37 protein-coding genes are annotated in these 55299 nt (G+C 62.5%); 21 read left to right on the forward strand and 16 right to left on the reverse strand.

The window, feature by feature from the left end; translation table 11 throughout:
• Window positions 1–335: 335 nt before the first annotated feature.
• Both RQH62_RS21195 and RQH62_RS21200 read right to left on the reverse strand, forming a co-directional pair.
• On the reverse strand, window positions 336–1469 hold the full coding sequence (locus RQH62_RS21195; protein ID WP_311270636.1) for a CaiB/BaiF CoA-transferase family protein: 1134 nt from the start codon (window positions 1467–1469) through the stop codon (window positions 336–338).
• On the reverse strand, window positions 1469–2635 hold the full coding sequence (locus RQH62_RS21200; RefSeq protein WP_311270637.1) for an extracellular solute-binding protein: 1167 nt from the start codon (window positions 2633–2635) through the stop codon (window positions 1469–1471). Before RQH62_RS21200 ends, RQH62_RS21195 begins: the two co-directional genes overlap by 1 nt.
• Before the next feature lie 62 nt (window positions 2636–2697).
• Here RQH62_RS21200 and RQH62_RS21205 point away from each other — a divergent pair, with 62 nt between their 5' ends.
• From RQH62_RS21205 to RQH62_RS21250, 10 genes are read left to right on the forward strand one after another with little or no spacing between them, the layout of a single operon-like run.
• Entirely contained in the window at window positions 2698–3855 is a 1158-nt protein-coding gene (locus RQH62_RS21205) for a CaiB/BaiF CoA-transferase family protein (RefSeq protein ID WP_311270638.1), read from the forward strand.
• Entirely contained in the window at window positions 3852–4298 is a 447-nt protein-coding gene (locus tag RQH62_RS21210; RefSeq protein WP_311270639.1) for a MaoC/PaaZ C-terminal domain-containing protein, read from the forward strand. Before RQH62_RS21205 ends, RQH62_RS21210 begins: the two co-directional genes overlap by 4 nt.
• Window positions 4298–5314 (forward strand): sugar ABC transporter substrate-binding protein, encoded by a 1017-nt coding sequence (locus RQH62_RS21215; protein ID WP_311270640.1) that lies wholly within the window; start codon window positions 4298–4300, stop codon window positions 5312–5314. Before RQH62_RS21210 ends, RQH62_RS21215 begins: the two co-directional genes overlap by 1 nt.
• Window positions 5314–6801: a sugar ABC transporter ATP-binding protein gene (locus RQH62_RS21220; RefSeq protein WP_311270641.1), complete on the forward strand. Its 1488-nt coding sequence runs from the start codon at window positions 5314–5316 to the stop codon at window positions 6799–6801. Before RQH62_RS21215 ends, RQH62_RS21220 begins: the two co-directional genes overlap by 1 nt.
• Complete coding sequence (locus tag RQH62_RS21225) at window positions 6798–7922, forward strand: ABC transporter permease (RefSeq protein WP_311270642.1); 1125 nt, start codon at window positions 6798–6800, stop codon at window positions 7920–7922. Before RQH62_RS21220 ends, RQH62_RS21225 begins: the two co-directional genes overlap by 4 nt.
• Window positions 7919–9112 (forward strand): extracellular solute-binding protein, encoded by a 1194-nt coding sequence (locus RQH62_RS21230; protein WP_311270643.1) that lies wholly within the window; start codon window positions 7919–7921, stop codon window positions 9110–9112. The genes RQH62_RS21225 and RQH62_RS21230 overlap by 4 nt, the downstream gene beginning before the upstream one ends.
• On the forward strand, window positions 9109–10158 hold the full coding sequence (locus tag RQH62_RS21235) for a Gfo/Idh/MocA family oxidoreductase (protein ID WP_311270644.1): 1050 nt from the start codon (window positions 9109–9111) through the stop codon (window positions 10156–10158). Before RQH62_RS21230 ends, RQH62_RS21235 begins: the two co-directional genes overlap by 4 nt.
• Before the next feature lie 10 nt (window positions 10159–10168).
• Window positions 10169–10897: an SDR family oxidoreductase gene (locus RQH62_RS21240; protein WP_311270671.1), complete on the forward strand. Its 729-nt coding sequence runs from the start codon at window positions 10169–10171 to the stop codon at window positions 10895–10897.
• Window positions 10897–12105 carry an SGNH/GDSL hydrolase family protein gene (locus RQH62_RS21245; protein ID WP_311270645.1) on the forward strand — a complete coding sequence of 403 codons (1209 nt, stop codon included), beginning with the start codon at window positions 10897–10899 and terminating at the stop codon, window positions 12103–12105. The genes RQH62_RS21240 and RQH62_RS21245 overlap by 1 nt, the downstream gene beginning before the upstream one ends.
• Window positions 12102–13169, forward strand: a complete 1068-nt coding sequence (locus RQH62_RS21250) for a hypothetical protein (protein ID WP_311270646.1) — start codon at window positions 12102–12104, stop codon at window positions 13167–13169. The genes RQH62_RS21245 and RQH62_RS21250 overlap by 4 nt, the downstream gene beginning before the upstream one ends.
• A gap of 198 nt (window positions 13170–13367) precedes the next feature.
• Here RQH62_RS21250 and RQH62_RS21255 read toward each other — a convergent pair whose 3' ends face one another.
• Window positions 13368–15437 (reverse strand): beta-galactosidase, encoded by a 2070-nt coding sequence (locus tag RQH62_RS21255; RefSeq protein WP_311270647.1) that lies wholly within the window; start codon window positions 15435–15437, stop codon window positions 13368–13370.
• Between the two features lie 206 nt (window positions 15438–15643).
• Here RQH62_RS21255 and RQH62_RS21260 point away from each other — a divergent pair, with 206 nt between their 5' ends.
• The 3 genes from RQH62_RS21260 to RQH62_RS21270 all read left to right on the forward strand — a co-directional run bounded on the left by RQH62_RS21260 (window position 15644) and on the right by RQH62_RS21270 (window position 20044).
• Window positions 15644–17368 carry a beta-L-arabinofuranosidase domain-containing protein gene (locus RQH62_RS21260; RefSeq protein WP_311270648.1) on the forward strand — a complete coding sequence of 575 codons (1725 nt, stop codon included), beginning with the start codon at window positions 15644–15646 and terminating at the stop codon, window positions 17366–17368.
• Window positions 17369–17370: 2 nt separating this feature from the next.
• The gene (locus RQH62_RS21265; protein ID WP_311270649.1) at window positions 17371–18636 is read left to right on the forward strand and encodes a ribulose-bisphosphate carboxylase large subunit family protein; all 1266 of its coding nucleotides are present in this window, start codon (window positions 17371–17373) and stop codon (window positions 18634–18636) included.
• Between the two features lie 109 nt (window positions 18637–18745).
• Window positions 18746–20044, forward strand: coding sequence for a four-carbon acid sugar kinase family protein (locus tag RQH62_RS21270; protein ID WP_311270650.1), 1299 nt, complete (start codon window positions 18746–18748; stop codon window positions 20042–20044).
• A 74-nt stretch (window positions 20045–20118) separates the two neighbouring features.
• On the opposite strand, the gene RQH62_RS21275 is transcribed toward RQH62_RS21270, so the two are convergent.
• From RQH62_RS21275 to RQH62_RS21295, 5 genes are all read right to left on the reverse strand, one after another.
• On the reverse strand, window positions 20119–21390 hold the full coding sequence (locus tag RQH62_RS21275; RefSeq protein WP_311270651.1) for an MFS transporter: 1272 nt from the start codon (window positions 21388–21390) through the stop codon (window positions 20119–20121).
• 17 nt (window positions 21391–21407) lie between these two features.
• Window positions 21408–22073 carry an aspartate/glutamate racemase family protein gene (locus RQH62_RS21280; RefSeq protein WP_311270652.1) on the reverse strand — a complete coding sequence of 222 codons (666 nt, stop codon included), beginning with the start codon at window positions 22071–22073 and terminating at the stop codon, window positions 21408–21410.
• A gap of 15 nt (window positions 22074–22088) precedes the next feature.
• On the reverse strand, window positions 22089–23711 hold the full coding sequence (locus tag RQH62_RS21285; protein WP_311270653.1) for an alpha-L-fucosidase: 1623 nt from the start codon (window positions 23709–23711) through the stop codon (window positions 22089–22091).
• Complete coding sequence (locus RQH62_RS21290; RefSeq protein ID WP_311270654.1) at window positions 23708–25807, reverse strand: beta-galactosidase; 2100 nt, start codon at window positions 25805–25807, stop codon at window positions 23708–23710. Before RQH62_RS21290 ends, RQH62_RS21285 begins: the two co-directional genes overlap by 4 nt.
• A gap of 83 nt (window positions 25808–25890) precedes the next feature.
• On the reverse strand, window positions 25891–26034 hold the full coding sequence (locus RQH62_RS21295; RefSeq protein WP_311270655.1) for a hypothetical protein: 144 nt from the start codon (window positions 26032–26034) through the stop codon (window positions 25891–25893).
• Between RQH62_RS21295 and RQH62_RS21300 the strand changes: the two genes are divergently transcribed.
• The gene (locus RQH62_RS21300) at window positions 26024–30016 is read left to right on the forward strand and encodes a glycosyl hydrolase (protein WP_311270656.1); all 3993 of its coding nucleotides are present in this window, start codon (window positions 26024–26026) and stop codon (window positions 30014–30016) included. The genes RQH62_RS21295 and RQH62_RS21300 overlap by 11 nt on opposite strands.
• Window positions 30017–30079: 63 nt before the next feature.
• Complete coding sequence (locus RQH62_RS21305) at window positions 30080–31990, forward strand: CocE/NonD family hydrolase (protein ID WP_405053579.1); 1911 nt, start codon at window positions 30080–30082, stop codon at window positions 31988–31990.
• A 68-nt stretch (window positions 31991–32058) separates the two neighbouring features.
• Here the strand turns inward: RQH62_RS21305 and RQH62_RS21310 are convergent, their stop codons facing one another.
• Together RQH62_RS21310 and RQH62_RS21315 are read right to left on the reverse strand one after the other, a co-directional pair.
• Window positions 32059–34647, reverse strand: coding sequence for a TonB-dependent receptor (locus RQH62_RS21310; protein WP_311270657.1), 2589 nt, complete (start codon window positions 34645–34647; stop codon window positions 32059–32061).
• Between the two features lie 107 nt (window positions 34648–34754).
• Entirely contained in the window at window positions 34755–36980 is a 2226-nt protein-coding gene (locus RQH62_RS21315; RefSeq protein ID WP_311270658.1) for a hypothetical protein, read from the reverse strand.
• A 123-nt stretch (window positions 36981–37103) separates the two neighbouring features.
• On the opposite strand from RQH62_RS21315, the gene dld reads away from it, so the two are divergent.
• Window positions 37104–38816 carry a D-lactate dehydrogenase gene (dld, locus tag RQH62_RS21320; protein WP_311270659.1) on the forward strand — a complete coding sequence of 571 codons (1713 nt, stop codon included), beginning with the start codon at window positions 37104–37106 and terminating at the stop codon, window positions 38814–38816.
• Between the two features lie 86 nt (window positions 38817–38902).
• Entirely contained in the window at window positions 38903–39652 is a 750-nt protein-coding gene (locus RQH62_RS21325) for a FadR/GntR family transcriptional regulator (protein WP_311270660.1), read from the forward strand.
• Between the two features lie 41 nt (window positions 39653–39693).
• On the opposite strand, the gene RQH62_RS21330 is transcribed toward RQH62_RS21325, so the two are convergent.
• A complete protein-coding gene (locus tag RQH62_RS21330; RefSeq protein WP_311270661.1) occupies window positions 39694–41226 on the reverse strand; it encodes a DUF5060 domain-containing protein in 1533 nt (510 codons plus the stop codon).
• A 172-nt stretch (window positions 41227–41398) separates the two neighbouring features.
• Between RQH62_RS21330 and RQH62_RS21335 the strand changes: the two genes are divergently transcribed.
• On the forward strand, window positions 41399–42679 hold the full coding sequence (locus RQH62_RS21335; protein ID WP_311270662.1) for an MFS transporter: 1281 nt from the start codon (window positions 41399–41401) through the stop codon (window positions 42677–42679).
• Between the two features lie 257 nt (window positions 42680–42936).
• On the opposite strand, the gene RQH62_RS21340 is transcribed toward RQH62_RS21335, so the two are convergent.
• From RQH62_RS21340 to RQH62_RS21355, 4 genes are all read right to left on the reverse strand, one after another.
• A complete protein-coding gene (locus tag RQH62_RS21340; RefSeq protein ID WP_311270663.1) occupies window positions 42937–45951 on the reverse strand; it encodes a TonB-dependent receptor domain-containing protein in 3015 nt (1004 codons plus the stop codon).
• A 73-nt stretch (window positions 45952–46024) separates the two neighbouring features.
• Window positions 46025–47554: an FGGY family carbohydrate kinase gene (locus RQH62_RS21345; RefSeq protein ID WP_311270664.1), complete on the reverse strand. Its 1530-nt coding sequence runs from the start codon at window positions 47552–47554 to the stop codon at window positions 46025–46027.
• Complete coding sequence (locus tag RQH62_RS21350) at window positions 47554–48510, reverse strand: transketolase C-terminal domain-containing protein (protein WP_311270665.1); 957 nt, start codon at window positions 48508–48510, stop codon at window positions 47554–47556. The genes RQH62_RS21345 and RQH62_RS21350 overlap by 1 nt, the downstream gene beginning before the upstream one ends.
• Window positions 48507–49331: a transketolase gene (locus tag RQH62_RS21355; protein ID WP_311270666.1), complete on the reverse strand. Its 825-nt coding sequence runs from the start codon at window positions 49329–49331 to the stop codon at window positions 48507–48509. The genes RQH62_RS21350 and RQH62_RS21355 overlap by 4 nt, the downstream gene beginning before the upstream one ends.
• Before the next feature lie 268 nt (window positions 49332–49599).
• Here RQH62_RS21355 and RQH62_RS21360 point away from each other — a divergent pair, with 268 nt between their 5' ends.
• The 3 genes from RQH62_RS21360 to RQH62_RS21370 all read left to right on the forward strand — a co-directional run bounded on the left by RQH62_RS21360 (window position 49600) and on the right by RQH62_RS21370 (window position 54551).
• Window positions 49600–50385 carry a DeoR/GlpR family DNA-binding transcription regulator gene (locus tag RQH62_RS21360; RefSeq protein WP_311270667.1) on the forward strand — a complete coding sequence of 262 codons (786 nt, stop codon included), beginning with the start codon at window positions 49600–49602 and terminating at the stop codon, window positions 50383–50385.
• A gap of 70 nt (window positions 50386–50455) precedes the next feature.
• Window positions 50456–51436 carry a TIM barrel protein gene (locus tag RQH62_RS21365; RefSeq protein ID WP_311270668.1) on the forward strand — a complete coding sequence of 327 codons (981 nt, stop codon included), beginning with the start codon at window positions 50456–50458 and terminating at the stop codon, window positions 51434–51436.
• 10 nt (window positions 51437–51446) lie between these two features.
• Window positions 51447–54551, forward strand: coding sequence for a family 78 glycoside hydrolase catalytic domain (locus RQH62_RS21370; RefSeq protein WP_311270669.1), 3105 nt, complete (start codon window positions 51447–51449; stop codon window positions 54549–54551).
• Between the two features lie 5 nt (window positions 54552–54556).
• On the opposite strand, the gene RQH62_RS21375 is transcribed toward RQH62_RS21370, so the two are convergent.
• Window positions 54557–55299 (reverse strand): 4Fe-4S dicluster domain-containing protein (locus RQH62_RS21375; RefSeq protein ID WP_311270670.1); only part of this gene is annotated, 743 nt, incomplete at its 5' end.

Here is a 55299-nt window from a genome sequence, read left to right on the forward strand (position 1 = left end):
ACTGTGGATATGTATTGAGACATATGAACTGGCTAAGCTTTTACGATGTCCGTGATGCCTAGAAGCCACCACAACACCGAGCCGCCGCCCACATGTCCCTTCATCTAACCGACAATGTCAAAGAACCACCAGACAGTTTTGGCCGGACAACCATCCAACCCCTTCCTTGCGTCCGGGGGAACAGTGTCCGTCTATGTTGGCGACCGTTCCAAGCGCTCCCTGATGGCAGCGCCCCGTCCGGTGAAAAGCCCTCTAAATAGCACCCTCGATTCGGTCAACACTCTTTTTCAAAAAAATGTCACTAACTCAAACTAGGCCGATGAGGAGCAGCGGCTTTACGTCGATCCAAATTCCGCGCGGATCGCGCTCCCATGCTGATCCATATGAGGCGCTCCTACAGGGTGGCAGGAACGGTGCCCATCAATGCGCACTGGGCCCTTGATGGTAATCATTCCCCGGTTGCGAGCGGAAATAGGCTGCAACAAGTCCAATCGCCGGAAGGCTTCGGACGCCAGCAGGCCAGGCCAGTCCATGACTTGTGCGCACCAGATATCCTCTGTTCGAAGATGCGCCAGCCAGCTTGCCGTATCCCGCTGCACCATGCGTTCCGCTATCGCGAATTGCAGGCGATCACGATCACGAAATGCGTCGCCCTTCAACTTTACATCCAGCATTTTCTCCAACGTCGCCAGCGGGGTCATCGCCAACGCCAGCCAGCCGTCAGCCGTGCGATAGACCCCATAGGGCGCCGCAAGATACGCATGGGCATTTCGCACCTTGGCCCGGCGCGGAGCGCGGCCACCATCATTGAGGTATGTGGTCAACACCTCGAATTGGAAATCGACCAGTGCTTCGAGCAGACTGGTTTCTACATGCGCGCCCACTCCCTTGATGCCGCGACGAACAAGCGAGGCCAATACCCCCTCCGTGATGACATGGCCGGCAAGCATGTCCGCAATCGAGAGTCCGAAGGGAACTGGTCCATCATCCGCGCTACCATTCAGCCACATGGCCCCCGCCAAAGCCTGGGCCAGCAGATCCTGTCCCGGCAAACCGGCCCATGGGCCATCTGCTCCGTAACCCGATATAGTGCCAATGACGAGGCGCGGGTTACGCGAGCGCAGAAGCTGTGGGCCGACGCCAAGACGGTCGGCTACCCCTGGTCGAAAATTCTGGATTACGACATCCGCCCGATCGGCAAGGCGATAGAGGAAATCGCGGTCAGCCGGCGTCGCATAGTCGAGTGCGATACTCTCCTTGTTCCGGTTGATAGCATGAAACAGGGTTGAATCACCGGCTATGTCGGTGTCTGTCAAATACAGGCTGCGGCAAATATCGCCGATGCCGGGACGCTCTACCTTTATGACTCGTGCGCCAAGGTCGCCGAGCCGCAGCGCAGCAGAGGGCCCTGAAAGAAATTGTGCCATGTCGAGCACCAGCAATCCATCGAGCGGGAGATCTTCACGCATCAGAAGCTCGCGACAAATAGATGGTTGAGGGCAGCAATGGTGGATGCGGCGCCCTCCCTGTTACGCAGGGCTTGATTCAGGCGGTCGGACGCCTGCTGCTGAAAAGCCATATAGCCGCTATGCCGGGGGCGAAGCCAGGCACCGTCGAGTGTCGCACGGGTAGCGCGGTAGAAGTTAGCCGCCTGCTGGTTGATGCTGTCATCTTCCCACGCCGCAGCATGTCCGGGCTGGCCGCCCGAAGACGCATAGAGACTGGCCTGGATGGGACCGCTGGCGACCCACAGAGCAAACGCGGCCGCATCTGCCTGAAACTGGCGATGAGAAGACACGGCCAAGCCAGTGCCGCCCAGCGCCGAGCCTGCTGGTCCAGCATGACCCGTAGCAGCCAGATCCTGGAAAGCGACACGGACCGGACGAAATCCAGCTTGGGCATAGCTGACATAGCCATAGATGAAAGGGGACGTCGCAACGGCAGAATCAGCGCTCCCCATCATGTCCAATACGGCAATGGGATCCTGATCATAAGCAATCGGATCGATCAGGCCTGCCAGTTGCAACAGCCGATCATAGGCTGCGGCCGTGCTGGCCGGAAAGAGCGCCGGGCCATCCACGTCGAGCCCGCATCCTTCCAGCCCGCAAAGGGTAAAGAGCGTCATGAGCGAATGGGGCGGCCTCAGCGGCAGAGCAAGCATTCCGGCCCGCGCCAAGCCAAGGATATCCTCCCAGTTGCGCGGCGGCTGTTGCAGCCGGTCGGGGACCCAAGCCTGCACCTGGGTCGCTGCATCTATCGGTAGCGCCCACTGTTGCCCCTTCCATCGATAGCTGGGATAGGAAAGGCCAATAGAGCCTGCCGCTATATCCGCCAGTTGATCTTCATTCCATAGCGTATCGAGCGGAACGAGGCATCCGGCATCGGCGATTTGTCCGACATGGGGATGGTCGATGACGATCAGATCATATTGGCGCGCCAGTTCTTCTACAGGGAAAGTCTCAAAATCCTGAAGGGAGCGGCGATCCCAGAGAATCACCTGCCCGGTTCGAGCTTCCCATTCGCGTGACGCGGCCAGCAGCGGATCGACACCGCGCGGGTGATCCCATGTCATTCCTCGCATAATGCCCTCTCCGTTACTCAGACAAATATGTTGACTCGTTCTACCGAGCTCCATAGCCTAACAAAATATCATATTAAATGATAATTATGGAGAGTAAGCCATTGTCCGATGGGAGCATGCCAACGGCTGACCTTCCCCTGATAGGTTTGACGGTATTGGATTTCAGCCAGTTCCTGGCCGGCCCCTCCGCCGCGCTTCGGCTCAGTGATCTCGGAGCGCGAGTCATTAAGGTGGAACGGCCAGACGGCGGCGATGCGAGCAGAGAGCTGTATCTGGCCGACCTGCCGTTCGATCAAGACAGCGCGCTGTTCCATGCCATCAATCGGGGCAAGCAGAGCTTGGCCGCGGACCTCAAAAATGCAGACGATCTGGTACTGGTAAAGCAACTGATCGCGACAGCCGATGTGCTGATCCATAATTTCCGGCCGGGGATCATGGACCGGCTCGGACTGGGGTGGGACGATGTGCGAGCGATCAACCCGCGCCTGATCTATGCCGGTGTCAGCGGATATGGCCCAGAGGGGCCGTGGCGCGACCGACCGGGGCAGGATCTGCTGGTGCAGTCCCTGTCAGGCATCGCCTGGCTGTCTGGCGATGGAGACGGGCCGCCAGTGCCCGCCGGACTTTCCATCACCGATATGATGGCGGGCGCACAACTGGTGCAGGGCGTGCTGGCGCTGCTGGTGCGGCGAGGGGTGAGTGGAGCAGGCGGGCGCGTGGACGTCAGCCTGATCGAAACCGCGATCGACCTGCAATTCGAGCATCTGGCGGTCTATCTGAACCGGCGCGGAGATATGCCGGAGCGAAGCGATGTGGCCAATGCCAACCTTTATCTGGCCGCGCCTTATGGCATTTATCGTACGGCGGACGGTTATATGGCGCTGGCGATGACGCCGGTAGACCGGCTGGGTGTGCTGATCGGATGCGACGGGCTGGCGGATTTTCCTGCCAACCGCTGGTTCGCCGAGCGTGATGCGATCAAGGCGATGTTGCGCGGGCATCTGGCTACGCAGACGAACTCGCACTGGCTGGCTATCCTAGAACCGGCGGGAATATGGGCCGCGCCGGTCAAGGACTGGCCCGCGCTGACAGCCGATGCGGGCTTTGCCGCGCTGGATGCGGTGCAGCAGGTGCGATCGCCCGATGGGGAAACGCTGGCGCTAACCCGCTGTCCGATCCGGGTGGACGGGCAGATCATCAAGAACAGCCGGGCTGCACCTCGCCTCGGCGCAGACAGCGCCGCCATCCATTCCGAACTGACAGGTGCCGCATGATCGTCGAGCAATATTTTGAAGACTATGAGATCGGATCGGAACGGCAGAGTTTCGGGCGGACCATCACCGAAACGGACTTTGTGGTGCATGCCGGGCATACGGGCGATTTCTTCCCCCATCATATGGACGCACACTGGTGCGCGACGCAGGATTTCGGGCAGCGGATCGCGCATGGGACGATGGTTTTTTCCATCGGCATCGGCCTGACCGCGACGGTCATCAATCCTCACGCCATGTCCTACGGCTATGACCGGCTGCGTTTCATTCGGCCGGTGCATATCGGCGACACGATCCGCACCATCACCCGCATCGCAGATATACGCGACCATCCCAAGCGGGCCAGCCACGGCATCGTGACCGAGGCGGTCGATATCCGCAACCAGCGCGACGAAACCGTGCTGGCGTGCGAGCATCTGTATCTGGTGACGCGGCGGGACGTGTGATGCCGCTGCGCGCGCGCCATGTTTTGACCGGCCTGTCGGTCGTGACCCTGTTGGTCGCGACCGCTGCCCTGCTGGGCGTGCGGCAGGTGGTGATGGCAGGGCGGGCGAGCGCCCCTGCCCTGCCCGTCAGTGGTGATCGCTACGGGCTGTCGACGGTTGGGCTGAGCTATCCGTTCGCAGCGGCCATCGCCAAGGGGTTCAGCGACGCGGCGGCCAGAGCGGGCGCGACGGCGGTGGTGCTGGACGCCAAAGGCGGCGTGCAGAAGCAGGCGAACGACATCGACGATCTGGTCGCGCAGCAGGCGAAGGGCATAGCGATCATGCCGATCGACAGCATGGTAGCGCAGGGCTGGGTCGAGCGGATCGGACGGCGCGGCATCCCGGTGGCATCGGTCGCGGCGCTGATCGGCGATCCAAGGACGCGGGACGTGCGCGACGTCTATCCGGGGCTGACGGCTTTGGTGTCACAGGACGAGGTGAGCGCGGGCGAAGCCGCCGGGCGGCTGGCGGCGACATTACTGCCCAAGGGGCGCGAGGCGAGGATCGCGGTGATCGAAGGCGCGGCGGGCTACCCCGAAGTGGAGCAGCGGGCGCGCGGCTTTCGGCAGGCATTGGATACGGCAGAGGTGCGCTATCGCATCGTGGCGTCGCAGCCGGGTAACTGGTCGTCCGAGGGTGGCGAGGCGGCGTGCCAAAATATCCTGACGGCACAGCCCGGCGTCGATCTGTTTTTCAGCGAGGCGGACGACATGGTGATCGGCTGCGCACGGGCGGTGCGGGCGGCGGGGTCGCGCGCGCGGCTGGTGGGCATGGGCGGATCGCGGCTGGCCATCGCGTCGATCAAGGCGGGCGCGGTGGACGGCACCGTCTGCTTCAAGCCCGAAGCGCTGGGCGCGCTGGCGTTCGAGGCTTTGCGGCGCGCGGCGCATGGAGAGAAGGCGGACGAGCGGTTCCTGACATACCCCATTCCCGCCGTGACGCGAGCCAATGTCGATGCGTGCGTGGGGCAATGGTGATGCCGATCCTCGAACTTCAGGGGCTGACCAAGATTTTCCCCAATGGCACGGTCGCGCTGAAGGGCGTGGACCTGTCGGTCGAGCCGGGGACGGTGCATGGCCTGCTGGGCGCGAACGGCGCGGGCAAATCGACGCTGATCAAGATATTGGCAGGCGCATTGGAGCCCAGCGACGGGCGGATCGAGTGGCTGGGCGAAGCGCGGAGCTGGAACGGCCCGGCCGCGCCCAGGGCGGCGGGGATCGCGACCATTTACCAGCATGTGCCGCTGGTCCCGACATTGTCGGCGATGGAGAATATCTTGCTGGATCGCGGCGGTATGTGGCGCGCCGATGCGGCCGCGCGGGCAAAGGTGCGTGCGGTGCTGGCCGATATGGGCGAGCCCTTTCCGGCCGATACGCTGGTGCAGGATCTGCCGATCGGCAAGCGGCAGATGATCGCCATCGTCGCAGCCATCGCGGCGGACGCGCAGTTGATCATCATGGACGAGCCGACCGCTTCGCTGGCGGGGTATGAGCGCGACAATGTCTATGCGACGATCCGACGACTGAAGGCGGAAGGGCGCACCGTCCTGTTCATTTCGCATTTCATCGACGAGATCATGGCGCTGACCGATGCCGTGACGGTGTTGCGTGACGGGCGGGCGGTGCTGGATGCGCGGACGGCGGACCTGAAAGAGACGGACATTGCCGACGCGATTGCCGGGCGGTCGGTGGCGGCGCTGCGTCGCGACAGACGGGACCGTAATTTTGGCGACACTGTGCTGGATGTGCGGGGGCTGACCGCCCCTGCCCTTGCGCCGACCGACCTGACGGTGAGGGCGGGCGAGATTGTCGGCATCGCCGGGCTGCTGGGATCGGGGCGCAGCGAATTGCTACACGCGATCTTCGGTTCGGACCGGCAGGCGCGGGGCGCGGTATTGCTGGACGGGCAGTCGGTGCCGCGACGGACCGACGAGGCGGTGATGGCGGGATTGGCGCTGGTGCCGGAGGATCGGGCGAAACAGGGCTATGTGCCGTTGCTGAGCCTAGCGGACAATATCGCGCTGGGCGACGACCTGAGCCTCATGCAGGCGCCGGGGCGCGAGCGGGCGGAGGCGACGGCGGCGATCGAGCGGCTGTCGATCAAAGTGCGCGACGCCGATGCGCTACCCACCGAATTGTCGGGCGGCAATGCGCAGAAAGTGGTGATCGCCAAATGGCTGAAGGGTCGCACCCGGATGCTGATGCTGGACGAGCCGACGGCGGGCATCGACATCGGTGCGCGGACGGACATTTTGCGGCTGGTGCGGACATTGGCCGACGAGGGTCTGCCGGTGTTGCTGGTGTCGTCGGAGTTCGAGGAGCTGATCGCCATTTGCGACCGCATATTGGTGATGCGCGACGGATGCGTGGTGTCGGAGGTCGATCCGGCCACGATCAGCGAAACCGACCTGATATTGGCGGCCGGGGGTAGCCGGGTGGAATTTTCTGAAGGGATGACGGCATGAGCGGGCAGGACTGGCGCCGCATATTCGGCCTGCGCGAGGCGGGCGTCTATTATGCGCTGGCGCTGCTGATCGCAGTGCTCGCGGGGATCGCCGCGAACCGGGGGTTGCCCGCCTATATATCGGGGCAGAATCTGGGCAATATCGCCTATCAGGCGTCGCTGGTCGGCATCATGGGCGTCGCCATGACGGTAATGCTGATTACCGGCGCGTTCGACCTGTCGGTGGCGTCGGTCGCAGCCCTCGCCGCTGCTGTGCTGATCGCGCTGGCGGGGCAGGTCGGCTTTCCGGCAGCGGCGGTTGCGGCGCTCTGTACGGCGGGCGCGATCGGACTGCTGAACGGCGCGATCGTGCAATTTGTGGGCATCAACGCCTTCATCGTGACGCTGGGGACACTGACGGCAGTGCGGGGCCTTGTGCTAATCCTGACAGACGGCCGGTCGCTGATGGTCGAGCGGCCGGAGGTTCTGGCGCAGATGCTGGCATTCGAAAGCGGGCGGGTATCGGCTTTCTGGGTACTGCTGGTGATCGGGGCGGCGGTGCTGGGCTATGCGCTGGCGCGGCGGCGGCGGGTCCCGGCTGGGATTGGCGGCGTGCTGCTGGTCGCCTCCGCGGCGTTTGCCGGGCAGGATTTCACACTCGCCGCGCCGGTCCTCTATCTGGCGCTGTTTACCGCGCTGGTCGGGTTCGTGCTGCGCTTCACCGTGGTCGGGCGGCGGGTCTATGCGGTGGGCGGCAATGCGGAAGCGGCGCGACTGTCGGGGATCAACGTCAACGCCTATCGGATCGGGGCATTCGCGCTGTCGAGCGTGGCGGCGGGGTTTGCAGGCATATTGTTCGCCTGTCGGCTGGGGGCGATCAATCCGACCGCGCTTCAGGGGGCGGAACTGACGGTGATCGCCGCAGCGATCCTTGGGGGCACGTCGCTATTCGGTGGGGCGGGCAGCGTGGTGAAGACGGTGGTCGGCGCATTGTTGCTGTTCACGCTGACCAACGGGTTCAACATCCTCAATCTGGGTGCCAATTATCAGGGGTTGATCGAAGGCGTCGTCGTGGTCGCGGCGGCGGCGATTTACACCGTCGGCGCAGGGCGGGCGCGGCTGCTGAAGGGAGCAGCCGCATGAGCAAGCCGGTTTTGCGTGTTGCGGTGCGGCGGTTCGGGCCGTTCGAGAGCGCGATCGTCAAGCAGTTCGCGGATTTCTGCGCCGTGACCGGTGTGGATGCGGAGATCGATCCGGTGGCGATGGACCTGAACCCGTTGCATGAGGCGATCATCGGGCAACGCGGCCTTGCCAAGGGCGACTGGGACATAGCCTTCATGGCGACGGACTGGCTGGCGGAGGCGCAGGCAGCGGGGCTACTGGAAGACTTGGCGCCGCATATGGCGCGAGCGCCGGTGCCCGATTTTCCCGGAGCCTGGTCGCCTTCGCTGACGAGCATGCAGCGCTTTACCGGGGGCTATTGGGGAATGCCCTATCATGACGGACCGGAATGTCTGGTCTATCGCAACGATCTGCTGGCGGAAGCGGGCATCACAGTGCCGCAGACATGGGACGACTTCCATGCGGCGGCACGGGCGCTGCACCGGCCGGATAAAGAACGATACGGCACGGCACTGGCGCAGTTTCCTGACGGGCATAACGGCTTCTATGATTTCTGCATCCATATCTGGTCGCGGGGTGGCGAGCCGTTCGGGGCGGACGGCCGTCCGGATTTCACATCGCCACAGGCGCATATGGCGCTCGATTATCTGCGGGCGCTGGCGGGTGACGCCGGAGCCGTCGCGCCGGGTGCCCGCGATCTGGACAGCGTGGCGTCGGGCATGCTGTTCGCACAGGGCAAGGTGGCGATGATGGCCAACTGGTTCGGCTTTGCCGCCTATGCCGACACGGCGGAGGACAGCAAGGTGCGGGGGTTGGTGGATGTCGCCCCCCTGCCCGCTGGTCCCGGAGGGCGTAGCGTTTCCCTGAACGTCTTCTGGGTGCTGGGGATCGGTGCAGGTTCGCCGAACAAGGCGCTGGCATGGGATTTCCTGCGCCATCTGGCGAGCGCGCCGATGGACAGGCTGACCACGACCGAAGGGGCCATCGGCGTAAGGCGGTCAAGCTGGAACGACCCGGAGATCAATGCCGCCATCCCCTATTATCATCGGCTCGACTGGTTGCATGAGCATGCGCGCGAAATGCCGCTGACGCCGCATCTGGCCGCCATTTCCCATGTGGTGGACGATATGCTGGGCAAGGCGATGACGAGCGACGCGCCAACAGCAGACCTGCTGGCGGCGGCGCAGGCGGCGGCGGAGAAGATCGCATGAGCGCGCTGCGGCAAAGCTGGGCCATGCCGTCTGCGCCCCGACCCATCGTCATCATCGGCGCGGGCGGGATCGTGAAGGATGCGCATCTGCCCGCTTACGCCAAGGCCGGGTTCGCGGTCGCGGGGCTGTTCGACACCGATGTGGCGCGGGCAACGGCTCTGGCCGAGGCGTGGGATATTCCGACGGTCTTTGGGTCGCTGGAGGAAGCGGCGGCGCAGGATGCGGTGTTCGATGTTGCCGCGCCGCCGGTTGCGCACCGGGCAATCTTGTCCGCCCTTCCCGAAGGGGCCAGCGTGCTGTTGCAAAAGCCCATGGGCCTCAATCTGGAGGAAGCGAGCGCGATCCGGGCGGTGTGCCGGGACTGGAAGCTGAATGCCGCCGTCAATTTCCAGCTGCGCTATTCGCCTATGATGCTGGCGGTGGCCGATGCCATCGATCGCGGCGACCTGGGCGAACTGGTGGAGATCGAGGTGCATCTGAACCTGGTCACGCCATGGCATCTGTTTCCGCACCTGAACGACAATCCACGGGTCGAGATCGTGTCCCATTCGATCCATTATCTCGACACCATCCGGGCGCTGGTGGGCGATCCCATGGGGGTGTTTGCGCGCAGCTATGGCCATCCGTCCAGCCCGTTGAGCGACACGCGGACCAGCGCGATACTGGATTATGGATCGACCCTGCGGGTGACCATGTCGATCAACCATCATCATGATTATGGCCGCCGGTTTCAGGACGCCGCTTTCCGCGTCGAGGGGACGAAGGGCGCGGCGATGGTGAAGCTGGGCCTGTTGCTCGATTATCCGACGGGCGAGCCGGACGAATTGTGGATCGCCACCCATGACGCGCCATGGGCGCAGGTGCCGCTGGAGGGCCGCTGGTTCCCGGACGCCTTTGTGGGGCCGATGGCGAACCTGCAACGCTTCGCCGCCGGGGAAGATGCGCATCTCGCCACCTGTGTCGAGGACGCATGGCGCACGATGGCGCTGGTCGAAGCCTGTTACCAGTCCAACGCGCAGCCCGGCACCCCGCTGCCCGCCTATTGAGGAGACAATGATGATCGATCTTTCGGGCAAGACCGCCCTTGTGACCGCCGCCGCCCATGGGATCGGGCGAGCGTCCGTTCTGGCGCTGGTGGAGGCCGGGGCGCATGTGATCGCGACCGACATCGACGAAGGCGCGCTGGCCGATCTGGCGAGCGAGCGGGTCGAGGTGGCGCGGCTGGACGTGCTGGACAAGGACGGGATTGCGGCCGCCGCTACGCTGACCGGGCGAGCGGACATATTGTTCAACTGCGCGGGCGTGGTGCATGGCGGCACCGTGCTGGAGGCGTCGGACGAGGATCTGGACTTCGCCTATGCGCTGAACGTCAGGGCGATGACGCGGATGGTGCGCGCCGTGCTGCCCGGCATGATCGAGCGGGGCGACGGGGCGATCATCAACATGGCGTCGGTCGCGTCGAGCGTGAAGGGCGTGCCCAACCGCTTCGTCTATGGCGTGACCAAGGCGGCGGTCATCGGCCTGACCAAGGCGGTCGCGGCGGACCATGTGGCGCAGGGCGTGCGGTGCAACGCCATCTGCCCCGGCACGGTGGATACGCCGTCGCTCAATGCCCGACTGGCGGCGCAGGGAGATTATGATGCGACCCGCGCCGCCTTCGTGGCGCGGCAGCCGATCGGGCGGCTGGGCCGGGCGGAGGAGATTGCCGATCTGGTCGTCTATCTGGCCGGGGCGACCTACACCACCGGGCAGATCCACAATATTGACGGCGGCTGGACGATCTAATGCGGCGATTAGCGCTCCTGTTGCTGGCGTCCTGCGCTCTGGTGGGGACGGCACGGGCCGAGAACTGGGTGCCGGGGTGGTTTGCCCCGGCCATCGGTTATGAACCGGCGATCAGGGATGCGCTGGGCCGTCCCTATCAGGATGAGACGGTGCGGCAGGAAGTGCGGGTCGGGACCGCCGGGGCAGTGATCCGGTTGCGGCTGTCCAACGAACTGGGTGACACGCCCTTGACCATCGGGGGCGTATCGGTGGTGCGGATCGACGCTGGCGGGAAGGTCGTTGCGGGGAGTTTGCGCAGGCTGGCCTTCGCGGGGCAGCCGAGCGTCATCGTGCCGGCGCGAGCGCCGATGCTGAGCGATCCCCTGCCCTTTGCCGTGCAGGCGGGCGAGACGCTGGCGTTCAGCGTCCATTACAGCGGCGAGGCAAAGGTGGCCGCCCATGCGCAGATGATCGATGTCGCGGGGCCGGGCGATCTGACCGATCGGGAGCAACTGCCCTCCCCCCGCCGGGCACGGGCGGGCGGTATCGTCAGCGCAGTCGAGGTGGTTGCGGGTGCAAGCGCCGTGCTGGTGGCGTTCGGCGACAGCATTACCGAGGGCGCGGGCGCTTCGCCAGGCAAGGGGATGAGCTGGCCGGACCAGCTGGCGACTTTGCTGGGGCAAGAGAAGGCCGGGCGGTGCTGGGCGGTCGCTAATGCTGGGATCAGCGGCAATCGCCTGCTGCATGACGGGCGCGGGCCCAATGCGCTGGCGCGCTTCGACCGGGATGTGCTGTCGGTGCCGGGGGCGACCCATGTCGTCATCCTGGAAGGCATCAACGATATCGGCAAGGTCAGCCAGCCCGAACGGCAATATCAGCAGGTTTCGGCGGAGCGGATCATAGGCGCCTATGGGCAGTTGCTGGCGCGGGCGAAGGCACGCGGGCTGAAGGTCATCATCGGCACGCTTCTGCCCTATGAAGGGGCGGCCTATGCCGATGCGGCGGGCGAGGAACGACGGCAAACGGTCAATCGCTGGATCAGGGACAATGCGCGATCCTTCGACGCAGTGATCGATTTCGATGTCGCGATGCAGGAGCCGGGGCAACCCAAGGTTATGCGTCTGTCCGACCAGATTGGCGATCATCTGCATCCCAATGATGCGGGTTATGCGCGGATGGCAGCGGCAGCGCTGCCCGTCCTGCTGGGTCAGAAGGGTTGCGGGCAATGAGGGACGATATCGTGGATCGGCGGCAATTTATGAACGCAGCGGCGCTGGGACTTGGCGGGCTGGCAGTGGAAGGCGCAGCGGCGAAGGGCGGGCGCAAAGACCCGGTTGCCCCTTTCAGGACGCCTTACAAATATCCAAAGCTGGTGCTGGCGGGATCGGGCGTCAGAGGATCGTTCGACGAGAAACTGGTCGATTGCCCCTTCGTCTTTACCCATGAGGGGCGGTTCTGCATGACCTATGTCGGGTGGGACGGCACGGGATATCAGACTGGACTGGCGGAGTCCGACGACCTTATCAACTGGCGCCGCAAGGGCATCATTCTGGCCCGCGATCCGAACGATCCGATCACACGGTACAACATCGCCACCGCGTCGATACTGCGCGACAATGATCTGATGTCGCCGGGGCGGCTGATCAAGGTCGATGGGCGCTATGTCTGCGCATGGCATGCCTATCCCGGCACCGGATATGAAGCTGGACCGGCGGTCATTGGCCTAGCCTACAGCAAAGACCTGATCCATTGGGAAAAAACGCCGCCAATCCTCTTTCCCGACGGCGGCGCGCCGTGGGAGGAAGGCGGGCTGTACAAGCCCTATCTGATAAAGGTCGGGCGTACCTATTATCTGTTCTACAATGCCAAGACCAAAGGCGAGCCGTGGCATGAGCAGACCGGGCTGGCGACCTCCACCGACCTTAAGCATTGGGTGCGGCATCCGGCCAGTCCGTTGCTTCGCAATGGAGGGAAAGGCAGTTGGGACGACCGTTTTGCCAGCGATCCGGTGGTATTGCGGCATGGGGGGCAATGGGCGATGTTCTACTTCGGGCTGTCGACCGATGGCTATGCGCGCGATCTGCTGGCGCTGGGGGATAGCCTGACCGCGTTTCGCAAAGTGGACGAGGTACTGGTCGACCATGGTGCGCCGGGTTCGGTGGACGAGAAATATGCGCACAAGCCGTCCATCGTCTACGCCAAAGGCGCGCTCTATCATCATTATTGCGCGGTCAGCGGGAAATGGCCCACTGACGTGCGCGGGATTGCAGTGGCGCGCTCGGTCCCATGGTAGGCTTAACTTCGCACATTTCCCGCTGATTTTGACATTTACTTTCAAGAGTTGGAAATTTTCGGTCAGCGGGATGCCCGATGTTGGAAAGAGCCGGGGCGATCTTAGCGCGTGCGTGACGAATAGGACAGATGGAGGCCGCTGACGCGGCTTACCCACCCCCAGCCCCTCCCTTTCAGGAAGGGGAGCAGCAACTGCCGCCTATTTCAATGCGAATAATGCAATGCCGTGGGGGGCTATCTGGCCGCTCTGCCATTGACCCTGAGCGAGTTTTGCACCAGTGGGTGGCGTGAGGGCGCGCGCTTCACCACCATGGTTGATGACGATCAGGACACGCTTGTCCTTACCTGCGCGCTCGCTGATTTCGAGATCGGGATGGGCGTTCGGAATGATCGGCTGCACCTGTGCTTCTGAGAGCAGGCGGTCGGCCAATTGCTGCATCGGGGCAGGCTCCAGCCATGCGCCAAGATAGGTGATGCGACCCTTTCCAACCTTGCGCGAGATGATGGCGGGCTTGCCGTCGAGCCAGCCACCAGGATTGTCATAGGTCGCAAGTATCTGCGCATCGGAGGCGGTGGGTTTGAGCTGCTCCGCCCACAGGGTCGCGGTGCCGGTGACGGCGCCCTTCACGCTGACATTTTCGTCCAACGCATAATATTGCTCCACCTGCGCGCCGAGAAGATCTGCGAGCGGGCCGGGCTGGCGCTGGGGCCAGAGGGCGTTGGCATCATCCTTCATGCCGGAGCGCGCCCCGAGCAGCAATTGCCCGCCGCCGCGCACATAGGCGGCAAGGCGATCGGCCTGGCTTTGCGTCAGGACATTGAGGTTGGGTGCCACCACCAGCGGATAGGCGGACAGGTCATCGTCCGCCGACAGGATATGGACGCCCTGCGTCTTCGTGCGGAAGGGGCGATAGGTGTCAATGAAGGATTTTATCGGGTCGAACGCCTTGTTATGGCGTTGCAGGTCGATCGCCCAGCGGCTGTCATAGGAAAAGAGGAAACCGACTTTTGCGGCTGGCTGAGTATCGGCCAGTAGCAGGGCGGCGGCGGTCAGTTCCTTTGCCATCTGCGCGATTTCGCCATGGACGGGATTAGGCAGGCCATCCTGCCCCAGCACGGCGCCATGATAGACTTCCTGCCCGTTGGCGGGCGAGCGCCATTGCCAATAGAGGACGGCGTCCGCACCGTGCGACACCGCCTGCCACGCCATTTCGCGGGTCTGGCCCGGATCGAGCGAGCGGTTGACCGGCGCCCAGTCGACGCGGCCCGGCTGGGTTTCCATCAGCCAGAAATTGCGCTGTTTATAACCGCGCACCAGATCGTGGTTCGCGCCGTTGGCGACCCAATCCGGCCGCCCTTCCTGAATATAATTGTCCCATGACGCGATATCGAGATCGCGGTGCATCTGGAAATGATCGAAGCCCGCATTCCAGAACATGGTGTTGGTGGTGATGAAGGCTCGGGGGTCGATCAGCGGACGGATCACCTGCGCCTGATTTTGCACATAGTCGGTCCAGGTGGCGCTGGTGAAATGTTTGAAGTCGAGTAGCAGACCGGGATTTTGCTGACCCGTAGCATGGAGCGGCACCTGATCGAAGTCGTTATAATGCTGGCTCCAATATTGGGTGGTCCAGCGCTGATTGAGCGTGTCGATGGTGCCGTAGCGGGCCTTCAGGAATTTATGCCATGCCACGACGGATTCGGGGTCGAAGCTGGGCGGGCCGACTTCATTGTCGATCTGCCAGCCGACGACGGACGGGTCTTTGCCGTAGCGCTTCGCCATTTCGAGCGCGATCCGGCGGGACAAGTCGCGGTAGCGCGCGCTGGCGAAGGAGAAATGGCGGCGGCCGCCATGGCCCGCGCGCGCGCCATTTTCATCGACGCGAAGCGTGTCTGGATATTTTTGCGTGAGCCATGCTGGCGGGGCGGCGCTGGGCGTGCCGATGACGATCATGAAACCGTAGCGTTTCGCTGCCGCAATCGCACGGTCCATCCATGAAAAGTCGAACTGGCCTTCGGACGGCTCCATGCGGCTCCAGGCAAATTCGCCAATCCGCACGGTGTTGAATCCGGTGTCCTTCATCATCTTCAGGTCGACATCCCAGCGGGATTCGGGCCATTGTTCTGGATACCACGCCACGCCGACCGCGATGGCGGGCTTGTTCGCAAACTGCGTGGCGCGGGATTGATATGTCTGCGTTTTGGCAGGAGAAGGAGAGACGGCAACCGCCAAACCCAACAGCGATGCCGTCCAAAACCCCTTCACCATTCATCCCTCCTCTTGCAATTAGTCATATGATATTGTTAAATCGTGCCATAGCGCAAGCCTGCGCGTGCAATCAAAGAAGAATCGGGGACAGGATGAGCATGGGGCATCATGATGACGATCACGCCAGCGCTGGCATTTCGCGGCGCGGATTCATGCACTGTGCTACCTGTGCGACCACGGCGGTAGGTGCGATCGGCGCGTCATCCATGGCATTCGCCGCAGCGACGGCGGGGCGCGGCAAGGAAGTCTTGCAGGAATTTCCCTATGGCGCGGTCCAACTGACCGGCGGCGTGGTCAAGGACCATTATGACCATATCCACGCCCATTATCTGGCGCTGGACAATGATCGCGCCCTGAAGGTGTTTCGCCAGCAGGCGGGCCTCCCTGCACCTGGCCCGGACATGGGCGGCTGGTATGATCGCGACGGCTTCGTGCCTGGCCTTGCCTTCGGGCAATATGTGTCGGGGCTGGCACGCATTGGGGCTACGACCGGCGACAAGGCCATCCATGCCAAGGTCGCGGCACTGGTGCAGGGGTTCGGCGAATTCATCACCAAGACGAAGAACCCCTATGCCGGTCCCAAGGCGCAGGACCAGTGGGCCGCCTATACGATGGACAAATATGTCGTCGGCCTGATCGACGCATACCGCCTGTCAGGGGTGGAACAGGCCAGGACGCTGCTGCCGATCACGATCGAGAAGTGCCGTCCCTATATTTCGCCCGTGTCGCGGGACCGGATCGGCAAGGTCGATCCGCCCTATGACGAAACCTATATCCTGTCGGAAAATCTGTTCCATGTCGCCGAGATTATGGGGCAGGAAAAATATCGGCAGATGGCGGTCCATTATCTGCTGAACAAGGAATGGTTCGATCCGCTGGCCGCCGGGCAGGATGTGTTGCCGACCAAGCATGCCTATAGCCATACCATCGCGCTGAGTTCGGGCGCGCAGGCCTATCTGCATCTGGGCGACGAAAAATATCGCAAGGCGCTGGTCAACGCATGGACCTATATGGAGCCGCAGCGCTTCGCATCTGGCGGCTGGGGGCCGGAGGAGCAGTTCGTCGAACTGCATCAGGGCAAGCTCGCCGCGAGCCTCAAATCGTCCAAGGCGCATTTCGAAACGCCCTGCGGCAGCTTTGCCGACATGAAGCTGGCCCGTTATCTGGTGCGCTTCACCGGCGAGCCACTCTATGGCGACGGGCTGGAACGGACGCTGTACAACACGATGCTGGCGACCCGCCTGCCCGACAGCGACGGCGGTTATCCCTATTATTCCAACTATGGCGCGGCGGCCGAGAAGCTCTATTATCACCAGAAATGGCCCTGCTGTTCGGGGACTTTGGTGCAGGGCGTCGCCGATTATGTGCTGAACCTCTATTTCCATGACGACAATGCGCTGGTCGTGAACATGTTCGCGCCGTCTACCGTGAAGTGGGACCGCCCCGGCGGCGCGGTGCAGGTGGAGCAGCAGACCAGCTATCCGGCGGAGGACACCACCCGCCTGACCGTTACCGCGCCGGGCAATGGCCGCTTCGCGATGAAGCTGCGCATTCCCGCCTGGGCGAAGGGCGCGCAATTGCGCGTCAACGGCGCGGCGCAGGGCGTGCAGCCGGGGACGTTGGCCGTGGTCGACCGGACGTGGAAGGCGGGCGACACCGTGGAATTGACCCTGCCGCAGGCCCTGCGGACGCTGAGCATCGATGACAAGAACCCGGATATCGCCGCCGTCATGCGCGGGGCGGTGATGTATGTCGGCCTCAACCCCTGGACCGGGGTGGAGGATCAGCCGCTGGCATTGCCTGCGTCGCTGAAACCGGTGCCGGGTTCAGGCCTGAATTACGCCATGGAGACGGGCGGCCGGAACCTTGTCTTCATCCCCTATTTCAATGTGGGGCTTGAACGGTACAACACCTATTTCAAGATTGCGTGACGATGTCTGACAGGGTTTTTGCGACTTACGAGATCGAAACCGCCTTTCCACTGGAACAGGCGGCGGCGACGATGGCGGGCGAGCAGTCGACCGGCACCTTCGTCCGCGTGCCGGGGGAAACCCACGCATTGCGCGAAGCCCATGCCGCGCGGGTCGAGGCGCTGGAGGAACTGGGCAAGGTCGGTGCGCCTTCGCTGCCGGGATCGGGCCTGCCCAAGGGCGGCGGTGACGGCAAGCGGCGGCGGGCGCGGGTGACTTTGTCCTGGCCGACGTCCAATTTCGGGATTTCGCTGCCCAATCTGCTGGCGACGATCAACGGCAATCTGTCGGAGCTGAAGGCTTTTTCCGGGCTGCGGCTGGTCGACGTGACGTTGCCGCCCGCTTTCCTGACCCGCTATCAGGGGCCGCAATTCGGCGTGGAGGGGACACGCAAACTGGCGGGCGTGTATGACCGGCCGATGATCGGGACGATCATCAAGCCGAGCGTCGGCCTGTCGCCGGATGCCACCGCCAATCAGGTGCGGGCGCTGGTGGAAGCGGGCGTCGATTTCATCAAGGATGACGAATTGCAGGCGGACGGGCCGCATTGCCCGTTCGAGGCGCGGGTGAGCGCAGTGATGCGCGTCATCGACGACCATGCCGAACGCACCGGCAAGAAGGTCATGTTCGCCGCCAACCTGACCGGCGACATGGACGAGATGCTGGAACGGCACGACTATCTGCTGCGCGAAGGCGGTACCTGCATCATGGCGAGCATGAACAGCATCGGCTTGCCCGCGATGAAGATGCTGCGCGCCCATTCCCAACTGCCGATCCACGGACATCGCAACGGGTGGGGGATGCTGGGGCGGTCCCCAGCCATCGGCATGAGCTATATCGCGTTCCAGAAATTGTGGAGGCTGGCCGGGATCGACCATACGCACGTCAACGGTATCGACAATAAATTCTGCGAGAGCAATGAGAGTGTGATCGCGTCGGCCCGCGAATGCCTGACGCCGATGTTTCCCGCGCCCCATGCAGGGTGCGAGATCATGCCGGTCTTTTCATCCGGGCAATCGGCGCGGCAGGTGCCTGCGACATTCGCGGCGCTGGGGTCGACGGACCTGATCTTTGCGGCGGGCGGCGGCATCATGGCGCATCCGGGTGGACCGGGCGCTGGCGTGCGGGCGCTGCAACAGGCATGGCAGGCGGCGGTGGCGGGGATCGACCTGAGCGAAGCGGCTTCGCAGGAACCGGAATTGCGCGATGCGCTGGCGGCTTTTGCCTGAGAATGAGGCATGTCATTCCAGTGTGGGAGAGGGTCGTGCGGGGCGAGCTTTGTGCGCCTCCGCCTGAGATCCCAGCTTTCGTTGGGATGACGAAGAATGCGAGACGTCGATGACCGATCTGCTTTACGCCTTTTACGGCGACGATTTCACCGGATCGACCGATGTGCTGGAGCAGCTGGCCGAAGGCGGCGTGCCGGCCATCCTGTTCCTGCGGCAGCCCGATACGGCGATGCTGTCGCGCTTTCCGGATGTGCGGGCGATCGGGCTGGCGGGCGATGCGCGCAGCCGGGCGCCGGACTGGATGGATGTGCATCTGCCGGGCGCTTTCGCTGCATTGGGTCGAAGCGGCGCGCCGGTGGTGCATTACAAGACTTGTTCGACATTCGACAGCAGCCCTGATGTGGGGTCGATCGGGCGGGCGCTGGAAATTGGTAAAGCGGCGCTGGGCGGGATCGTGCCGATAGTGATCGGCGCGCCGCATCTGGGGCGATATCTGATCTTCGGCAATTTGTTCGCGGCGGCGGGCGGCGCGGTGCACCGGATCGACCGGCACCCGACCATGGCGCGCCACCCGGTGACGCCGATGCACGAGGCCGATATGCGACAGCATCTGGCGCGACAGACGGAGGCGAAGATCGGGCTGGCGACCATCGACCGGATACAGGCGGGGGACGCGGAGGCGCTGTTTCTGGACGCCATCGCTGATGACGCGGATGCGATGATGTTCGACGGCATGGACGAAGCGAGTCTGGCCGCCGTGGGGCGCGTGCTGCTGACGCATCAAGGCGCACGGTTCCGCTTTGCCGTGGGGAGTTCGGGCGTTACGCGCGCGATGATCCTTGGCTGGCAGGCGACGGGAATCGTGCCGCCGCCGGACGCCCTGCCCCGCGCTGGTAGTGTGGATCGATTGCTGGTGATGAGTGGCAGTTGTTCGCCGGTGACGGCGACGCAGATCGCAGTCGCGCGGGCCGATGGCTTTGCCACGGTGCAGGCGGATGTCGCCGCGCTGCTGAGCGGAAGCGTGGCTGAGGAAGAGCGGCTGGTCGCGGCGGCTGCGGGATCATTGGGCGACAATGGGCGCGTGGTGGTGCATTCGGCCGAGGGGCCGCTGGCACAGGATGTTCCTGCTGCCGGAGCCGCGATCGGTGCCGCGCTGGGGCGGGTGAGCCGGGATGTGGTGCGGCGGACCGGGATTGCGCGGCTGTTGTTTGCGGGCGGCGATACGTCCAGCCATGGTGTCGCGCAGATGGGGCTGGAGGCGATCGCATGGGCCGCGCCACTGGAGCGGGGTGCGCCGCTGGTGCGGGCCTATGCCACGGATCAGGCGCTCGACGGGCTGGAACTGGTATTGAAGGGCGGGCAGATGGGCGCGCCGGACTTTTTTGAGACGGTGCGGCGCGGAGGATAGTTCCGCTTTACGTTTCTCGACTGCGCTCGAAACAAACGGCAAAGGGAGCTGTCGGTTTTGACAGCCCCCTTTTCTTATATGGTCGGAAGCGCAGCGTCCTCCGCAGGGCCGCTTTTATGGTCGAAGCCTTTGGTGCAGTCGATGCGGGAAAAGAGGATGGCCGCGATCAGGACCATGGCGGCGACACCCTGAACCGGCAAATTATAGTTGCCGGTCGCGCCGATCATGTAGCCGATCACCACGGTGCAGACGAAGCCGCCCAGATTACCCGCCGTGTTCATAACGCCGCTGGCGGTGCCGCCGTAGCGCCCGCCGATCGACATGCACATCGCCCATGCGGATGGCAGCATCAGGTCCATGACGCCGAATGCGGAAGCGGCGAGGATGACGATCAGTATCTTGCTGGTGACGAGACTCATCAGGACGAGCAGCGCCGCCGTGATGGTGAGGCAGGTGCTGGCGATGCGGCTATATGCCTTGCGGATGCCGATGCGGTCGGCCAGCCTGTCGCACAGGACGCCGCCCGCCAGATTGGCGACGATGCCGAGCAGGAAGGGGATGGAGCCGTAAAGGCCCATTTCGGCGATGGTGAACTTGGCGCCGTTGACCATCCATGTCGGGAACCAGTTGAAGAAGAACCAGCTGCCAAAGGCATAGAAGCAATAGGCGAGCGCGATCAGCCAGAGTTGCGGCAGGGACAGGAGTTTGCGCCATGGCGTACCGCTGTGGCCCGCGCTGTCGTCGCTGCCGATTTCGGCGACTTCGGCGGCGGTGATGCCAGGCTGATCGGCGGGGCGATCATGATAGAAAGCGCGCCATGCCAGCGCCCAGCCCAGGCCGATGATGCCGAGCGCGATGAAGACCGCGCGCCAGCCGAATTGGGCCTGTAAGGGAACCAGCAAGAGCGGTGCGAGCGCGCCGCCAAGGCGGCTGGCGGCCCAGATCACCCCCTGCCCCCGCGCCCGTTCGCGCGCCGGGAGCCAGCGGTAGAGGACGCCGGACATGTTCGGGTAGGCGCCCGCCGCGCCAAGGCCGAAGAGGAAACGCGCGCCGGTCAGTTGCCAGAAATTGCGGGCAAAGGCGGTGGCGGCGGTAAAGAAGGACCACCAGAGCGTGATGCGCGTCAATTCCTTGCGATAGCCATGTTTGTCGCCCAGCGCGCCCGAAGGCACTTCGAACACGGCATAGGCGATCACATAGGCGCCCAGCACCCAGCCCCATTGTTCCGGGGTAATCGCCAGTTCCTTTTGTACCGCAGGACCGGTGACCGCGATGGCCATCCGGTCGAGGAAGGTGATGACGGACAGGACGCCCAGAAGCCCGACGACGGCATGACGTTTTTTCATCCCCCCTCTCCCTGATGTCAGACGAGGCTGGCCAGCACGTCGCGGGCGCGCTCCACGCCCAGTTCCGGGCTGGTGAAGACGGGCACGGGGACCGCGCCTTCCGGCAGGGCGGCCAGGGCGCGGGCCATGGAGGCCTGCGCGAAGAGGATCGCGTCCATGCCCGCCATCTTGCCCGTCAGCGCTTCGCCGACGATGCGGTCATGGGTGGCGCCGTCGCCTGCCATGACCGCTTCGAACGCGCCTTCGCAGACATGTTCGACGATCTCGATATCCCTGCCGCTTTCCTCCGCCACGCGGCGGACGAGCGCGGCGGTGGGGGCGAGCGTGGTCGAAAGGGTCGCGAGGACGCCGACCTTGTTGCCTGCCGCGACGGCCTTTTCGGCCATGGGGCGATCGACGCGCAGGACCGGTTTGTCATGCAGCTGCGCGGCGATATCGACCGCCGGGCCGATGGACGAGCAGGTGACGAGCGTGACGTCCGCGCCCGCGTCGAAGGTCGATCCGACGAGGTCGATCAGGCGGCGCATGGTCGGCTTTTCGAGCTTCCCTGCGGCGATCGTGTTCTTGATGAGGCTTTCGTCCACGAAGTGCAGGACGCGCACGCCCGGAATGATGCGCGCCGTCAGTTCGTTGAACAACGGGCTGAGCGTCGGGCTGGTATGGAGAAGGGCCAGCGTTTTCATCTATTCTCTCCGGTCTTATGATTTGAAGCTGATGCGCAGGGCATAGGGCATCGCATCCGCGCCGCTTTGCGGCAAGGTGACGATGAGGCCCTTGTCCGTCTGCTGCCATGTCACCGCGCCGGTGCCGAGCAGTTCGATGCGGTCGATGGGGCGGTCGAGATAGGGCGTCTTCGCAAACAGCGTCTTGATGAGGACCGCGCCGTCGGCCGGACGCTCAAGGCCCAGCGCATAGAGATGGCCGTCTTTCGTCGTGAAGCGAATGTCTTCCTTCGTGAAGCTGCTGACATTCTTTTCCGTAAACTGGCCGACCTGACGGACATGGCCGGATTTGGTCGGGCCTTCGCCGAAATAGAGGAAGGGGCGCGTGCCGTAGATCGCCTCTCCATTCACCTTCAGCCATGCGCCCATGCCGCGCAGGACGGTGGCGATTTCTTCGGGGATGGTGCCGTCCGCCTTTGGACCGACATTGAGCAGCAGGTTGCCGTTCTTCGACACGATGTCGATCATGTCGGCGATCAGCGACTTTGGCGTGCGGTAGCTGTCATTCTGGGCATAGCCCCAGCTTTTGATGCTCACCGATGTGTCCGACTGCCATGGCGTGAGCTTGAGCGCATCGCTCTTGCCCCGTTCCAGGTCGAACATGGCGCTGCCTTCGGCGAATTGCGAACCCTTATAGGCGATGATGCCCGGCGCCTTCCACTCTGACGAGCGGTTGTAATAATAGGCCGCCGTGTCGCGCATCAGCGGCTCGAACAATGGCGAGGATGTCCACCAGTCGAAATAGATGAGTTCGGGCTGATATTTGTCGATCAGTTCCGATGTGCGCGCCATCCAGTCGTTCAGAAATTCTTTGTTCGGCGGGCTCCAGTTGTGGAGCAGGTCACTGTCGGGCCAGTTGTCGGGCTTGTCGGCGGGCAGGCCGGTGGGCGCGGCAGGGCCGTAGAGGCCGGCATATTTGGGATCATTGACGTCGGAATCATAAGTGCGGCCCTTATGATACCACCACCAATGTTCGGCGCGGTGCGACGACAGGCCGAAATGCAGGCCGCTCGCACGGGCAGCCTTGGCGATTTCGCCGGTCACGTCGCGCTTCGGACCCATGTCGGCGGAGTCCCACTTCGTGAAGGCAGACTGATACATGGCGAAGCCGTCGCAATGTTCGGCGACCGGCACGACATAACGCGCGCCCGCTTCCTGAAACAGTGTCATCCACGCGGCGGGATCGAACTTCTCCGCCTTGAACTGCGGAATGAAATCCTTGTAGCCGAACTTGTTCTGCGGGCCGTAGGTTTTCAGGTGATGTTCGTAGGCAGCATTGCCGGGCACATACATGTTCCGGCTGTACCATTCATTGGCATAGGCCGGGACGGAATAGACGCCCCAGTGGATGAAGATGCCGAATTTCGCATCCTGAAACCATTCCGGCGTGCGGAAACCGCGCAGCGAATCCCAGTCGGGGCGGAACGGGCCTTCGTTGACGCCCTGCTTCACCTTGGCCAGCTGGGCCTCGACCGGGGCGGCCTTGTAGTCCATCGGCCATGATGATTTTTGGAGTGATTTCTGAGAGGACTGCTGGGCCAGCGCCGGGGCGGTCATAGCGGTAAGCGCGCAGAGCGCGGCGATCAGAGGCTTTTTCACTTGGATGCTCCCCGTTGCAGGACGGCGACGCCTTCGGCCGCCAGGGTGACGGCCTGTTTGCGGCCGCCCTCCAATATGTCGGTCATGGATTCGGGCAGGGTGACGCTGCGCGTTTCCTTGCCATGGTTGATGAGGATGACGATGGAACGACCGTCGCCTTCGCGCGTCATCAGTTCGACATCGGCGGGGACGGCGAAGTCGCGGGCGACGTTCGCGCCGTTCAGCGCACCGTCGATCAGCGTCTTCATCAGCCCCTTGTCGAGCAGCGCGCCGACATAGGTGATGCGGCCCTTGCCCACTTTGCGCGTCAGGGCAGCGGCATGGCCGTCGAGCCAGCCATTCGCCTTGCCATAACGCAGAAGCACCTGCGTATCGGGCGACTTGGCAGTCAGGTCTTCGGCCCAGATCGTCGCCTTGCCGGTGCCGACTTCGACGCTTTCGTCCAGCGCATAATATTGTTCGACCTGACCGCCCAGAAGGTCCGCGAGCGGGCCGGGCTGGCGGCGGGGCTGGAGACGGTCATAAGCGTCGCGCATCCCCGAACGGGGACCGAGTATGAGGTGGCCGCCACTCTTTACGAAGGTGGTCAGCTTTTCCGTCATTTCGGGCGTCAGGATGGCAAGGTTCGGGGCGACGACCAACTTGTAGGTATCGAGCGGCCCGGCGGCCTCCACGATGTCGACGCTGCCCAGCGCATCCTTCAGCGGCGCGTAATAGTCGAGCAGGACGCCGATCTGGTCATAATCCTTATGGTGCGGCTGGAAATCGATGGTCCAGCGGCTGGGATAATCCTGAAGGATGGCGACGGGGGAGACGGGCGCGGTGCCCGCAATGACCGGCGTGGCCTTGGCCATTTCACGGCCGATCTTCGCGACTTCCTCATAGACCGGGAGCGGCTTGCCATCCGGGCCGAGGATGGAGCCGTGCATCGTTTCCTGACCGTTGAGCGCATTGCGCCATTGCCAGTAGAGGATGCCGTCGGCGCCATGGCCGATCGCCTGCCACGCCATTGCCCGCGTTTCGCCGGGATAGAGCATGTTGCTGACCGGCGCCCAGTTCACATAGCCGGGCTGGATTTCCATCACCCAGAAATTCTTGCGCTTCCAGCCACGCACGAGGTCATGGCTGGCCCCGTTGCGATAGGGCAGCAGGTGACCGGTGCCGACATAATTGTCCCATGACGCGAAATCGAGGTCGCGGTTGATGTCGTAGCGGTCGAATTTATTGGCCCAGCCAAGGCCGCCAAGGTTTGTGGTGATGAACTGCGCAGGCAGCGCATGGGCGCGGATGGCGTCGAGCTGATTCTTCTGGAAGGCGACCCACTGGCTGGTAATGTAGCGTTTCTGCTCCAGCATCAGGCCGGGATTGCCCTTTTCCGTGTTGAACGGCACCTGTCCCCAGTCGCTGTAGGTTTGCGACCAATATTGGGTGGTCCATGCGTCGTTGAGCTTGTCCAGCGTGCCGTAGCGCGTTTTCAGCCAGTCGACCCAACCGGCCTTAGCGGCGGGATCATAGCTTTCGTCGGTATATTCATTGCCGATCTGCCAGCCGATGACATTGGGTTCCTTGCCCAATGCCTGCGCCATGCGGCCGACGATGTCGCGGCTTAGCGCGCGATAATGGGGGTCGGAGATGGAGAATTGGCGGCGACCGCCATGGCCGAGGCGCCTGCCATCGCCGTCGATGCGCAGGACTTGCGGATATTTCTGCGTCATCCAAGCGGGCGGCGTATCGGTGGGCGTGCCGATCACGACCTTTATGTCATATTTCGCGGCGAGACGGACGGCGCGGACCAGCCAGCCCATGTCGTAGGCGCCTTCGGTCGGTTCCATCGCGGCCCAGGCGAATTCGCCGATGCGCACGACATTGGCACCATGAGCCTTCATCAGGCGCAGGTCTTCCGCCCACCGTTCTTCCGGCCACTGTTCGGGATACCAGGCCGAGCCAAGATAGAGCGACTTGAACTGTTCCTGCCCATTCTGCGCGGTGGCGCCCGGCGTGGGCGCAGCGGACAGAGGCGCGGACATAAGAAGCGCGGGAGCGATCAGCAGGGCAGCCTTCCACCAGCCATTTTGCCTGCGATTGCGTGCCTTCATGCCCCACTCCATGCGTCGAAACCTCAATTAGTATTATTTTATGACATTTGCTTGCTCATGGCTATTAGTATGAGTAAACCGAGTCAACCGGTTTCGCCGTGCTTCAAACTGTTAGCCGCTATTTCGGCAGCGCGCGCGATCACGCCATGGAAGAAAATCACGGGGAGAGATGGGATGACGCGCGCATTTCTGGTCAGGATGGCAAGCAGCGTGGCGATGGCCGCCATCGGCGCGGTACCGCTGGCCGCGCAACAGTCCGCAACGGCTCCCGACGCCGAACTTTTTCGTGATCCCCCGTCCGACACCCGGCCCCAGACGCTCTATTTCTGGATGAATGGCAATGTGACGCAGGCAGGGATCGACGCCGATCTGGACGCGATCAAGAAAGCCGGCCTGGGCGGCGTACTGGTGTTCGATGGCAGCGATGATGTACCCAAGGGGCCGGTCGATTATCTGAGCCCGCAATGGCTGGGCCTGATGACGCACATGATGGGCAAGGCGGGCGATCTGGGATTGCAGGTCGGCATGCACAATGCGCCGGGCTGGTCGTCCAGCGGTGGCCCCTGGATTTCACCCGAACAGGCGATGCAGCAGATCGTCTGGACCGAAAGCAGCGTCGATGGCGGCAAGCGGGTGCGCATAACGCTGCCCCAGCCCTATACGAAGCTGGACTCTTACAAGGATGCGGCGGTTATCGCCTTTCCGGCGTCGGACGGGGATGAGGGTCATTATCGCGATGCTGTCGCTGCCATGCGGGCGGGCGAGGCGATCGCCCCCGCCACACTGACGGATCGCGATCTGCACAGCAGTGTCGAGATATCGTCCGATATGCCGCTGGTCGTGGAAATGAAGGCACCCTTCACGGCGCAGGCCGCGACGCTCTATGCCGAGAAGGATGTGCCGGGCTTTTCGGCGATGCTGGAAAAGTCGGATGATGGCCAGAACTGGTTGCCGGTCGGCAAGATCAGCATCGCGGTCGAGCGCGGGATCGAGGCGCCGGGGTCGATCAACTTCCCTGCCGTCACCGCTCGCTATTTCCGGATCAAACCCTCGACGAAGGTGAAGCTGGCCGAGGCTTTGCTCTACGCGACGCCGCGCATCGAGGATTGGGATGTGAAGGGTGAGCATGGTTTCCGCATGGGGGCGGTGACCAGGGGGCCGGGCGATGCGCCCTCCCCCGATGCGATCAATCCGGCAAAGGTGATCGACCTGACCGGGAAGGTGGATGTGAAGGGTCAACTCGACTGGGTAGCCCCCAAGGGTCGCTGGACGATCCTGCGCATGGGGCATACGCCGACGAGCAAGATCAACGTCGCCGCATCCGACACCGGCCGCGGGCTGGAGGTCGACAAGCTGAGCATAAGCGCCGTCGATCATCAGTTCGACAGCAGCGTCGCGCGGGTCGTGAAGGCCGCGGGGCCAATGGCGGGCAAGGCCTTCGCCAATCTGGAAATCGACAGTTATGAGGCGGGCCTCCAGAACTGGACGCCGAGCCTGCTGGCGGATTTCGAGAAGCGCAACGGGTACAGCCTGCTGCCCTATCTGCCGACCCTGACCGGACGGATCGTGGGCGATGCGGTCAGGTCGGACAAGGTGCTGTTCGATTTCCGCCGGACGCTGGCCGACCTGATGGCCGACAATTATTATGGACGGATGCAAGGCCATGCCCATCAGGCGGGCCTCAACTTCTACACCGAAGGCTATGGGCCGGGGCCATTCGATGCCCTTCAGGTGAGCGGTCGGGCGCAGGTGCCCATGACCGAATTCTGGACCCGCACCCCATGGACCGACAATCGCACCGTCAAGATGGTGTCGTCGGCCGCCCATGTATACGGCAAGAGCGTGGTCGCGGCGGAAGCCTTTACCGGCGAATCCCAGACGAGCCGCTGGATGGACTATCCCTATTCGATGAAGGCGCTGGGCGACCAGATGTTCGCGCAGGGATTCAACCAGATATTCTTCCATCGCTACGCCCATCAGCCCAATGTGAAGGCGGAGCCGGGCATGGTGATGGGGCCGTGGGGCATCAATCTGGATCGCACCAACACCTGGTTCGGCCAGGCGAAGCCTTGGATGGATTATCTGGCGCGCAGCCAATATATGCTGCGGCAGGGCCATGGCGTCGCGGACATCCTGTTCTTCGTGGGTGAAGACAGTCCCAACCAGTCGGAAAATGTGCGACCCGATGTGTCGGCCGACGCCAATCCCAAGATCGGCCAATATTTCAATCCGCTGATCCCGGCCGGCCACAGCTATGACCTGGTCAATGCAGAAGTCCTGCTGACCCGTGCCAGCGTGAAGGATGGCAAGGTCGTGCTGCCCGACGGCGCAAGCTATGCCATGCTGGCGCTGCCGGACGGGATGACCGGACTGACGGGCAAGCTGGTCGCGCGGCTGCGGACGATGGTGGAGCAAGGCATGGTGCTGCTGGCGCCCCGCCCCACCCGATCGCTGGCCATGGACGATGCGCAGTTCGACAGGGATGTGGCGGCGCTCTGGGGCAACTCAGCCGGGACCGCCGCACGCACGGTCGGCAAGGGCAAGGTTTTTGCCAGCGGCACCATCGCCGACGTGCTGGCGGCGACAGGAACAGCACCGGACGTCCGTTGCGAGACGGCCAGCCCGGATGGCCAGATCACATGGCTGCACCGCCGGGTCAGCGACGGAGACGTCTATTTCCTCGCCAACCGTCAGCGGCGTGCCGAGCGGGTGACATGCACCTTCCGCGTGTCCGACAAGGCGCCGGCGCTGTGGGACGCGGAAACGGGCGCGATCAGTCGTCCGGCGCTGTTCGCCGCCACGGACGAAGGTACCCGTGTCGCCTTCGACCTGTCGCCCGCCGGATCGACCTTCGTCAGCTTCCGCGAGCCGTTAGACGGTGCGAAACCTGTCACATGGGTCGCGAAGGACGGAAAGCCTTTCGCCGATCTGGGGATGGAAACGCCGGCGATGACCGCGCCTTCGGACAGTTTCACCTTGTCGCTCTGGGCCAAGCCCGACCTCGACCTGCGCCTGATGCCGCAGGAGAGCGTGAAGGGCCGGATCAACGAGACGGGGAAAAATTACCTGATAAACGCCCGGTCGGGGCGCGACATCCATGGCGATGGCACGGCGATTGCGGGGCTGGCGGTCGGGCGCAACGGTGCGTTCGTGATCGAACGAGGATCATCCGACGATGTGCCAGCCGTGCTGGTGTCGCACCAGCCGATCGCGGGATGGAGCCACTTCGCGCTGGTCTATGACAAGGGCGTGCCCAGCCTGTATATCAATGGCAAGCTGGCGCGGACCGGCATGAAGAGCGGGCGCACGGTCTTCGCTGGCGGATCGGACCGGCCCGCGCCCAATGGTGCGACCTACTTCTTTGAGGGCAATTTTACCCCACTGGAGACGTGGGCGCAAGCGTTGACGCCGCAGGAGGTTGCCGCCGAAGCGAAGAAGGGACCGCCCGCCCCCCACACCACCGCCAGCCCGGCAGAGATCGCGCGCGGCGCGGACGGGATGCTAACCCTGCGCGCGTGGGAGAGCGGACGCTATACCACCAGCGATGGCAAGGCCGTGACGGCTCAGGTGCCGGCGCCGCGCACCATAAACGGGGCATGGAAGGTCGCGCTGCAACCGGGCCGCGGCGCGCCGGCTGCCATCACCTTGCCGAAGCTGGAGTCGCTCAGCCATCATGACGATCCGGCCGTGCGGCACTTCTCCGGCACCGCCATCTATGAGCGCAGCATCGATGTGCCGGCCGAGACGCTGAAGCAGGGCCTGCGGATCTGGCTGGATCTGGGCCGGGTCGAGGTTCTGTCGGGCGTCAAGGTCAACGGCAAGGATCTGGGCGTCGTGTGGAAGGAGCCCTATCGAGTCGACATTACCGATGCCGTCCATGCCGGCGCCAACCAACTGTCGCTGTCCGTCACCAACCTGTGGGCCAACCGGATGATCGGTGACGCTGCGCTGCCGGAGGAAGGAAAATATATCGACAATGCCGACTGGATGATCGGGGAAAAACCGGGCCCGGACGGCAAGATGACGCCGGTGATGGCGCGCAAGATCGTGGACCTGCCGGACTGGTACAAAAAGGGTGAGGCCAAGCCGGCGGGGGGCCGCGTGACATTCACGCCATGGACCTTCTATCAGGCGGGCGAGCCGCTGCTCGATTCGGGTCTGCTAGGGCCGGTGCGGCTGATGTTCGCGCGGGATATACCGCTGAAATAGCGGCATACTGCTCGCCTACGGCGCGCCCTTGACGACCGGGGGCGCCGGGCGCACCCATGCGTCATGGGAAAATATCTTTCGACGCTCGCGCACCTCATCCTCTCCGCTTCGGCCACGGCGCTCACCACGCCCGCCCTGCTGGCGCAAGGCAATCCAAGCACCCCGACCGGCACGATGGCGAACGAGCAGGTCAAGGATTATGACTGGGTCCGTCCGCAGGCCGACTATGTGCGGCGGACGGTGATGATCCCGATGCGCGACGGGAAGAAGCTCTTCACCGTCATCGTCTATCGCAAGGGCGTGACCGATGCACCGATCCTGCTGAGCCGCACGCCCTATAATGCGGACAAAGCGACCAGCCGCAACCGCAGCCAGAAGATCGAGGAAATCCTGCCCGTCATGGACGCCCCGTTCGTCAATGACGGCTATATTCGTGTCTATCAGGATGTGCGCGGACTGGACGGATCGGAGGGCGATTATGTCATGAACCGGCCGTTGCGCGGGTCGCTCAACCCGACCAAGGTGGACCATGCCACCGATGCCTATGACACGATCGACTGGCTGGTGAAGAATGTGAAGGAGAGCAACGGGAAGGTCGGCATCACCGGCTCTTCCTATTTGGGCTTCACATCGCTGATGGCGCTGATCGACCCGCACCCGGCATTGAAGGCGGCTGTGCCGCAAAGCCCGATGGTCGATGGCTGGATGGGAGATGACTGGTTCCACAATGGCGCCTTCCGTACCTTTGGTTTCGACTATGATCTGGGCCAGACGGTGAAGAAGGGCGGTGGCGCAGTCCCCAAGGGGACGGGCGACGAATATGAAGCCTATCTGGCCGCAGGATCGGCGGCTGACTATGCGCGGGCCTATGGGCTGATGGACCTGCCGGTGGTGCGCAAGGTGCTGGAGCATCCCAGCTATGACGCATGGTGGCAGGGGCAGGCGGTGGACAAGCTGCTGGAGACGCGCAAGCTGACCGTGCCGACCATGCTGGTCGTCGGGCAATGGGACCAGGAGGACAGCTATGGCGCGCCGGCGGTCTATCAGGCGCTGGAGAAGCAGGATGCGAACAACGATATGGTCAGTCTGGCAATCGGTCCATGGCGGCATAGTCAGGTCAATTATGAGGCGCGTGAACTGGGGCCGCTGAAATGGGAGGGTGACACCGGATTGCAGTTCCGTACCCGCTATATGAAGCCGTTCCTGGATTGCCACCTCAAGACGGCCGCGCCGAAATGCGACACGCCGCCGGTGCTGACCTATGCCACCGGGGATAATCGCTGGGATGTGTCGCAGCAATGGCCGGCTGGCAATTACACACCGCTTTATCTGGGCGCAGGGTTCGGCCTGTCATGGACGAAGCCGCAGCAAGGCAGCGACAGCTATGTCTCCGACCCTGCCAAGCCGGTGCCGATGCTGCCGCGCCCGATCCATATGCAGGGCGAGGAATGGCGCACCTGGCTGGTCCACGACCAGCGTTTCGTCGATGGCCGGCCCGATGTGCTGAGCTATACGACGCCGGTGCTGGACAAGCCCGTGCATATCATGGGCGCGCCCAAGGTGGATCTTCGCGCGGCAACCAGCGGGCAGGACAGCGATTTCGTGGTCAAACTGATCGACGTCTATCCGCAGGAAAATTCGGCCGATCCGTCCATGGCCGGCTATCAGCTGGGCATCGGCATAGAGATTTTCCGGGGACGCTATGTCAACGGTTTCGCCACACCGGCGGCGCTGGAACCGGGCAAGACCTACGCGTTCAAATGGTCGCTGCCCAACGTCAATCATGTTTTCCTGCCGGGGCACAAGATCATGGTGCAGGTCCAGTCGAGCCTCTTCCCCCTCTATGACCGCAATCCGCAAAGCTGGGTGCCGTCGATCATGGAGGCCAAGCCGGCCGATTATGTGAAAGCGACCGAGACGATCCACTGGGGCGGCGATGCGGCGAGCGCCATATGGCTGCCGATCGCGCAATAGCTTCATCCCCATAAAAAAGTCCCCGCGGGTGCAGCCGCGGGGACGAGGGGGAGGAAAATCGGTGGGGATCAGAAGGTGACGCGCACGCCGCCCAACACCTGGATATCATCCTGCTCCAGATTGCCGACCAGCGTTTCCCGCCCATAATAGGTGTGGGTCTTGCTGCGTGTCAGGTTGCTGCCTTCGAGCGACAGGGTGACATTCTTGGTCACGTCGAGGTTGATTGATGCGTCCAGCCAGCCATAGGCCTTGCGATAGACGGGCAGGCCCGTGACGACATTGTTGGTGAACAGGCCAGTCAGGAACTTGTCGCGCCAATTATAGGCGAGGCGGGCGGACAGCGGTCCCTTTTCATAGATGGCGCTGACGTTAAAGCTGTGCTTCGACAGATCGGTCAGCGGCGTACTCAGTCCCGCAATCGAGGTGCCGGTCGAGCTGTCCACGAAGGTGTAGTTGGCCTGAACACCAAAGCCGCTGAGCAGCCCCGGCAGGAAGTCGAAGAAGGTCTGGCCGCCGACTTCGACGCCCTTGATCTTGCCCTGATTGCTGTTGGTCGGCGCAGAAATGCTATATTCGATGCCGTCGATATTGCGCAGAACCGTACCGGTCAGGATGAAATTCTGCACATTGCGATAGAAGCCGGCCAGATAGAGTGAGCCGGTGGGCGAGAAATAATATTCGAGGCTGGCGTCCAACTGGTCGGCCTTGAGCGGGCGCAGGTCGGGATTGCCCGAGGAGCCGGTATTCTGGGCCGGTATCAGCGTCAGGGTCGGCGCCAGCTGGCCAAAGCCCGGCCGCGTCAGCACCTGCGATGCGGACAGGCGCAGTTGCAGTTCGTCGCTCAGCTTGAAGCGGATGTTCGCGCTGGGCAGGACGCTCATATAATTGCTGTCCATGTCGATCGGCGTCGGCACGGTCTGCCCGGCGTCGAGGCGGTTGCCCGTCACATTGAGGCCGGTGCGGATGACGCGGACACCGATATTGCCGTCGACCGGGACGCTGCCGAGATCGAAGCCATATTTGGCCATCGCATAGCCGGCCAGCGTGGTTTCGTTGATGCTGTAGATGCCGGGCTGGCTGACGCCGACCTGCGCCGTGATGCCAAGCTGCTGCCGAATGGCATTGAAGCTGTCGATCGAGCGCAGCGCATCAGGGTCGGCAACCAGAAAGTCCTGATTGATGTTGCCGGAACCGCTGAACATGTTGTTGAGCGGATTGGCCATGAACAGGTCGGCATAGGGTCCAGCGTTGAGACGGGCCGCGGCCGTACCCGGCGTCTGGAAGAAGCGGACCGGGGTGAAGTCCATGCCGCGCTTCGCCCAGCGCAGGCCGAAGTTAAGAGACTTCAGGATCGGGCTTTCGATCTCGAAGGACGCATCGCCCTTGATCGCCCACATGTCGCCCTTGAAGTAATTCTCGTTCCGCGTCATCGCGCCGATGGTGTAGCTGGTGATATTGTTGAGATCGATGCCGCTCAGGATCATCGACGGTACGGAGCCGCTGACATTTTGCTGCGCGAGAGGCGCGACGCCAGCGAGGTCGAGTTCCGAATAATAGAGCGTGTTCTTCGATGTCGAGTAGCTAGCGTCAATATTGAAACGGGCCTTATCCGTTTCATAGGTCACGCCACCGGAATATTGGAAATTCTCGTCATAGGTGTCGCGCGCCACGCCGAAGGTGCTGAAGGCGACATTGTTGTAGGAGATGGACTGGATGTCATTGGTGCCGTCGAACAGCGTTGCGCTGCCGGGCACGGCGGTCCGGCCATTGGTCGGAATGTTGAGGCCAAACTGGGTTTGGATCGACCGGAAGTCCTGATAGCTGACCTGACCATAGATTTCGAGTTCCGGCGTCGGCTTCCACTGGACGATGCCGTCGACGCCGATGCGGCGGCGATTACCCTTGATCGCGGGCTGGTAGGAGCCGTTGGGCGCGTTCACCGTCTGGCCGGCAATGATGTCGCTGCGACCATTGGGCGCGCCGACATTGATGATGTCGGTGGCGAAAGCACGTTCCTGATAGGCGGCGCTGACGAGGATACCGAATTCACCGGCGTTCGTGTCCCAGCTGTTGCTGACAAGAACGGAGGCCATCGGCTTTACCTCATCGGCAAGATCCGAATAGCGGCCCCGCGCACTGGCGCTGAAGACGAAGCCTTTCTTGTCGAGCGGCTTGCGGGTCCGCAGGTCGATAACACCGCCGATACCGCCTTCGATCAGGTCGGCCGAGGGGGTCTTGTAGACGTCGATGCCCGACAGAAGTTCGGACGGGACATCCTGAAGGTTGAAGGAGCGACCGCCGCCAGCGGTGAAGACTTCACGGCCGTTCATGGTGGTCAGCACCTGCGACAGGCCGCGAATGGCGACGCCGCCGCCCTCACCGCGATCACGGCTGACCTGAATGCCGGACACCCGCTGCAACGCTTCGGCGACGTTGATGTCGGGCAGCTTGCCGATATCCTCAGCGACGATAGAGTCGACGATCTTGTCGGAGTTACGCTTGATGTTCTGGGCCGACTGAAGGCTGGCGCGGATACCGGTAACGACGATGTCCGCCGTGTCGGCATTCGCCGCATTCTGGGCATAGGCCATGGACGGCACGAAGCCGACGACGGCACAGACGGCTGCCCCTGCCAGCATGTGGTGAACGAAACGCATAACCCCTCTCCTGATATGGATACTTATATGGCTATCGTTATATAATACTATTATATGAGTTCAAGTCATTTGTTGGAGTAATGCGAAAAGGGCGAATTCGCACGATTTCAACGGGCAATTCTGACCAGATAAGAAGTCGCAGCAGGCGTTCCGACAGGAATCTCCCAGCCGTTTTCCAACATCCGCGCCCTGATATCCGGCCCGTTGGGCTTGCCTGCGCCATCCAGCGGAGTCGCCGTCACGGCCAGCGCGCCATCCAGATCCCTGAGCGTCAGCCAACCCCTGACCGGTTCGATCCATGTCGGCGCGGTTCCCCAGATGTCGAGCATGGCATGCCGATCATTCCAAGCCTGCCCGCTGTTACCAGCCTTGGCCGTCGCCGTAAGGAGCATCCTGTCCGCCGTCCGCAAGGGCTTTCCGTCGAGCGCCGACAGCGTGATAGCGGCAAAGTCATTGCCGATATCAGCGGACAAATGGGTGGTTGCGGTCCCGGCCGCACGGGCGAAACCGACCAGCGCCTGGCTGCACGGCGTATCAACGCTGATTACCCCGCCTTGTGGTTCAACGCGCCAACTGAGCTCCCCCGTGTCCGACAGGATCGGATTGGCGAGCGGCATGGAAGGTGCAGGCACTGACGCACAATCGAGGCAGCCGGCACGTGAGCCATGGACCAAGGGCAGCGTCATGGGGAAACCCGGCGTGAAATAGGGCTGTAGCGCACGCGGCATGCGCGCAGCTTCATCTATCTGATCGGTCGAGTAGTTGCGCTGTACCACGGTCCGCGCCGGCGCCACATCGCCCCGCAGGAACAGCATGGCACCGACCGGCAATTGCGCGATCTTCACCGGATCCTGCGTGATATCGAAATGATCGCCGATCACCGGCGTCGCCTTGTCCAGCAGTTTCGCTTCAAATGTGTAGAAGAAGATGCCATCCCAATCCTGCAAGGCCGCGTAGGCGGCGAGGGTCGGAATCATTTCCGCACCATAGTCCGATGGATAGGGATGGTTGACCTCGCTGACAGTAAAGGCCCTGCCGGTCATGGCGGTTCGGGCGAGCTTGACCGGGATCGACAGATCCGGCCGGTTGACCATTGGATCGCTGCGATGGCCGTAAATGGCGGGATGTTGCCAATAGACATGACTGTCCATGACATCGAATTTGGCCGATGAGCGCATCATCGGCTGACCGGCGATGAAATAGGTATGATCGGCGGTCGGCATGATGATCGACTTGACGCCGACCTCCTCGCGCAGGAAGCGCGCCATATCCTGCTGAAAGTCGATTTCGACGCTGGTCAGAAATTCTATTTCGGCGCGGAACCGCTCCTTGGGCGCATCGCGGAAATCGCCGCGCCGCAGGAAGGGGATGGCCGGCCCCGGCCCTATCCCTGCCAGCGTCCGCAGATGCACGAGTTCGGCCGGTTTGCGATTCTGCGCGAGCCAGTCATTATAGCGGTCCGTCAGAATGCGGGCATAATGGGGCGTCAGATCGAGTTGCAGATTGGCGCCGCCTGGCGCCCGTTCTCCGCGCAACCAGCCCCGCTGCCAAAATTCCAGCAACGAGTTTTCATTGACGATTTCCACGATCGCCACCGCCGGATCGTCGGCATAGCGCATTCCTGTATAAGGATTACGCAGGCCGAGCAGCCTGCGCGCATATTCCTTTTGTAGAGCGACAAGTTCTGGCCCGAAATAGGTTACGCCCTTGGCAACGCCAATCAGGTCATGGTCCGGCACACCGTCGCCTGCTTTCCAGGTGCGGCCGACATTGAGGTTGAAATCGACATAAATGCCGCGCTGCTTGAACTGGGCGAAGAGATAATGGAGTCGGTCGACCTGATCGGGATCGAAATGCCGGCTATCGTCATAGCGGCTGTCGATCAGGCCCGATGGCGTGTGGGTGATGGGTGGCACCGTGCCCTTGCCGCCATCGCCGTCGATCACGCGTTGGTCCTTGCGCATATCGAGGAAATGCAGGCGGACGCAATTTACACCGAGCCGAGCCAGGGATTCGGCATAGATTTCTGCTTCCCGGTGCGGCGGCAACAAGGCCGACCCCAGTTCCCAGCCAGTGATGTTGACACCCCAGCATTTGAAGCGCTGACCGTTGGGGAAGCGAAAATGACCGTCCTTGACTGAGAGGAAGCCATATTTTCCTGCCGGCCCGTCCAGCAGGAAACGCATGTCGATCAACGAATTGGTGCGTCCGGGATGGTCGACAACATAGGGCACCGCATCTGAAGGAAGGGCTGGCCGATCGGGCGGTGCGGCGAGGGCACTGCCGGCCATCAACGAAGCGATCATAACGGCAGCAAAATAATTGCTTTTCATGGCCCCTCTTTCCTTTTCGATAATTAGTAATATGATATTATATAGATGAAACAGGTCAAGATACGCATCGAACAATCGGACGGCCAAACGGGGCCAGGCGGCGGGAGCCGGCAGGGGGAGTGGATGACGGGAAATCCGGCGGCATTGCTGGCCAGCCTGCGCAGGATCGTCGGCACCCGCCATGTCCTGACTCACGAACGGCAGACCCGCCGGTTCCGTTTCGGCTATCGGTTCGGATCTGGGCAGGTCGCCGCCGTCGTGCGGCCGGGGACGCTGGTCGAACAATGGCACGTGCTGAATGCCTGCGTCGATGCCGGCACCGCCATCATCATGCAGGCGGCCAATACCGGGCTGACCGGCGGATCGACCCCCCATGGCGACGCCTATGACCGGCCTGTCGTGATCATCAGCACGACACGGATAAAGACCATCCACCTGATCGACGGCGGGCGGCAGGTCATCTGCCTGCCCGGCGCAACCCTGCATGCGCTGGAGCGGCGACTGCGGCCTCTGGGCCGCGAGCCGCACAGCGTGATCGGATCATCCTGCCTGGGCGCCAGCGTCATGGGTGGTGTTTGCAACAATAGCGGCGGATCACTGGTGCGGCGCGGCCCGGCCTATACCGAATTGGCGCTCTATGCCCGGCTGGACGATTATGGGCGCCTGTCCCTCGTCAACCATCTGGGCGTGGCGCTGGGTGATGATCCCGAAACTCTGCTGGATCGACTGGATCGCGGTGCCTTCACCGATGCAGATGTACGGCATGAAGCCGGGCGTCACGCATCCGACCAGGATTATGCCGCACATGTGCGCGACATCGACGCCGTTACGCCCGCCCGCTTCAATGCCGATCCGCGCAAGCTGCATGAGGCGTCAGGCAGTGCCGGGAAGCTCGCGCTGTTCGCCGTCAGGCTCGACAGTTTCGCGAAAGAGGAAGGCAGCGGCGTCTTCTATATCGGTACCAACGATGCCGATCTGCTGGCAACGCTGCGCCGCGACATGCTGCGCGACTTTGGCGGCCTGCCGATCGCGGCAGAATATGTGCATCGCACGGCATTCGACATCGCGGCGCGCTACGGCAAGGATTTGTTTCTGGCAGTGCGCTTGCTGGGGACGGACCGGCTGCCCGCCCTGTTCGCGTTCAAGGCGCGGGTAGACGGCTGGCTGGAAGCGCTAGGCATAGGACGTAAGGGGCTGACCGATCGCTGGCTCAACCGCCTCGCCCAATTCTTTCCGCAGCACTTGCCCGCGCGGATGCGGGCTTGGCGCGACCAGTACGAACATCATCTGATGCTGCGCATGGCAGCGGAGGACATGCCGGCGATGCGGGCTTACCTGCGACGCAGCTTCGGCGACCGGGATGGTGATTATTTCGAATGTTCGGCGGAAGAAGCGGACAAGGCCTTCTTGCACCGCTTTGCCGTGGCTGGCGCCGCCGTGCGCTATCGTGAAGTGCATCGCGACAGGGTGGAGGATATCATCGCGCTGGACATCGCTCTGCCCCGCAACGCACGCGCCTGGACCGAGACACTACCCCCCGCGATCGAGGCGGCGACCATTGCCAAACTCTATTATGGCCATTTCTTCTGCCACGTCTTTCACCAGGATTATATCGTGTGGAAGGGTACTGACATTCATAGCTTTGAAACAGAATTGCTCCGCCTGCTGGACGGACGGGGTGCGGAATATCCGGCCGAGCATAATGTCGGCCATCTCTATCCCGCCAAACCCGCTCTGGCCGCTTTCTATCGCACGCTCGACCCATCCAACCGGATGAACCCCGGTATCGGACAGATGTCGATGCGGTCGGATTATGAGAACGGACCCAAAGTTTGATCTGTACGATCTGGTTTATGCTGCCGGATTAGCCTAACAGCGGAATGACCGTATTGGGGTGCTACGGTCAGGGTGAAGGACATCTTTTGGCAAAACAGCAGACATCCGGCTTCGAAGCCTATCTGAAACCGACTTCGTCCACCCATGACCAGGTCGCCAAGACATTGGGTGCCGAAATCTTGGCGGGCACCTATCCGCCGGGCACAAAATTGCCATCGGAACAGGAGATTATCGACCGGTTCGGCATTTCCCGCACGGTGCTCCGTGAGGTGTTCAAGACGTTGACCGCCAAGGGGATGATCGTGTCCAAGACACGGGTCGGCACCAGCGTACGCGACCAGCACTATTGGAATTTTTTCGACGCCGAAGTGCTGGCCTGGCGGGTCAGTCTGGGCATGGACAGCGATTTCCGGCGCGGGATTGCGGAAGCCCGCGTCGCAGTGGAATCGCGCGCGGCCGAACTGGCTGCACATCGCGCGACAGCCGAGGATATTGCGCTGCTGCGCGCGGCGGTGGCGGGGATGCGCGATGCCGTCGGATCACGCCAGAAATTCGCAGAGGCGGACCTGGCCTTTCATCAGGCGATCGGGGCGGCGTCGGGCAATTTCCTGCTCAACGCCTTTTCCACGGTGACCCAGGTGGCGCTGGTCGCCTCTTTCCTGATGCTGCCACTGGAGGAGGACGACATGCACGAGGAAACCGTGCTGCGGCATGAGCGTGTGGTCGACGCGATCGAGGCCGGCGCCGCCGACGAAGCAGGCCGGTTGATGGGCGAGATCATCGATTTCGGCGCGATCAAGGTATCGCGGAGCCTGTCGCGTACCCAGCAGGGGTAAGAGATACGCAGCCCGTTGCACAATATCGGGCTGCGATCATTTCACACCTTGACCAGGCGCACGGCCAGCCATGGCTTACCCGGCAGTTTCACCGTCGGCCGGGCGGGATCGTGAAAATCATAGTCGCTATGGCGCTGCATTTGGAAGACACCATCCACCGGCGTGACGGTCATGTTCCATGTGTCGATGATGTCCAGCCGATAAGCATTCATCGGCTGATCCTTCTTGCCCGGCAGTACCACCGGCCACTCCATCGGCTGGTCCGATCCGAAATAATGGAGATAATATTCGAACTCCTTTCCGGCGATTGAATAATTCCACCAGGTCTGGATCGGTTCGATGCCGGGCGCGGGGCCTTCTTCCATGATCTTGCGCAGGAAGGCCAGGCGTAGCGGGCTACTGCCCTGAAGCCGGCCGCCCTGCCCCAGCCATGAATAGTCCGCATTCTGGTTCGGATCGATGGTTTCGCTATGGCCGACATAGGTGCCGCCGATCAGGCCCCACCAGAAACGTTCAACCAGTTGCTCACCGGTCAGATTGCCCCAGCGCAGTTTCGAATTGCCCTCATAGCAGACCTCGTCGAATATCACCGGCTTGAGGCCGAAGCTGCGGTGCAGTTGTGCGCGGACGTCGTCCAGCACGGCGGCCCCATTCTGGATGCTGCTGTGCGTGATCCAGGGCTTGCGATTGTCATAATAGACGGTGATCTGATGGATAGACCGCAGCCGGTCATGCGGGTCTTCGGCCTGCACCAGTTGCAGCAGATGGTCCCAGTCGGCCATCGTCTTGGTCTTCACATCATCATATTCGTTCGCCATCGACCACCAGAGATTGCGATAGGCGCCGAAGCGGGCGATGCAGTAGCGGACATAGCGCTCGTCATCGGCGCGCTGCATATCGTTATAGCCCCGCTTTTCGTCATAGGGGTGATAGAGGATGACGTCTGCCTCGATCCCCAGTGCGCCGAGTTTCTGGATGCGATCTTCGAACCGGCGAAAATAGGCCGGGTCCAACTGCGTCGCGTCCCAGTCCCTGGGGCCGGGACCGGTCCGCACGAAGGGATTGATGGCGACCGATTCCACATTGGGGAAGACCAGCATGCGCATCTTGTTGAACGGGGCGCTCTTCAGCGTGGCCAGCGTTTCGGCGCATTTGGTTTCGCTTTGCAGTGCCCAGCTGTAGCAGGTGGTGCCGATCTGGCGAAACGGCGTGCCGTCGGCATAGGCGAAATGATAGCCGCCGGAAACGCGGACGGGGCCGTGATTGCCCTTTGCCGGCGCGATACAGTTGAAGCTGCCGCTGTTGCCGTTCAGCGCCGGCGCATTGCTACTACTCTTCCATTGCCAAATCCCAAGGTCAGGCGGGCTGAAGCGAATGCGGTAGACTCCATCGCCGTCGTAGAAGCCGGACACTTTGAAGGTCCGGCCACCGCTGGAAAAACTGGCCGAGAGAGTCACATCGTCGAAAGGATTGCCGTTCGCTGGGCCGTCAAAGCGCAGTTCGAAGACACCCCAGCGCTCCGTCTTCGTCGTGGCCGCGCGCGCAGCCAATGGGCCGCTTATGGCCGCCGCCATGGTCATCGCCCCTGTCAGTATATTTCGTCGCGAAACCGTCACTGCCATCCTCTCCTTTGCCGATTTCCGCCGAAAAATCCCGATCAGGACTGGCGATCATAATAATAGTATTATATGAGCAAATATGTCATACAAATGTAAGGCCATCAAGGCCTTATGAGGGGAGGAATTCATGTCCGCAACGACAGCCGTCGACGCCGGTCCCGCCGATCCGCAGCCGGACGATGCGTGGAAGAATAGCATTCTGGCGGGCCTTGCCAACTATATCGATGCCGGGTCAATCGTGGCCGGCTCCGCGGCGCTGGCGCTCTGGGTCGAGACATACAGACTCAGCAACGATCTGGTCGGGATAATCGGTGCCTTCGGCCCCAATGCGATCTCGGCCGGTGTCGGCGCCTTCATCGGCGGACGGCTGTGCGATCTGTTCGGGCGCAAGAAGATCTACCAGTATGATATGCTGTTCTATGCGTTCGGCATGTTATGGCTGATCTTCGCCATGAACGCTTGGATGATCGTTGTCGGCTTCTTCCTCGTGGGTCTGGCGGTGGGCGCAGACATTCCCGCATCCTGGTCCCTGATCGCGGAAATGGCGCCCAAGGGTGCGCGCGGCAAGCATAGCGGCGTGGCGCAGGTGCTCTGGTATCTGGGACCGGTCGTGGTGTTGCTAATGTTCCTGGCGCTGACGCCGCTGGGCCTGCTGGGCGCGCGGATCGTGTTCGCGCACCTTGCCATATTGGCGGTGGCGCTGACCTTCCTGCGGTCGAAGATGCAGGAATCGCAGCGTTGGCTGGATGCACAGGCAAGCGATGCCGCGCGAAGTCAGCCCAAAGTTGGCCTGCGCGACCTGTTCACGCGCCAGCATATCCGTTCCATGGCGTTTCTGGCGGGCATGTATGTGTTCTGGAACCTGTGGGCCGGCACCAACGGCTTTTTCTTCCCCTATATCCTGCGCACGGTGGGCAATCAGAGCCAGGCCATGTCGGTTGCCATTCAAGCGGGCAGTTTTCTGATCGGGATGGCGTCGATCTGGCTGGTCTTCATGCGCTGGTCCGATCGGGTGAACCAGCGGACGATGTTCCTGATATCCGCGATCATTCAGGTCATCGGCATGGCGCTGCTGGCACTGCTGCCGCTGACCTTGCCGGTAGCGATCGTTCATGTTTTCCTGATGGCGTTCGGTCAGGGGTTCGGCGCCCAATGCTTCTTCCAGCTGTGGAGTTCGGAGATGTTCCCGACCCTGCTGCGCAGCACCGCTCAGGGCGTAATGTTCGCGATCGTGCGCATATTGCTGGGCATATGGAGCTTCTTCGTGCCGGTATTGACCGCCACGGGCTTTACCAACCTGGCCTGGATCCTCACCGGATTCCTGGTGGTGAGCGGCATCATCGGCTTCTGGGGGGCGCCGCGCAACGAGGGCAAGTCGCTGGAGGAACTGGAAGCCAGCCTGAGTTGAGGCACATCGACCAAACATAGGGGACATGACACTGCCGGTCAGCTGATGCTGGCCGGCAGTGTCATATCGCCCATAAGCCTAGGGGCGTTTCGCGCTGTGTGATCATCGATATGCAGGCAAAGGTACCAAGGGCCGCAATCCTGTCGCCTGATCAGCTTCGGAGCTGGACCGGCCGAACCTCAGAACCGTCTTCGTAACCAGAGCATAAAAAAGGGCGGCGCCATCGGCACCGCCCTTTTACATTTCTCGATAGCGGATCAGAATTTGGCGCGCACGCCGGTGTAGAAGCGGCGGCCAAGGACATCGTAGGTGCCGTTCACATTGCCCGGCAGCCCGCCCCAGATCGGCGGACGCTTCACGTCGAGCATGTTCTTCGCGCCGATATAGAATTCGAAATTGGCGATCGATGTGAAGCGGACCTGCATGTCGGTGTAGATTTTTGACTTCACCCGGAAATATTTCTCATCCGGCACCGATCCGTCGGCGAGGCGATAGAGGGTCTGGAAATTCTCATAGTCCAGAACCTGCGGCCCCATATATTCGTTGTTGATGGTGATGCCGAAATCATCATTGGCCCAGTTTAGGCCGAGGTTTACCGAATCCCGCGGCGTGCCGATTTCGCCCATCGTATTGTCATAGGCATCGCCGGTCAGCGCACGAAAGCCGTTCTTGAGCAGATGCGTCCAGGCCGCCGATACACTGGCCCGGCCACCCAGCATTTCGTGGCTGTAGTTGAGCGTGAAGTCGAGACCACGCGAGAAGGAGCCACCGCTGTTGATAAGGCCGCGCACCACCTGTTCGACCGAACCGATGCTGTAAGCGCCCGAGGCAACGGTGCGCCGGGTCACGAACTGGCAAAAGTCGGATTGCCCTTCCCGATAACATTTGTTGAGCACGGTTGCGGCGGGCACGCGACTGATCGCGTCTTCCAACTTGATATCGAAAAAGTCGGCCGTCAGGGTCAGGTTGCGCAAGGCATTGATCGACTTGGGATTGATGACCACGCCCAGCGTCAAAGTCTTGCCCGTTTCCTCGCGGATATCGGGATTGGCTGCCGTCACACCGCCGACGCCCGACAGGTCTGCCTGGGTCAGGGTGAAGGATCCGTTCTGCTGGATATTGGCCAGAATGCCCGGCACCGCACGGCAATTGTCGGCGATCGAACCGGTCGTCGTCAGGGTGATGCCCTGGCAAGGGTCGGTGATGGTGACGATGCCGGCCGCCGGCGCCGCAAACAATTCGCCGATATTGGGCGCGCGCACGGCATGGGCATAGACGGCACGGAAGCGGATATCCTCGACCGGGGCCCATTCAACGCCTGCATTCCAGGCGTAGAAGGTGCCGACCGTCGAATAATCCGACATTCGTGCGGCACCGCGCAGTGTCAGGTTATGGAAGAACGGCGTGTCCGACAGGATCGGCACGACCAGTTCGCCATAGGCTTCCTTGACGTTGAAGCCGCCGGCCGTATCGGTCAACTGAACATAGCCGTTGCGCGCCGCGTTAGTCAGCGGATCGAAGATGTCGCGGCTTTCTTCCTTGCGATATTCGGCGCCGACCGCGACCTGCACCGGTCCACCGGGCAGGTTGAACAGTGTGCCGGTCAGGTTGGCGGCAGCAACATGCATGGTCTGCTTGGAATCGCGTTGCAGGCTGACCTGGAGATAATCGACCATCTCCTGCGTGAGCTTGCCCTGGCCATAGACGTTGATCGGGACGCAGCCGCGCGCCCGCGCATCGGCATTGGCGCAGACGGCATCGGTCGTGCTGCCATCCCGGTCGAAGTCGTAAATGTCGGTGATGACCTGCAAGCCCTCGGCCAGATTATAGAGGTTGGCGAGGCCCGACATCGACTGCTTCTGCTTGGTGAAGCCATATTGGTAATAAGCGTCGAATTTCCAGCTGCTGCCCAAGTCCACCGTTGTGCCAAGGACTGCGCGGAAATTGTCGCGCTCGGTGGGGATGGTGCGGGTGCCGGGCGCGAAGGCAGTCGCGCGGATCAGGAAGCTCAGATCCTTGAGGCCGTCACCGGTGCGGTCGGTCGCCGCATCCAGCACAGCCTGCGGCACGAAGGGATTGTTGACCAGCATGGTTTCGCCATTGCCGCCGGGCACCAGAACGCGGGACTGAATGGGATAGAAGCCGTTGGTACCAGTGAAAGCACCCAACGCGCCGTCGGTGCGCATCGGCGACGCTTCCATCCGTCCCTTGGTCACGACATTGGAATAGGTGACTTCGGAAAAGACATTGACGCGATCGCTGACGTCAAAGTTGAAACGACCGGCAAAGGTCATGCGTTCCGATGGCGAGGCGAGCAGACCCCACTCCGCCCGGTTCCAGCCATCCGTCGCCGCATTATAGGCGCGGAAGCTGCCATCGGCGTCGATCACGCGATTGGTCTGTGATCCGATTACGAACACACCGCCGGGGCCGACATTGGAGGGGTTGTAGAAGGACGTGAAGATGTTCTGCGCCGCTGTCAGGTTAGAATCGCTGTTTCCCGCGACCCGCTGAATGGTGCCGAGGCTGGTATAGTCGTTGCGGGAGAAGCTGCGGCCGCGCGCATCGACCGCCCCTTCATTCACATAGCCGCCATAGATCATGAAATTGCCGCGACCGTCGGCAAAATTATGGCCGTAGGTGGCGTTGAGGGCCATCTGACGGTCGTCGCCACGCTCCGAAATGCCGGCCTGCGCGTTGAGCAGCAGCCCTTCGAACTTCTTCTTGTAGATGAAGTTCACGACACCGGCGACGGCGTCCGATCCGTAGACGGCGGATGCGCCGCCGGTCAGCACATCAACGCGCTCGACAAAGGGCGTCGGGATCATGGACAGGTCAACCTGCGCCGTGCCGGGCACACCCGCGACGGAGCGGCGCCCGTCGATCAAGACGAGCGTGCGATCCGCACCCAGATTGCGCAGGTTCACCGTCGCCAGGCCCGGATTGGTCGTGTTAGCGGTGGTGGTGCGGCTGAAACCGGGCAGGCCGATCGCCGGATTCTGCTGCAAGGCGTCCTGCACGTTGATGATGCCGTTATTTTGCAGCGTTTCCGACGTCACGACCTGTAGCGGGCTGGGCGATGTCAGAGCGGGCGATGCGATGCGGCTGCCGGTAACGACGATATCGGCGGTGCTGGCGCCACTATCCTGCGCCTCCTGCGGTGCGATCTGGGCGTGAGCGGGCGTTGCCAGCAATGCGACGATGCCGGAACCGCCCAGCCACAGCGTGCGCAGCATCTGGCTGCGCCGACGACAGATATGATGAACCTTCATGGTCAATCCCCTCCTATGATAATGAAACCGCTGATTATTTATCGTTGGCGGTAGTCCGTATCGGCAGATCGGCTTATCGGCCTGCCTGCACTTCCTTCAAAATCGCCCCATTTTCGTTGGCATGCCGGCCTTGTGATCGATGCACGGCGTCAGCCACGGCAGCCTGCCATCCCGCCCTGATCCGTTGCCGCTCGTCCGTCGGCATGACCGGCGTTATGCGATCGACCATCGTGCCATGCAGCGCAGGAACGGACAGGCCGATCGCTTCGGCCGCCAGCCGGGCAACGCCCAGAGCGCTGGCTTCCGCTACGTGCGGACGAACCACAGGGCGGGCGGTCAGATCGGCCAGCAACTGCATCAACAGCGCATTACGCGTAGCGCCGCCATCCACAGCGATCTGTGGTACGACGCTGCCCAGATCCGCTTCCATCGCGGTCACGACGTCGGCAATTTGCAGCGCAATCGCTTCCAGCGCAGCACGTGCAATATGCGCAGGCCGGGTGCCAAGCGACAGGCCGGAAATAGCCCCCCGTGCCTCGCTGCACCAATGGGGTGCGCCCAGCCCCACCAAGGCAGGCAGGAACACGACGCCGCCACTGTCGGGTACGCTTGCCGCTAGCGCGGTGAGCGCCGCTTCATCCGCCAATCCAAGCAAATTGGCGGCGAAGGCGGCGGCATGACCGGAAATGGCGATATTGCCTTCCAGCGCATATTGCGTCGTACCGGACCGATGCCAAGCGATGGTGCTGGACAGGCCATGGGCCGAGCGGACAGAACGCGGCGTGGCTGTCATGATCGAGCTGCCGGTGCCGATCGTCACCTTGGTCGCACCCGCCTGTGTCGCACTGTGGTAGAACAGGGCTGCGTGGCTGTCGCCCATCAGCGCATGGATTGGCGTGTCAGCCGGCAAAGGCGTCAGCCCGGTGGCAACCGTGCCAAAGCGGCTATCTGACCCGCGCACGTCCGGCAGCAGGGCCAATGGCACGTCGAACAAGGCGGCGAGTGCCGGGTCCCAGCATAAGGTGTCGATGTTGAACAATTGAGTGCGCGAAGCATTGCTATAGTCCGTCGCGTGCACAGCCCCGTTGGTCAGTTTCCACAACAGCCAACTGTCGATCGTACCGCACCGCAGTTCCCCGCGCGCCGCCCGCTGCCGTCCATTAGGCAAGCTCGACAGCAGCCAGCCGATCTTGGCCGCCGGGAAGAGCGGGTCGATGCCCAGGCCACTGCGCGCGACGATCATTTCCTCATGCCCCGCTTCCCGCAGAGCGGCGCATCGCGCTTCGGATCGGCGACATTGCCAGAGGATGGCGGGGGCCAGCGGCTCGCCAGTGCGCGCATCCCACAGGACGATCGTCTCGCGCTGGTTGGACAAAGCAAGCGAGACGATCTCCGCGTCCGGCGCAGCGGCGACCAGTTCTACGATCAGCGCGGCCACCGCTTCCCATATGTCGGACGCCGACTGCTCCGCCCAGCCGGGCTCCGGATAGGTCACCTGCATCGCCCGCGATCGGGACAGAATGACCTCCCCCGCCGGCGACACGAGCAGGGCCTTGGTGTTGGTCGTCCCCTGATCGACGGCAAGGATGACCGGGTTGCGCATCAGCGTGCCTTTACCTTGAGCAGGTCATGTGCCGCCGCCATGATCCCATCGGCGTTAAGGCCGAACCGGTCCATCAGCCATTGCGCCGATCCGGTGGGCAGGAAGCCGGGGAAACCGAGCATGCGCATCGGCACCGGGCTGTGGGTCGCGCAATATTCGGCCATTGCGCCGCCCAGGCCGCCATGGGCCAGCCCTTCCTCCGCCGTGACGATAGCGCCAGTCGCCGCCGCCTGCGCCAGCATTTCGGTATCGATAGGGGACACGGTCGCCATGTTGATGACCTGCGCGGAAATGCCCGCTGCCTCCAACTTTTGCGCCGCCGACACGGCATGATGGACCAGCGTGCCGTTGGTAATGATCGCGATATCGGTCCCGGCGCGCAATCGTTCCGCCTTACCGATGTGGAAGATCGCATCGGTGCGGGCGAGTTCCGGCACCGGCATGCGGCTGATGCGGATATAGACCGGCCCGTCATGCGCGGCGGCGGCTTTGATCGCCTCCGCGGTTTGCCAGGGATCGGCCGGGACGATCACCGTCAACCGGTCGATCGCGCGCAGCCAGGCCACATCCTCGATACTATGATGGGTGGCGCCCAATTCGCCATAGGCGACGCCGCTGGATATGCCGCACAGCTTCACATTGGCATGGCTGTAGGCGCAATCCGCCTTGATCTGCTCCAGCGCGCGGGCACTGAGGAAACAGGAGGCGCCGCTGACGAACGGGATCTTGCCGCCATTGGCCAAACCTGCGCCGACACCGACCATATTCTGTTCGGCAATGCCGACATTGACCAGCCGATCAGGGAAACGATCCCGGAACTTGCCAAGCTTGGACGAGCCGACGGAATCATTGACGACAGCAACGATGCGGTCATCCTGAACCGCCAGTTCCTCCACCGTGCGGACATAGGCATCACGGCAATCGAACAGGCCGGCAGGAGCTGCGGCGGCGCTCATGCCGTCATCTCCGCTTCCAGTTCGGCCATGGCCAGTGCATATTGATCGGCACTGGGCACGCCATGATGCCATCCGGCCTGATTTTCCATGAAGCTGACGCCATGCCCCTTTTGCGTATTGGCGATAATACAGAGCGGCCTCGACCGGGGCTGACAAGCGGTATCGAACGCCGCCAGAAGGGCCGCAGGGTCGTGGCCGTCCACTTCGGCCACATCCCAGCCGAAAGCGCGCCATTTGTCGGCCAGCGGCTCCAGCGCATTGGTGTCTTCGGTCGGCGCGCCCTGTTGCAGGCGGTTGCGATCAACGATCACCGTCAACTGGCCCAGCCCGCGATGGCCCGCAAACATCGCTGCTTCCCACATCGAGCCTTCCTGCAATTCACCATCGCCGGTCAGCACGAAAACGCGATAGTCGGCCTTGTCGATCTGTGCCGCGACGGCGATCCCGACGGCCACCGGAAGACCATGACCCAACGGTCCGGTATTGGTTTCGACCCCCGGCAGATAGGTGCGGTTGGGATGGCCGTTCAGCCGCGAGTCCGGCTTCAAATAGGTTTGCAATTCTTCTTCGGGGAAAAAGCCGGCTCCGGCGAGCGCCGTGTAGAGCGCACCGGTGCAATGCCCTTTGCTCATCACGAAACGATCGCGACCGGGCGCGGCGGGTTCAGTAGGATCAAAACGAAGAATATCGAAATAGAGCGCCGCAATGATATCCGTTGCCGAAAGATCGCCTCCGGGATGCCCCTGCCCCGCATCCACTATCATTGAGAGCAGGCGACGGCGCATCCAGTTGGCGCGCGCCGTAACCTGAGAAATGCGCATATTTATGTTTTCTCCAGCCTCACAGGCAGAGGCGGAAACAGGCGACATCGTCATTTGGCAAAACTCTCCCTACGCCTAGGCAATAATCGGATACGAAAAAATACGCAATCCTTTAACTTTCGTTTTCTTTCGTTTTTTGATTCAATGAGAAAAATTGACAAGTCCGCCGGGGTTGCTCTAGAGATTGTGCCGCGCCATCGTCGGATGGTAATTCACCGGAGAGACATGTGCCTGAATTATCGTCACCCATCATCTGGAGACAGGGACGGTGAAGGATAGCGCACAAGCCCGCCTGCTGGGCGAAACACGCCGGCTCAAGATATTGGAATGGTTGCAGGAGGAAGGTAGCGCGCGCGTCCGCACTCTGGCCGAGGCCTTTGGTGTATCGGAAGTCACGGTGCGGCAGGATCTGGAGAAGCTGGAGGCGGACGGCCATATCGAGCGCGAACATGGCGGCGCCTTCCTCAAGTCCGTGCCGCAGCAGGTCCGTTCCATGGCCTTGCAACATCAGGGACATCTGGATTCAAAGGAACGGATTGGCCGCGCCGCCGCCGCGCTTGTCGGCAATGGCGAGACGATCATCCTCGACAGCGGTTCTACTACGACGGCGGTCGCCACCCATTTGCTGGGGCGGCGTGACCTGACCGTCATCACCAATGCCTTGAACATCGCACTCATGCTGGGCGCGGAGCCGGGGTTCGAGGTGCATATGACCGGCGGCCATTTCAAGGCGCCAACCCTGTCATTGTCAGGCGAGCGGTCCGCCGATTATTTCAAGGGGCTGTATGTCCAGCGCCTGTTTCTGGCTACGGCAGCGGTCGATATCGACGGCGGTCTGACCTATCCCGCGCTGTCGGACATCGCCGTCAAGCGCGCGATGATCGGAGCAGCCGAGCAGGTTTGCCTGGTCGCGGACAGCAGCAAGATCGGCCAGCGATCCTTTTCGTCCCTGGGCGGTTTGGACCTGATCCATATCCTTATCACCGACGACGGCATTCGCGACGAGGATCGCAAAGCGATTGAGGCGATCGGCGTGAAGATCATCATCGCCTGACCGCAATAACGGCAGGCCGGCACGCAGGATTGCGGGCCACGGCATCAATTCATCTGGAGAGGATCACGCTATGAGCAAGCAAAGATATGGCGCTGGCATCTGGCATTTTGCAACCTATGTGGATCGCTATGCCACCGATGGCTATGGCCCGCCACGGTCCCTGATCGAAATGATCGACCTGGCCGGACAGGTCGAGGATCTTTCGGTCGTCGACATCAACTATCCCTTCGTTGATCCCAGCCTGTCGCTCGACCGTGTGGAAGAGGCGCTGAAACGCAACAACCTATCCGTGATTGGGATCACGCCGGAAATTTACACGCGCCAGTTTTCCAAAGGCGCTTTCACCAATCCCGATCCGGGGGTGCGCAGGCTTGCCAACGAAATGGTCAATGACGCAGCCAATGTGGTTCGGCGCTTCAGCGCGGATTATGTGAAGCTGTGGCCGGGCCAGGATGGCTGGGACTATCCCTTCCAGGTCGATCATCGCAAATTGTGGCAGATGAGCATGGATGGCGTAGGCGAACTGGCCAGCCAGAATCCGGACCTGAAATTCGTCATCGAATATAAGCCGCGCGAACCACGCAATCATATGAGTTATGATAGCGTCGCACGCACGCTGTTGGGCATAGAAAAGATCGGTTTGCCTAATATCGGTATCTTGCTCGATTTCGGCCATTCGCTCTACGGCGGCGAATCCCCGGCCGATGCCGCACAGCTAGCTATTGACCATGACCGGCTGTTCGGCATGGATGTGAACGACAATTTGCGCGGCTGGGACGACGACATGATCGCCGGGTCGGTACACCCGATCGAGCTGTTCGAATTCTTCTACACGCTGCGCAAGAACAACTGGGAAGGCGTGTGGCAGCTGGACCAGTTCCCCTTCCGCGAAAATAGCGTGGACGCCGCCAACGCCGCCATCAGTTTCCTGAAGGTGATCGAGCGCGCCCTCGACAAGTTGGACTTCGAGGCCATGCAGGCCGCGCAGGACCGGCAGGATGCGGTCGCCGCCATGATGCTCGCCCGCGACGCTCTTTTCACATCCTATTGAGAGAGACAGGATGACGTCCCCTGCCCACTTTCTACGCGTTCTGGATCTGCGCGCCGATCATCTGGTCGAACCTCTGGGTACGGAGGTTCACCACCCGCGCCTGTCCTGGCGCCTGGAGAGCGATGGCCGGGGTGTCATGCAGCGCAGCTATCGCATTCGAGCGACGCCGGATGGCCAGCGCGATATATTGTTATGGGATAGCGGCGTCGTAGAAAGCGATGCCTGTTTCGACATCTCTTATGATGGCCCGCCACTCCAGCCGATGCAGCGGATCTGGTGGGATGTCGAGATCAATGACAATCAAGGACTGAGCGCGCGGTCCGAACGCAGTTGGTTTGAAGGCGGCCTTATGGCACCCGAGGAATGGCGCGCCGCATGGATCGAGGCGGAGGACGAGCAGTCCGCCGCCGATCGCGCGGCGGGGCTGCAATGGATATGGAGCGCCGATCCGCTCGATCCGCGTCCACATGCGTTCCGCCTGGACTTTGACGCACCCACCGATCTGGTCGATGCTGCCATATTGGTCGCCGCCAAGGATAATCTGCTGGGGATATGGGTGAATGGCGAACCAGCCATCCTGCCCGATCTCGTCTATTGGGGCAGCCTACTCCCGGCGCAGGGAATGCTGAAACCGGGGCGCAACAGCCTTTGCCTTCTCGCAACAGCCGACACCAGCGGCTTCTTTCCCGTCGATGGCGGCGCCATGGCGGCGCTCATTCGCCTGTATCGCGGCAATGGTGATGTCGAACGTTGGGTGAGCGGACCGCATTGGCGTGTGCAGACCGATCCGCCCGAAGGCTGGACGGACGCGGAATTCGATGCGGCCGGCTGGGCCGCGGCGCAGCCATCCGGATCACGCGCGCAGGGCGATCCTCGACCCAAAGAGCCGGGCATTTGCCTGCGTACGGAGTTTGACACACGCGGTCCCGTGGTGGCAGCGCGCCTCTATGCAACAGCGCTGGGCGCCTATGAGGCGCGGATCAACGGCCAGCCGGTATCGGATCATGTGCTGGCGCCGGAAATCAGCGTCGCCAAAAGCCATATCCTCTACCAATGCCATGATGTGACGGCGTTGCTGCGCGACGGCGCCAATGCGCTGGCCTTTACCGTAGCGGACGGTTTCTATGCGGGCGCATTTGGCTGGCGTATGGAGCGATATGGCTTTGGTCCGGCACCACGCCGACTGCTGGCGCAATTGCGCATCGATTATACGGATGGATCGAGCGAGTGGGTTTCGACCGGCCGGGCATGGCGCATCGGCAGCAGTCCCGTCATCGCATCCGATATCTATGGCGGCGAAACGCATGATGCACGGCTGGAGCAAGCCGGATGGGATCAACCCGGCTTCGACGACAGCAACTGGCCCACGGTGCGTATCGGAGAAGCCCCGCCTGCGCGACTCATCGCCCAGACGTCGCCGCCGCTGCGCGCGACCCGTAGCATGCGGGCGCAGTCCGTCAGCGAGCCGGCGCCCGGTCGCTTTGTTTTCGATTTCGGGCAGAACATGCCCGGTTGGGTCGAACTGCGCGCCGCCGGCCCTGCCGGCTGCTGCATCAGCCTGCGCTTTGCCGAACTGCTCAATCCCGACGGTACGGCGGACCAGTCCAACCTGCGGCGGGCTGAGTGTACCGATCGTTTCATCCTGCGCGGCGATGCGGGCGGTGAGACATTCGCGCCGCGCTTCACCTATCATGGCTTCCGCTATGTCGAGGTGCAAGGCTATCCCGGCACGCCTGGACTGGAAGATATGGAGGCGATCGTCGTCCATAGCGACTGTCGCGAAACCGGTACGATGGATTTTGCGTCCTCGCTGCTCCAGCGCATCTGGAACAACGCGCTGTGGAGCCAGCGGTCGAACTTCTTCTCCGTGCCCACCGATTGCCCGCAACGCGACGAGCGCATGGGATGGATGGGTGACATTCAGGTGTTTCTGGACGCCGCAGCCTTCAACATGGAGATCGCCCCCTTCATCCGTCGCTTCCTGCTGGAGGCGCGGGCGGCGCAGCGATCCGATGGCGCATATCCGATCGTCGTGCCGCAGCCCCTGTCCTTCCCCGATGTCGTGACCGCGGGGTGGAGCGAGGCCGGCATCATCCTGCCCCACGGCCTGTGGCAGCGCTATGGCGACACCGCTGTCATCGACGAGAATTGGGCGGCGATGGAGCGGTGGATGGATTTCGTCGCGCGCGACAATCCGGATCATATCTGGCGCAATGATCGCGGGCTTGATCTGGGCGACTGGCTGTCCGTCGATGCGATCCAGCCCGATGACGAAACCACGCCGCGCATCCTGTGTGCGACCGCCTATTGGGCCTATAGCGCACAGTTGATGGCGGAAATGGCGGCGTCGACGGGGCGGCAGGACGATGCTTCGCGCTATGCCACCTTACGCGCAGCAATCGGCAAGGCCTTTGCCGCAGAATTGCTGGACGGTGCCGGAAAGGCCGGCAATGGCAGCCAATGCAGTCAGGTGCTGGCCCTATACATGAATCTGGTGCCGCAGGATCAGCGTGCCGACGCTGCCCGCCTGCTGGCGCAGGATATTCGGACGCGGGGCATGAAATTGTCGACCGGCTTCCTTGGCACGCCCTATCTGCTCGATGTGCTGGCAGACGCGGGGGCATGGGCAGAATTGGTGGGCCTGCTGCTACAGACCGCCTATCCATCCTGGGGCTATATGCCGAGCGTGGGCGGGACGACCGTTTGGGAACGGTGGAATGGCGACGTCGGCGACTTGTCGATGAACAGTTACAACCACTATGCCTTCGGGGCAGTGGTCGGCTTTTTCTATCGGCGGCTGGCCGGCATAGCGCCGGCCACGCCTGGCTTCCGTCAGGTCGCCGTCAAGCCGCTCTGGTTTTCCGACGTCGGGACTGTATCGGCCCGCTACGACAGCCAGTTGGGCCTGATCGAGACGGCGACGGAAGGCGATGACGCCGGCCTTTCCGGCCTGACCATCACCATCCCCCCCAATTGCACGGCACAGGTGCAACTGCCCGCTGGCCGTTGGGTCGAGAGCGAGCAGCCTGTCGACGATCATCCGGATATACTGGGTACGGCCGACGGGACGGTGACGGTGGGATCTGGCAACTATCACTTCACACGCGCCGATTAACGCCCTTACATATTGGGATAGTTCGGTCCTCCACCGCCTTCGGGCACGACCCAGTTGATATTCTGGGTCGGGTCCTTGATGTCGCACGTCTTGCAATGGACGCAATTCTGCGCGTTGATCTGGAATTTGGGAAGCCCTTCTTCCTGCCCCACCACCTCATAGACGCCGGCCGGACAATAACGCTGCGCCGGCTCGTCATAAAGGGGCAGGTTATAGGCGATCGGGACGGCCGGATCTTTCAGTTGCAGATGGACCGGCTGGTCTTCCTCATGATTGGTATTGCTCAGAAACACCGACGACAGCCGGTCGAAACTGATGACGCCATCGGGCTTGGGATAGTCGATCTTCGCGCAAGCCTCCTTGGGCCAGATCTTCTCATTGTCCGGCTTGTGCTTCATCGTGAAGGGCAGGCCCACCTTGAGCGTGCGCATCCACATGTCGATCCCCGCCAGCAGCGTGCCCAGCGTGTTGCCGAACTTGCTGAGCAACGGCTCGGCATTCTTCACCAGCTGCAATTCGCTCGCGATCCAGCTCGACCGCAAATTGGCCTCATATTCGTCCAGCACGTCGCCCGAACGATCCGCCTGCACCGCCGCGAACGCTGCTTCGGCCGCCAGCATGCCCGACTTCATCGCCGTATGCGTGCCCTTGATCCGCGGCACGTTCACGAAGCCCGCCGAACAACCGATCAGCGCGCCGCCGGGGAAGGCCAAAGTCGGGATCGACTGCCAGCCGCCCTCATTGATCG

It is taken from the genome of Sphingobium sp. WCS2017Hpa-17, assembly GCF_031843765.1.
GTDB lineage: Bacteria > Pseudomonadota > Alphaproteobacteria > Sphingomonadales > Sphingomonadaceae > Sphingobium.

Excerpts from the sequence above, each read along its gene's own strand:
- RQH62_RS21195 (WP_311270636.1), bottom strand. The coding sequence starts at position 1,469 with ATGCGTGAAGATCTCCCGCTCGATGGATTGCTGGTGCTCGACATGGCA.
- RQH62_RS21200 (WP_311270637.1), bottom strand. The coding sequence starts at position 2,635 with ATGGAGCTCGGTAGAACGAGTCAACATATTTGTCTGAGTAACGGAGAG.
- RQH62_RS21205 (WP_311270638.1), top strand. The coding sequence starts at position 2,698 with ATGCCAACGGCTGACCTTCCCCTGATAGGTTTGACGGTATTGGATTTC.
- RQH62_RS21210 (WP_311270639.1), top strand. The coding sequence starts at position 3,852 with ATGATCGTCGAGCAATATTTTGAAGACTATGAGATCGGATCGGAACGG.
- RQH62_RS21215 (WP_311270640.1), top strand. The coding sequence starts at position 4,298 with ATGCCGCTGCGCGCGCGCCATGTTTTGACCGGCCTGTCGGTCGTGACC.
- RQH62_RS21220 (WP_311270641.1), top strand. The coding sequence starts at position 5,314 with ATGCCGATCCTCGAACTTCAGGGGCTGACCAAGATTTTCCCCAATGGC.
- RQH62_RS21225 (WP_311270642.1), top strand. The coding sequence starts at position 6,798 with ATGAGCGGGCAGGACTGGCGCCGCATATTCGGCCTGCGCGAGGCGGGC.
- RQH62_RS21230 (WP_311270643.1), top strand. The coding sequence starts at position 7,919 with ATGAGCAAGCCGGTTTTGCGTGTTGCGGTGCGGCGGTTCGGGCCGTTC.
- RQH62_RS21235 (WP_311270644.1), top strand. The coding sequence starts at position 9,109 with ATGAGCGCGCTGCGGCAAAGCTGGGCCATGCCGTCTGCGCCCCGACCC.
- RQH62_RS21240 (WP_311270671.1), top strand. The coding sequence starts at position 10,169 with ATGATCGATCTTTCGGGCAAGACCGCCCTTGTGACCGCCGCCGCCCAT.
- RQH62_RS21245 (WP_311270645.1), top strand. The coding sequence starts at position 10,897 with ATGCGGCGATTAGCGCTCCTGTTGCTGGCGTCCTGCGCTCTGGTGGGG.
- RQH62_RS21250 (WP_311270646.1), top strand. The coding sequence starts at position 12,102 with ATGAGGGACGATATCGTGGATCGGCGGCAATTTATGAACGCAGCGGCG.
- RQH62_RS21255 (WP_311270647.1), bottom strand. The coding sequence starts at position 15,437 with ATGGTGAAGGGGTTTTGGACGGCATCGCTGTTGGGTTTGGCGGTTGCC.
- RQH62_RS21260 (WP_311270648.1), top strand. The coding sequence starts at position 15,644 with ATGGCATTCGCCGCAGCGACGGCGGGGCGCGGCAAGGAAGTCTTGCAG.
- RQH62_RS21265 (WP_311270649.1), top strand. The coding sequence starts at position 17,371 with ATGTCTGACAGGGTTTTTGCGACTTACGAGATCGAAACCGCCTTTCCA.
- RQH62_RS21270 (WP_311270650.1), top strand. The coding sequence starts at position 18,746 with ATGACCGATCTGCTTTACGCCTTTTACGGCGACGATTTCACCGGATCG.
- RQH62_RS21275 (WP_311270651.1), bottom strand. The coding sequence starts at position 21,390 with ATGAAAAAACGTCATGCCGTCGTCGGGCTTCTGGGCGTCCTGTCCGTC.
- RQH62_RS21280 (WP_311270652.1), bottom strand. The coding sequence starts at position 22,073 with ATGAAAACGCTGGCCCTTCTCCATACCAGCCCGACGCTCAGCCCGTTG.
- RQH62_RS21290 (WP_311270654.1), bottom strand. The coding sequence starts at position 25,807 with ATGAAGGCACGCAATCGCAGGCAAAATGGCTGGTGGAAGGCTGCCCTG.
- RQH62_RS21300 (WP_311270656.1), top strand. The coding sequence starts at position 26,024 with ATGGCCGCCATCGGCGCGGTACCGCTGGCCGCGCAACAGTCCGCAACG.
- RQH62_RS21295 (WP_311270655.1), bottom strand. The coding sequence starts at position 26,034 with ATGGCGGCCATCGCCACGCTGCTTGCCATCCTGACCAGAAATGCGCGC.
- RQH62_RS21305 (WP_405053579.1), top strand. The coding sequence starts at position 30,080 with ATGGGAAAATATCTTTCGACGCTCGCGCACCTCATCCTCTCCGCTTCG.
- RQH62_RS21310 (WP_311270657.1), bottom strand. The coding sequence starts at position 34,647 with ATGCGTTTCGTTCACCACATGCTGGCAGGGGCAGCCGTCTGTGCCGTC.
- RQH62_RS21315 (WP_311270658.1), bottom strand. The coding sequence starts at position 36,980 with ATGAAAAGCAATTATTTTGCTGCCGTTATGATCGCTTCGTTGATGGCC.
- dld (WP_311270659.1), top strand. The coding sequence starts at position 37,104 with ATGACGGGAAATCCGGCGGCATTGCTGGCCAGCCTGCGCAGGATCGTC.
- RQH62_RS21330 (WP_311270661.1), bottom strand. The coding sequence starts at position 41,226 with ATGGCGGCGGCCATAAGCGGCCCATTGGCTGCGCGCGCGGCCACGACG.
- RQH62_RS21335 (WP_311270662.1), top strand. The coding sequence starts at position 41,399 with ATGTCCGCAACGACAGCCGTCGACGCCGGTCCCGCCGATCCGCAGCCG.
- RQH62_RS21340 (WP_311270663.1), bottom strand. The coding sequence starts at position 45,951 with ATGAAGGTTCATCATATCTGTCGTCGGCGCAGCCAGATGCTGCGCACG.
- RQH62_RS21345 (WP_311270664.1), bottom strand. The coding sequence starts at position 47,554 with ATGCGCAACCCGGTCATCCTTGCCGTCGATCAGGGGACGACCAACACC.
- RQH62_RS21350 (WP_311270665.1), bottom strand. The coding sequence starts at position 48,510 with ATGAGCGCCGCCGCAGCTCCTGCCGGCCTGTTCGATTGCCGTGATGCC.
- RQH62_RS21355 (WP_311270666.1), bottom strand. The coding sequence starts at position 49,331 with ATGCGCATTTCTCAGGTTACGGCGCGCGCCAACTGGATGCGCCGTCGC.
- RQH62_RS21365 (WP_311270668.1), top strand. The coding sequence starts at position 50,456 with ATGAGCAAGCAAAGATATGGCGCTGGCATCTGGCATTTTGCAACCTAT.
- RQH62_RS21370 (WP_311270669.1), top strand. The coding sequence starts at position 51,447 with ATGACGTCCCCTGCCCACTTTCTACGCGTTCTGGATCTGCGCGCCGAT.